This is a genomic window from Burkholderia sp. 9120 (genome assembly GCF_000745015.1).
Taxonomy (GTDB): domain Bacteria; phylum Pseudomonadota; class Gammaproteobacteria; order Burkholderiales; family Burkholderiaceae; genus Paraburkholderia.
Genome location: NZ_JQNA01000002.1, coordinates 5,916,565 through 5,973,130 on the forward strand (window position 1 = coordinate 5,916,565; position 56,566 = coordinate 5,973,130).

Below are 56,566 nucleotides of genomic sequence, written 5' to 3' on the forward strand. Positions count from 1 at the left end.
CTGGCGAGCGACGCGGACGGTTTGATTCCCGAGTTGTTGTCGCCGGCTCAATTGCGCGGCGCGTGCCTGTTGTACACGCAACCGAATTTTCAGAATCCGACGGGACGGCGGCTGCCGCTCGAACGGCGCCGGCAACTTGCACGCCTGTCGCTCGAAACGGGTTTGCTCGTGGTCGAAGATGATCCGTACGGCGAGCTGGTCTACGAAGGCGGTCCACTGCCGTCGATTCATTCAATGGCGCCCGACGCGGTCGTCTATCTCGGTTCGTTTTCAAAGATCCTGGCGCCGGGTTTGCGCGTAGGCTACCTGATCGCACCGGAAGAACTGATGGTCAAACTCGTGCAGGCGAAACAGGCAAGCGACCTGCACACCGCCGGGCTCACCCAACGGATCGCGCACCAGGTCTTCACCGAGGGCTTTCTCGAGCCGCATCTGCACGCATTGCAGGCCCGTTATCGCGAGCAATGCGCGGTGATGCTGGAGAGCCTCGGGATGCACATGCCGCCGGGCGTGACATGGAGCCGGCCCGAAGGCGGCATGTTCCTGTGGGTCACGCTACCGTCGCAGCTGAGCGCCTTCGACCTGTTCGAAGCGGCGATGCAGGCCGGCGTCGCGTTCGTGCCGGGCGCCGCGTTCTATGCGGCCGAGCCGCAGCACAATACGTTGCGGCTGTCGTTCACCACTGCGACGACGGCGCAGATTCGCTGCGGTGTCGAAACGTTGGGACGCATCGTGGCGGCGCGTCTGTCGTAACGCATGGCGGGTGGCTATTCACCGCCCGCCATTGCCTAGACGGTTGTGTCCGCGATCCACTCCTGGAACGTCACCTCCACGGTGATGAACGACAGATTCATGCCGCGCACCACGCGCCCGGCAAACACCTGGCTATCGGTGCCCGACAGGATGGCGGTGAGCTCCGTCGTACCCATGTCGTCTCGCCCCAGCGCGGCGCCCGCGACTTCGCCGAACAACCCGACGATCTCGACGCCCGGCCCCTTCACGATCTGCGTGGCCAGCGAAGCGCCCGTACCGCTGGCCAGATGCCCGTCGATCAAACTGCCGACCGCACTGCGCACCACCGCGCGGCCAATGCCGTATTGCGAACACAAGCGTTCGAGCGATTCGACGATGTCCTCGTTCGGCTTCAGGCGCGCAATCACGGTGCGTCCGTAACTGCCTGTTTCAAGCTTGACCTCGGATGAGTTGGATAGCGAAGTCATGCCGCATCCTCCGCCGTCGGGCCAAATAGTGTGTAGCGGGTTTCCTCGTCGATGTACTGCGTAAAACCGCCATGCGAAAACGCGCAGAGCCGGAGCACCAGCGGTTCTCTACCCACTTCGAGGCGATCGAGGATCACGTGGCCGCCGTGCAGGCGTTTGTCTCCGCCGACGAACGCGCCGTGACAATGCAGCGCGACGCAGCCCGCACGGTCCTTACCGATCGTTACCGCGCCGTGCAGCAACGCGACTTCGTCGTTCTCCATGGTAGGGCTGCCGTAGATGTAGGGCCGCTCGCCCTGCGCCGCCTTGATGACGACGTGGTACTGCAACGCGCGCGCCGTGCCGCTGCAGATGCGGCCAGTCGCGCCGCAGAAACCGTGGCGCATCATCAGGTCGCGCAGCACCGTGCCGGCGTTTCGTCCGCTGGGTATTTCAACGCGCAATTCGCGCGGCTCCCGCACTACCGTGGCCAACACCCGCGGGTAAGCGGCTGCGCCCGGATGGCGGAAAGCTTCTGTCATTGACGTCATAGGAAGTGTAGGTAATTACGACATCCCTATTTAGCAACTTCAATGCCATTGGCGCGCAATGCTTGAGACGCGAAGCACGGCAAGCCTCCGCGTGCATTACGCCGCGGTCGCATGCGAGACATCTGTCGCGTGCTATGCGACAGGTGTAGTGAGAAGTCACCTCTAACCGGCAGGCCTGGTACCGGCCAACCCCATTTGCGCGGCGATATCGACAAAGCGCGCAACACACGGATTCAAGGTATCGGGACTCCATACCAGCGCGACGTCAACATAAGGCGCGTGCAGCAGCGGCATGAACTTGACGTTATCCGCATGGGTGCTGCGCATCGAGCTATGCACGAGCGCCACGCCGAGCCGCTGCGCGACGAGATTGACAATGGTCTGCTGGAAATTGGTTTCGAGCCGGACACGTGGCGTAAACCCGGAACGCCGGCAGTGCTCGACAATCGTGTTGTAGATGAAGGGCGATGCCGCATGCGGCGAGATGATGAACCATTCGTCGCGCAACTCGGCGATCGAAATCGCCGCGCGCGTGGCGAGCCGGTGTCCTTCGGGCAGCACAGCGACCAGTTGCTCGCTGAAGATCGTGCGAGTCTCCAGCTCGACCGCCGAATCAGACGGATACATGATGCCAACGTCGGCCTTGCCGGCGCGAATTTCGGCCACCAGCAAAGTGGGGATGCTCTCGCTGAGTTTCAGTTCGACGCGCGGAAAGGCCGACGCATAAGCACGTGTCAGCACCGGCACGATGCTATACGCGGCGGCGAACATGAAACCCGCCATCAGCGTGCCCTCTTCGCCGAGGTCGGCGGCGCGTGCATGGCTGCGCGCCTGGTCGACGGTGGCCATCACCATCTTGGCATCACGATAGAAACGCAGTCCCGCTGCCGAGAGCCGCACGCTGCGGCGCGTGCGATCCAGCAGCACGACGCCGAGTTCCGCTTCGAGCAATGCAATCTGACGCGACAGCGGCGGCTGCGAAATATGAAGCAGCGCGGCAGCGCGTCTGAAGTGCAGGGTCTCCGCGAGCACAACGAAATAGCGTATTTGCCTCAGTTCCATGCCTGGCTGCCCCAAGTCTGCGAATAGGAATCCGACTGATACCTAACCGGTATCAGTCGTCGCATCATAATGTATTGGAGACTATTAATGAATCACACTATGCTTGGTTTCGGAGACAAACCGTTGGCAGCCTAGTGCGATTCGCCGGGTCACAAGCCGGGCCGACCCTGCCAACCAGATAGATAAAGAGAGATGCCATGACCGCCCACGACCCGTTGGACCGCGCCCGTGCAGACTCATCTCGCTCATCGGGGCTGCCTCTTGGCCGACTATGTGGCGATGATCCTACGATGCTGGCTACGCTATCGCGCGCCCGCCTGCTAATCGACCGACAACTTCCCATTCTGATTCTCGGAGAAACCGGCACCGGCAAGGAGTATCTCGCCCGTGCACTGCACAGCTACAGTAATCGCCGGCAGGCGGCGATGGTGTCGGTGAATTGCGGGTCGATTCCTGAAAACCTGATCGAGAGCGAACTGTTCGGCTATACCCGCGGCGCATTCTCCGGCGCGCTATCGACGGGAATGAAGGGCAAGGTTGCGCTCGCGCATCGCGGCACGCTGTTCCTCGACGAAATCGGCGATATGCCCGCCGCGCAGCAGACCCGCTTGCTACGCGTGCTATCGGAGCGCGAAGTGACGCCGATTGGCTCGGCCGAGCCTATCGCAGTCGATTTGCAATTGATCTGCGCAACGCATCAAAACATCGAGTCACATGTCGAAGCAGGAACGTTCCGCGAAGACCTCTACTACCGGATCGCCGTCGGGATCGTTCATCTGCCGCCGGTGCGCGAACGGCACGACCGCGCGTGGTTGCTGCAATCGATTTTGGAAGGCGAAGCGCCGGGCATGACACTCGAGGCCAACGTGGACCGTGAGGCGCGCGAGATTCTTTTGCATAGCCGCTGGCCTGGCAACCTGCGCCAGATGCGCACGGCAATCCAGTATGCATGCGCGGTAAAGAGCGGCGACCTGATACGCGCGGGCGATCTACCGGCGAACGTGCAGTCGGGTAAAGGCATAACGGTTCGCACCGGTCTGCGTTCGACGCTTCATGCAGCCTTGCATGCAGCACCTCACCCGTACGCTGCGTCGCATGATGCCAGGCCCGGCGCGTCCTACGCTGCAAGTCATGCCGAAGCGCAGCGCCTACCGGTCGCGCCGCCGAGCGAACGCGACAACATTCTGCGAGCACTGTCCGCGAGTCGCTGGAATATTTCGGCGGCTTCGCGCGAACTCGGTATTTGCCGCGCTTCGCTGTATCGCAAGCTCAGGCAGTTTCGCATTCCGCACGTACGCGACGTCGGCTGCGACATGCTCATGGCGGATCACGGTTAACATGATTCGGCATGGACTGCCCCGGTGAATAGCGCGAATGCGGCAAGGGGCATGGGGACGTCCGCGTATTGTCATGGCTTCGCAGACGCCCCTGTCTCATGCCCCCTCTCACAGCCCCCGCTTCAACTACCCCTCGGGCTCTTTCCGCCCGCTCAAACCGGCAGCGTCGCGCTGCGGCGCAGGCACGTACCGCACCGGCGCACGGATTCATCAGCGCGCAACGGTTACGGCCTCACGCTCGGCACAAGCAAGACGCCCGGCATAGTCTTGCGCGAATTGCGTCGCAATGCGGCCCGAGCGCGCACCGCGTGCCAGCGCCCATTGCAACGCCGCTTGCTGCGCGGCCTCGATTTGCCCAGCCGTGAACCCGAGCATGCCGAGCCTTTGCGCCACCACTTCCAGATACTGGTCCTGCGAAAACGCGTAAAACGTCACCCATATGCCGAAGCGCTCCGACAACGAAATCTTCTCTTCCACTGCGTCGCCCGGATGCAACTCGCCGTTCTCCGCGACCGAATAGCCTTCGTTGTCGCGCGCGTCTTCGGCGAGCAGATGGCGGCGGTTCGACGTCGCGTAGATCAGCACGTTGCTCGAATGCCCAGCTACCGAACCGTCAAGTACGGTCTTGAGTCCTTTGTAGCCGGTCTCGCCCGATTCGAACGACAGGTCGTCGCAGAAAATGACGAAACGCTCAGGCCGGCGCCGCACGCGGTCGAGAATCGCCGGCAGGTCGTTGAGCGACTCTTTGCCAACTTCGATCAGCCGCAGCCCTTCCGGTGCGAACGCATGCAAACAGGCTTTCACCAGCGACGACTTGCCGGTGCCGCGCGCACCGGTCAAGAGAACGTTGTTGGCCGGATAGCCCATCACGAACTGACGGGTGTTCTGCCGGATCACGTCAGCCTGGCGCTCGACGTTGCACAGTTCCTCGAACGGAATCAGCGCGGGGTCGGCGACCGCATGCAGTTGCGCGACGCCGAACGGGCCGGCGCCACGCTGCCAGCGAAACGCGATGACATGGCGCCAGTCGGGTTCGTCGTTTGAGGCAGTGCCGAGCGCCGCTTCGGCCAACGCGGCGAGCCGGTCGAGCCGTTTGAAGAGCCCGGCCACGTGCCGTTCGAGCGAATCTTCAGTATCGATATCCATGATGGTGGCTTATTCCTGCACTGCAGCGACTTCCGCCGCGGGCCGTCTGAACATTTGCGCGACGATCACGCCGACGAGCGCAGTGCCGCCGCCGAGCACGTGGTACATATGCAAGGTTTCGCCGAGCATCGCGATGGCGATCAGCGCGGTCGCGATCGGTAACACGTTCATGAACAGCGCGCAGCGATTCGGGCCGAGATGCTTGACGCCCTGCATCCACAGGTAGGGCAGCACCACCGAGGCCAGCACGCCGGCGTACAGGATCAGCGGCACGCTCGCACGCGTGGGCACCGCTTCTGCCGCGGGCAGGCGCAGCAGCATCGGCAGCATGAACAGCAGCGCGAACAGCGCCTGCAGGTAGGTGGATTGCCACGACGGCAGCCCGACATGCCAGCGCTTGAGCAGCACGCCATACAGGGCATACGCGAGCGCAGCGAAAATCATCAGCAGATCGCCGAGATGCGCACCGTTGTTGAGCAGCATGGCGGGATTGCCTTGCGTGATCAGATACACCACGCCGACCAGCGACAGGATGCCGCCGCCCACCATGCCGGTGGTCGGCGCCTCGCCGAGCAGCAGCGTGCTCGCCACCATCGTCATGAGCGGCACCAACGCGGTGATGATCGACATGTTGGTCGCCGTCGTGGTTTTGGCGGCCTCGTAGGAGAGACTCTGGAACAGCGCCATGGCGAGAAAACCGAGCACGGCGAGCTTGGGCAGTTGCGCTACGATCGCGGCGCGGTTGTGCCAGGCCGGCTTCAGCGTGAACAGACTCATCAGCGCGACGGCCAGCAATAGACGGTAGAAGGTGATCGCCGACGGGTCGATGGTATGGGCGGACAGCTTCGACACGATGACGTTGCCGGCCCACAGCAGGATTGCCACAAAAGGAAACAGGAAATACGATCTCTTCATATCGCGCTCTGGCTGACTATCAAAGGGATTCAAGGGGCTTCGAAGTGAACCGAAATCTTGCGCCCGCGCGTAAGGTCTGTCTAACGCCAAAAAGTCTTTACTTGTCGCGAAACGGTCAAATATCCGGTCAATGACAAAACCACGCATGAACGCATGCACTTCCATGCCGGCGGATAGCCGCACCGAAACGCCGACCGCACCCGGCGCGCATGTGCCGTTCGAGAGCACGCCCATGCCGGTATCGGCCATGGCTGCCTGGTATCCGCACGGCACCTTGATTGCGGCGCACCGTCATCGGCGCGCGCAATTGCTGTATGCGATCGAAGGCGTGATGCTGATCGAATCAGCGACCGGCTCGTGGGTCGTGCCGCCCACGCGCGGTGTGTGGCTCGAACCGGGGGTCGACCATTCGGTGCAGATGAGCGGCGACGTGAAGATGCGCACCGTGTTCGTCGAGCCCGGCGCGGCCACGCAGTTGCCGGCTCGCAGTTGCGTCGTCGAAGTTCACACGCTGCTGCGCGAGTTGATACTGGCGGCAATCGACGTGCCGCAGGATTACGCCACCGGTTCGCGCGACGATCATTTGATGCAGTTGTTGCTGGCGGAATTGAACGCTGTGCCGTTGCTACCGCTGTATCTGCCGTGGCCGACCGATCTGCGCTTGCGCAAGGTGTGCAACAGCGTGCTCGCCGCCCCCGACGACAATCGCACCATCGGCGCATGGGCAGGCACGCTGGATGTGTCGGAGAAAACATTTCACCGCTGGTTCCAGCGCGAAACCGGCATTACCTTCGGCCGCTGGCGTCAGAAGGCGCGTCTGCTGCTGGCACTAAAGCGGCTCGCGCATGGCGAGAAAATCATTGCCGTCGCGATGGACCATGGCTATACGAGCCAGAGTGCCTTCGCGGCCATGTTCAAGCGGCATTTCGGCGTGGTGCCGTCCGCGTTTTACGCGTAGTTCCACCTTGGTCTTCAACGCACGCGCGACGCGGGCGGCACGCGATCTCACGCCACCTGAAACCTCAACGGTCTACCATCCGCTCCATTGCGGCCGTATAGCGTGGCCCGACCGTTGCGCCGCGCGGCAGCGCTTCGTCGAGTTGCTTCAACAACGACGGGGCGACACTCAATGCTCCCGCTGCGAGGTTCTGCTCCAGATTCGCCACGCGTCGTGTGCCCGGAATCGGCACGATATCGCCGCCCTGCGCAAGCGACCACGCGAGCGCGAGCTGCGCGGGCGTGCAGCCCGCTTCCACGGCAAGCGCTTTCAGTACGCCGGCGAGCCGCATGTTCGCGTCGAAGTTCTCACCTTGCAAGCGCGGATCCGACGTGCGCCGCGTATCGCCTTCGGGAAACTCCTCCGCCCGCCGCGCGGAGCCGGTAAGAAAGCCACGACCAAGCGGCGCGAAAGGCACGAGCCCGATGCCCAGTTCCCGCAGAGCCGGCAGAATCTGCGCTTCGATATCGCGCTCCCATAGCGAATACTCGCTTTGCAACGCACTCACCGGATGCACCGCGTGCGCGCGGCGAATCGTCCGCGGACCCGCTTCCGACAAACCGAAGTACAGCACCTTACCTTCTTTCACGAGATCGCCGACAGTGCCCGCCACATCCTCGATCGGCACCTCCGGATCGACCCGATGTTGATACAGCAGATCGACGTAGTCGGTGCGCAAGCGGCTCAGGCTCGCGTCGACCACTGCGCGGATATGCTCGGGCCGGCTATCGGTCCCGGCGATCTTGCCGTTGTCGATGCGAAAGCCGAATTTGGTCGCGATCCGGATGCGTTCGCGCCGCCCTCCGAACGCGCGCGCCAGCAGCTTCTCGTTCTCGAATGGGCCGTAAACTTCGGCGGTATCGTAGAAATCGCAGCCGAGTTCGAACGCGCGATGCAGCGTGCGCAGCAATTCGGCGTCGTCCGTGGGACCGTACGCGAAGCTCATGCCCATGCATCCGAGCCCCAGCGCGGACACCTCCAGACCCTGCGATCCCAGCTTGCGGCGTGGCAACATATCGATTCCTCTTCAGTGGATGGGGTGTGTTTCGTCGGCGACCGTCTCTGGCGGCACGGCCAGCAAAACCTTGATGTCTTTCTTGACGATCTTGCCGTAAGCGGACTTGGGCAAGGCGTCCCAGAACACGCAACGTTTCGGCCACTTGTAGCGCGCGAGATGCGGCTCGAGATGCGCGAGCAACGCGTCTTCTTCGAGCCCCCAGCCTTGGCGCCGCACCACCACCGCAACGCCGACTTCTCCCCACTTCGGATCGGGCATGCCGACCACCGCGACTTCCTGCACCGCCCGGTGCGTGAGGATCGCCTCTTCGACTTCGCGCGGGTAGACGTTCGAGCCGCCGGAAATGTACATGTCCGACGAGCGTCCGGTGATATACAGGAAGCCCTGTTCGTCGAGATGCCCCAGATCGCCGGTATGGAACCAGCCGTGCCGGAAGGCTTTTTGGTTCGCTTCGGGGTTGTTGTCGTAGCCGACGAACACCGCCGGCCCGCGCACGCAAATCTCGCCGCTCGCGCCAGGCGCGAGCCGATGGCCTTCCTCGTCGAGAATTCCGATCTCCATGCCGGTGCGCGCATACCCGCAGGTGCCGACGCGACCGTCGGCGGCGTGGTCGTCGGCGCTGTGCAGCGACGGCGGCAGCACCGTGATGTTGCCGGTTACTTCGCCGAGCCCGTAGTACTGCACCAGCACCTTGCCGAGTTTGCGCAACGCGTGCTTCTGGTCCTCGCGATACATCGGCGCGCCCGCGTAGATCACATACTTCAGCGAACTATGATCGTAACGGTCCACCGACTCATGCTCGGTCAGCATCTTGACGATGGTCGGCACGGTAAACATATTGTCGATCCGATGTTCCTGCACGAGCGCCCATGCTTCTTCCGCGTCGAGTTTTTCCGACGCCGGCAGAACGCTGGCTGCCGCGCGCGCCACGTTGACCATCGCGTGAATACCCGCGCCGTGAGACAGCGGCGCCACCACGAGCGAGCGCGACCGATGGGTCAAACCGGGCATCAGATCGGCGATGTGGTTGGTCAGCACGAACGCCATCTGCCCATGCGTGAGCACACCGGCCTTGGGGCGGCCGGTGGTGCCGGACGTATAGAAGAACCACAGCGGATCGTCACGGTCCACGTCGACCGCGGCGAACGGCGGCGCGTCGATCTGGCGAGCGAGTGTCTCGTAGGCGAGTTCGCCCGCGCGCGGTGCGCCGATCGCGATGACATGCCGCAAAGCGGGTGAGGCCGCGCGCACCGCATCGACATGTGCGTCGAAGCCCGCCTCGTAAATCATCGCCTTCGCGCCACTCGATTCGCCGAGATAGGCCGCTTCCGCCGCGGTGACTCGGCAGTTGGTCGGCACCCACACGGCGCCGAGCTTGAACGCGACCCACGCGCTTTCGAACAGCGGCAGGTTGTTGCGCGAATGGACGAGAATCTTGTCGCCTTTGCCGATACCGAGACGGCTCAACCCGTGCGCGAGCGCATCGACGCGCGCGTTGAGTTCGTGCCAGCTCGTGTGGTGCCCGGCCTGGATGAAACCGGGTTGATTGGCGTGGCGTCGGGCTGCGTCGGTCAGCAGATTCCCGAGGTTCATGACGGTGGTGAGCATACGCAAGTGCTTTTGAAAAAGAGAAGTGAAGAGCCGCGCCTTAACGGCGTGATTCGAGAATACTCAAATAGTTGGTCACGGCCGCGCCGCCCATGTTGAAGACGCCGGCCGTGCGCGCATTCGGAATCTGCATTGCACCGGCCTGACCGCTCACCTGCATCGCCGCCATCACATGCATCGACACGCCGGTCGCGCCGACCGGATGCCCCTTGGCCTTCAGCCCACCCGACGCGTTGACCGGCAAACGGCCTTCCTTCGTCGTCACGCCGTCGAGAACCACCCGCGCGCCCTGGCCCGGCGCGGCGAGACCCATCACTTCGTATTCGATCAATTCGGCGATCGTGAAGCAGTCGTGCGTTTCGACCAGCGACAGATCGTCGAGCGTCATACCGGCCTGCGCAAGCCCTTGCTTCCACGCGAGCCGTGCGCCCTCGAACGCAATCGGATCGCGCCGCGACAGCGGCAGATAGTCGCTGACCTGGACCGTCGCACGAAACTCGACCGCATGACGGGTGCGCCGCGCAATGTCCGGCGACGCGATGATCAGCGCAGCCGCGCCGTCGGAAATCATCGAGCAGTCGGTACGCTTCAGCGGCCCGGCGACGAACGGATTTTTCTCCGACGGCGTGCGGCAAAAGTCGTAACCGAAATCGCGCCGCATATGCGCGTAAGGATTCGACACGCCGTTGCGATGGTTCTTCGCGGCAATCGCCGCGAGTGCGTCCGACTGGTCGCCGTAGCGATCGAAATACGTTTGCGCGAGCTTGCCGAAAATGCCCGCGAAGCCGCCCGGCACGTCCGCCTCTTCGCTCGCGTATGAGCACTTTTGCAGCACCTTGCCGACTTCGGCGGTCGGCAGACTCGTCATCTTTTCGTAGCCGATCACCAGCGCACAGGCAGAGCGCCCCGAGCGCAGCGCATCGAGCGCGGAATACACGGCGGCCGAGCCGGTCGAGCACGCGTTCTCACAGCGCACGGTCGACGTGAAACGCAATTCGGGAATCGCGTTGAAGACCAGCGCCGACGGAAAGTCCTGATAGACGAAACCGCCGTTGAAGGTACCCACGTGAATCGAATCGATCTGGCCGGCCTCGATACCGGCGTGATCGATCGCGTCGCGCGCGGTGTCCGCAATCATGCGTTCGATATCGAGCGCGTCGAGCTTGCCAAACGGGATATGGCTCCATCCGATGATGGTCGGTTGCATAACGAACAGCTCCTTGGCTAAGAGATGGCGGCTCCCTATGCAAGAGCCAAGCCAACCACTTCCGATCGCTGAGCGCGCCACGCGCCGCGGGGACAGCGGCCGCCTCGCAAAGGCTCGCCGGACAGGCAACGATGCGCGATTTCATGCATGCGCAAGCCCGCGAACCTGCCCATTCGAATCGCCGCGCGAGTGCGACACAAACCCTGCGACAGGTGTCGCATGCGCTCGACACTTGCACGCGCGTCGAGGCCTGGCAATAACCCGCACTTGCCGCGCCAACGCGACCACCCGCGCGGCTCGCGGCAAATGGCATTCAATTTGCTTTTAGCTGGACGCCCGCCTTCGATGCGGCAAACATAAAACTCAGGAGACAGACGATGAGCGTTACTTCCCGGCGCGACTTTCTCAAATGTGCCTCGCTTGCCGCCGCTGCGTCATTCGCCGGCCTGCACGGCCGCAACGCGCACGCTGCCGAATTCACTCTCAAATACGCGAACAACCTGCCGGCCACGCATCCGATGAATATCCGTGCGAAGGAAGCCTCTGCGCGCATCGCGTCGGAAAGCAAGGGACGGGTCGACTTTCAGGTGTACTCGAACAACCAGTTGGGCAGCGACACCGACATGCTGTCGCAGGTGCGCTCCGGCGCGATCGATTACTTCACGCTGTCGCCGCTGATTCTCGGCACGCTCGTGCCGGCCGCACAGATCACCGGCGTGGGCTTCGCATTCAAGGACTACGACCAGGTGTGGGGCGCGCTCGACGGCGCACTCGGGGCGCGCGTGCGCCAGGAGATCGCGAAGACGTCCGTGTTCGCCTTCGAGAAGATCTGGGACAACGGCTACCGCCAGACCACCACCAGCACCAAGGCGATCCACGTGCCGGCCGACCTGAAGGGCATCAAGCTGCGCGTGCCGATGAGCCCGATCTGGACCTCGATGTTCCAGTCGCTCGGCGCGTCGCCGGCCAGCATCAATTTCTCCGAGGTGTACTCGTCGCTGCAAACACGCGTGGTGGAAGGTCAGGAGAATCCGCTCGCCACCATCACGGCGGCGAAGCTCTACGAAGTGCAGAAGTACTGCTCGATGACCAATCACATGTGGGACGGTTTCTGGTTCCTCGCCAATAAGCAGTCTTTCGCGCGCTTGCCGAAGGATCTGCAGACCGTCGTGCAGAACGCCATCAACGACGCGGCCGTGCAGGAACGCGTGGACGTCGGGAAGTTGAACGCCTCGCTGATGCCGGAGCTGAAGTCGAAAGGCCTGCAATTCAACGACGTCGATATCAATGCGTTCCGCAACCAGCTAACCACGGCGGGCTTTTACGCCGACTGGCACAAGAAGTTCGGCGACGACGCGTGGACCGCCCTCGAAAAATACACCGGCAAACTGGCCTGACGCACCATGCACCTGACCTTGACGAAGAAACTGGAAAACGACGGCTGGCTCGCACGCGGCGTGACCACGGCCGTCGATTGGGTGATGCACGGGGTCGGCGCGGTCGCGGCCTGCCTCGTGGTCGCCGAGACGATGATTCTGTTGTGCGGCGTGATCTTTCGTTACGGCCTCAACCAGCCGCTGATCTGGTCCGACGAACTCGCGTCGATCCTGTTCAGCTGGTTGGCGATGCTGGGTGCGGTACTCGCCCTGCATCGCGGCGCGCATATGCGGCTCACCGCGATCGTCACGCGCTTGCCGGAGAAATGGCGTGGTTGGCTCGAAGCGGTCAGCGCGCTGACGGTCTGCGCCTTCGTCGCGCTGATCATCACGCCGGCCATCGACCACATGAATCTGCAGATGCCCGTCAGCACGCCCGCGTTGCAACTGCCGGACGGCTGGCGTTGTGCCGCGCTGCCGGTCGGTGCGGTCTTGATGCTGATGGCGGCGCTCGCGCGTATTGCGCGTGAGGTGAGCCCCGGACAATTCGTCGGCGCATTGCTCACGGCCGGCGCGATCGCCGCCGCGTTGTGGATCGCGCAACCTTATCTGCTCGCGCTCGGCAACCTGAATCTGATCGTGTTCTTCGTCGTACTGGTGGGCTTGTGCGTGGCAGGCGGCGTGCCGATCGCATTCAGCTTCGGCACCGCGACGCTCGCCTATCTGGTGCTGATGACGCATGCGCCACTCGGCATCGTCGTGAGCCGGATGGACGAGGGAATGGCGAATCTGGTGCTGCTGTCAGTGCCGCTGTTCGTGCTGCTCGGCGCGTTGCTTGAGTTGAGCGGGCTCGCCCGTTGCCTGATCGATTTCATGGCGGCGTTGCTCGGCCATGTGCGCGGCGGTCTGCAATACGTGCTGCTCGGCGCGATGTTTCTGGTGTCCGGCATCTCCGGCGCGAAAGCCGCCGACATGGCGGCGATTGCGCCCGCGCTGTTCCCCGAAATGCAGCGGCGCGGCGCGAAGCCCGAGGAACTGGTGGCGCTGCTTTCGTCGACCGGTGCGATGACCGAGACGATACCGCCGAGTCTCGTGCTGATCACGATCGGCGCCGTGTGTGGCGTGTCGATCACCGCGCTCTTCGTCGGCGGAATCATGCCGGCCGTGATCGCGACGATTGCGATCGGTTTCGTCTGCTGGCGACGCGCGCGGCACGAACCGCCCAGCAACACCACCCGCGCGCCGATGCGCACGATCCTGCGCACCTTTGTGATCGCATTGCCCGCCCTCGCCCTGCCGATGCTGATCCGCGTGGTGGTGATCGAAGGCGCGGCCACCGCCACCGAGGTATCGACCATCGGCATCGCTTACACGCTGATCGCCGGCGTGCTCCTGCACCTGTGCGGGCGCCGCATCGAATGGCGCCGTCTGTATTCGCTGCTGCTCGACACCGCGAGTCTGTCAGGCGCCATTCTGCTGATCATCGGCCTCGCCACCGCCATGGCATGGGCGCTCACGCAATCGGGATTTTCCGCGTCGCTGGTGGCGGCCATGGAGCAGATGCCGGGTGGACAGCGCGGGTTTCTGTGCGTGTCGATCGTGTTGTTCGTCGTGCTCGGCAGCGTGCTGGAAGGCATCCCCGCGATCGTGCTGTTCGGCCCGCTACTGTTTCCGGTGGCGCGGGCGCTCGGCATTCACGACGTTCATTACGCGATGGTCGTGATCCTGTCGATGGGACTCGGCCTGTTCGCCCCACCGATGGGCGTGGGTTTCTATGCCGCGTGTGCAATCGGCAAGGTGTCGCCGGACCGGGTCGTGAGCCGCGTATGGGGCTATCTCGGCGCGCTGTTCATTGCACTGCTGGTGGTCGCGTTCGTGCCGTGGCTGTCGATCGGATTTTTGAAGTGAGTACGTTTTAGCGCCTGTTTTCCGACCTGTTTCGTGCCTCTTTCTTTACGCTGTTCCCCATCATTCGAGAGTCCGCAGTGAATCTGACTACTGAAACGTTCCGCCCAGGCCATTCCTCCGCCGCCCATCCGCGCGTCGCGCTCGTGACTGGCGGTGGCGCCGGGATCGGCGCGGCCATCTCGCAGCAGCTCGCGGAAGCCGGGCATATCGTTTTCATCGGCGACATCAACATGCATGGCGCGAACGATCTCGCCGGCATGCTGTGCGCAGCCGGTCACGAGGCCTATGCGGTGCAGCTCGACGTGTCGGCGCCCGCGTCGATCGACGTGGCGTTCGACATCATCGAAAACCAGTTCGGCCGCTGCGATATCCTGGTGAACAATGCCGGCATCGCGAAGACGTTTCCGTTTCTCGACTATCCCGTTGAACACTGGCGCAAGGTCTTCGACGTCAACGTCACGGGGCCGATGCTGTGCGGTCAGCACGCGGCGCGGCTGATGCGCAGGAACGGCTGGGGGCGCATCGTCAATATCGCTTCCGTCAGTGGCTTGCGCGCGAGTTCGGGGCGCACCGCCTACGGCACGTCGAAGGCGGCGGTCGTCGGGCTCACCCGGCAGATGGCGATCGAGCTCGCCGAATACGGCATCACCACGAACGGCGTCGCACCGGGTCCGGTCGACACGCCAATGACGCTCGATCTGCATTCGCAAGTCGCGCGCGACAATTACACGCGTGCCGTGCCGGCGAAACGTTACGGCGTCCCCGAGGAAATCGCCGCAGTGGTGAGCTTTCTGTGCTCCGAGCAGGCGTCGTATGTGAACGGCCAGACGGTGCCCGTGGATGGCGGCTTTATGGCGGCCGGCGTGCTGGAGATCTAAGGACTTAACGCCCTCCGGCATCCAGCTGTCGTGTCTGTGGTGGCCGGCGTTACTTCGGCGGAATCAACCCGCCGAGCCAATGGACCTGTGAATTGCGCGACGCCGCCCTTGCTCGCGCTATCGGTGGAACGGTCCGTGGCGCGATCCTCGATGGCGGAGTCGAGGACGAACGCTCGAGGGCGCGAATCGCCGCGCCCTTGAGCGAACGTTACGTCAAAGTCTGGACGGCATGGCAGGAGGCAGCGCTGCCAACCTCAAATGCTCGACACCGTCCTCCAGCGACAACGTCGCTTGCTGCCCGTCGCGCTGACGGATGCTGATCGTCCGGTCACGCTCGTCGCGCGAACCGACTACCACCAGAAGCGGCACCTGCTTTTCGCGTGCATCGACGATCTTCTTCTCCAGCCGCTCGGGCCGGCTGTCGACCAGCGCCCGAATGCCCGCATCGTCGAGCGCTTGCAGAACCTCCTGCGCGTAGGGCGTATTCGCGTCGCTGATCGTGGCGACGACGACCTGCTCCGGCGCGAGCCACACAGGCAACCATCCCTCGTGATGTTCGAGCAGCATCGCGATGAATCGCTCCATGCTGCCCAGCACCGCGTGATGAATCATCACCGGCCGCTCGCGTTCATTGCGCTCGTTGACGAACTCCGCGTCGAGTCGCTCGGGCAACACGAAGTCGAGCTGGATCGTGCCGCATTGCCAGCTTCGCCCGCGGCTGTCCGTGAGATGAAACTCCAGTTTGGGCCCGTAAAAAGCGCCCTCGCCTTCGAGCAGATCGAACGCCAGGCCCGCCGCACGCGCGGCATTCGCCAACGCGCTTTCCGCGTGATCCCACGTCGCTTCACTGCCCGAGCGCGACGCCGGCCGCGTCGCAAGCGCAACCCTGAAATCGGGAAAACCGAGGTCCGCGTACATCGCGCGCAACAGCGAGCAGAAACGCCCCACTTCCGCCTCGATATGCGACTCCGCGCAGAACACATGCGCGTCGTCCTGCACGAACGCGCGCGTGCGCTTCAGGCCTTCGAGCGAGCCTGACGGTTCGTCGCGATGACACGCGCCAAACTCGCTATACCGAACCGGCAACTCGCGATAAGAACGCACGCGCTGATTGAACACCTGCACGTGGCACGGACAACTCATGGGTTTCAGACACAGCGCGCGCCCTTCTTCCGCGTCGGCCAGCGAATACATCGCCGCGCCGAACTTCTCCCAATGGCCGCTCTTTTCCCACAGCGAACGCGCCAGCAATTGCGGCGTACGAATCTCGCGAAATCTGGCGCGGCGCATGCGGGCGCGCACATACTCCTCAAGCACGCGATACAACTCCCAGCCACGCGGATGCCAGAAAACCATCCCGACGCCTTCTTCCTGCTGATGAAAAAGGTCGAGTTTATTGCCTAAAACACGATGATCGATGTCGTTCACAGTCACGCTCCGTTTAGTCGAAACCCGCTTATCGCGGTGAGGGTCGCCGTAAACGGAGGTCCAGAAATGCCAAAGGCCCCGTCCGTTTCCGGCGGGGCCTTGGGTGGTCTGCCACTGCTTCGTGCTGCTAGCGTGCGCAACCTCCCGACGACCCGCCTGTGAAGGTGGTCGTCGTGGTGGTGACGGCAGCGAAGGGAACCGAGTGGAAGTCCATGGCTCGACAGTAAACGATCGGGCGACGACGCGTCAATCGCAATCGCCGAGAATGCTGGTCAATTCACGCCGATCGACGCTACGATATCTGTCTGATCCGAAACCCGCGTGTCTTCGCGCGACGTCGGTCCACCTTCAACCGATCGAGCACCTGACCTTGACCATTCACATTCGCCGCGCACACGCCGCCGACGCCGCGCTGATTCTTCGCTTCATCACCGAACTCGCCGTGTACGAGAAGGCGGAGCATGAAGTCATCGCTTCCGTCGAAGACGTCGAAACGAGCCTGTTTTCCGCGACCGCCACCGCGAAAGCGTTGATCTGCGAAATGGACGGCGAGCCCATCGGCTTTTGCGTCTATTTCCACTCGTACTCCACGTGGCTCGGCAAACACGGGCTGTATCTGGAAGACCTGTATGTGTCGCCGGCCGCGCGCGGCAGCGGCGCGGGCAAACGAATGCTGCGCCACCTCGCGCAGATTGCCTGCGAAAGCGGCTGCGGGCGTTTCGAATGGAGTGTGCTCGACTGGAACGAGCCGGCAATCGGCTTTTATGAAGCGATCGGCGCGAGCGCGCAAAGCGAGTGGGTGCGTTACCGGCTGGCGGGCGACGCGCTCAAGGCGTTTGCCGAGGGTGTGGAGTAAGCACGAACTGCTTCGTTCGGCGCAAGCCGATTTAGAAACGAAAGCAGTACGCGCGAAGGTCAGCGAAGGCGGCGGCCGGTCAGCGCCGCCGCGCAACGCTGCGTATCAGTGAGGCGCTTTACCGTTGGGCACCGCGTCCAGCGGCTTGTGCTGTTCTTCGCCGAGTCCGGGGAAGAACGCGTTCCATGCGGCGCGCACCCCTTCGGCGGCGGTGGCTTCGGCGGCGATCGATTCGGTTTCGCCTTCACCGGCCTTCGATGGATCGGCGGAGAGCCCGCGCCAGTGCGTAAATACCAGCAACGGTTTTTCAGTCCAGATGCCTTCGCCGAATTTGGCGAAAGCCGTGTCCCCGCTCGTCAATTGCACCTCATACCAGCCTTCGCGTGCGGGTGTGTGGGCGGCCAGCTCAAACCACGGGGTCGGTTCGATTTCCTTCATGTCGTCTCCGGTCGGATAGATCGTCATAGATAACCACAACAAAGGCATTCTTCATGCCCGGGCTCGACAGCGGCCCGGCGGGCGCGCTCCGCCTGGTGCGCGATGTTGCAGTGCGGCGCGCTGGGCATGAGCTGCGGGGCGATCCGTCGACGTTGCGTCTGTCGATTTCGCCGCGCATAAGCGACACGATAGCGCGACATGGGCCGCGCGGACAAACGCAAAAACTTACACGTCAGACTGGGAGGCGATTGCTTTTTTTGCTTTGCTGGTTGGCTTGCTTGTTGGGCTGCTTGTTGGGCTGCTTGTTGGCCCACTTCTCGGCCTACTTGTTGCCCCGCTTGTTGGGTTACCCTCCAGCTCGCGCGCTAGCATGGCCAGCACATGGGCGGCGGCCGCCAGTTGCTCCGCCGGCGTACTGCCGTAGCCGATCACGAGCCCATTCGTCTGCCCATCCGGCTGCAGCGCGAACCCGGACAGCGCGCGCGGATTGAGCCCCCTGGCGACGGCCCGCGCGGCTAAGGCGCGGTCGTCGATGGTCGGCGGCAAGCGCAGCGTCAAATGCATGCCGCAGTTGCCGCCCAGAATCTGCGCCGGCGCGAAATGGACCGTGAGCGCGTCGCGCAACGCCTGCTGGCGCTCGCGGTACACCCGCCGCATCCGCCCCAGATGCCGCCCGAACTCGCCACTTTCGATGAAATGCGCCAGCGCCATCTGCTCCAGCCGATGCCCGCCGCGCAGCATCTCCTGCAACGCCACCGCCGATTCCTCGACGATCGCGCGCGGCAGCACCACGAAACCGATGCGCAGCGCCGGGAACATGGTCTTGCTGAATGAGCCGACGTACAGCACCGGTGCGTCGGCGACGAGCCCCTGCATGCTGGCAATCGGCTCGCCGGTGTGGCGAAACTCGCCGTCGTAGTCGTCCTCGATCAGCCACGCGCCGCAGCGGCGCGCCTGCGCGATCAACTCCAGACGGCGCGCCACCGACAACACCGCCCCGGTCGGATACTGATGCGCGGGCGACGTATAGATCAGCTTCGGTGGATGCGTGCGCCACGCGTCGGCGGGCACGGCGATGCCTTCGGCGTCGACCGGCATGGGCAACGTGGTCAGATCGCCGACGTTGAAGGCGGCCTTCGCGCCGCGATAACCGGGATCCTCGACCCACGCGACGTCGCCGGGATTGGTCAGCAGCCGCACGCACAGGTTCAGCGCCTCCTGCGCGCCCTCGGTGATGACCACCTGCGAACCATCGCAGCGCACACCGCGCGCAATCCTCAAATGGGCGGCGATCGCGTCGCGCAGCCCCGGTTCGCCGGCCGGCGTGCCGTAGCCGAGCGTGAAGGGCAACGCGCGCTCGATCGACCGTTCGAGCGCGCGCCGCCAGGCGCTCAGCGGAAAACGGTCCAGCGCGGGCGTGCCGGGCGTCATCGGAAAAGTGTTGTCGGCGTGCGTGCGGGTGGCCGCGAACTGGCCGACGCGCGCCGCGTAAGCCACCTCGGGCGCAGCGGACGGCGCCGCCGGCTCGCCGCGTGCGGCCGGGCTGGACAGCGGGCTTACGCGGGTGCCCTTCTTGTCGGCCACCACGTAACCGGTCGCGACCAGATGTTCATAGGCGATCACCACCGTGTTGCGCGACACGCCCATTTCCGCCGCCAGCAGACGCGACGAAGGCAGCAGCGAGCCCGCCGGCAGCCGTCCGGCGAGAATCGCCTGCTGCAAACGCTCGATCAGCTGTCTTTGCAGCGACGGGGGTTTGTCGGCGGCACTCGCGGCACGCGCCGCAGCCGGATTGGCGAGCGGACCAATGATTTCCATCATTGCGGCTGGACCTATGAAATGGGTTTCACGTGGATCTTTTGAACATACCACGTTTGCCGTATCGTTCCTGATGAACGGCAGCCGCCGACGATCATTGACGCCGCAACAACAGGAGAACAGCGATGGAACCCAGACACAACGAGTTCGAGCAGCCGATCGGCGTGCCCGTGCCGGACTGGAAAGGCGCCGAGGCGCCCGGCCGCGCGCCGCTGACGGGCCGCTATTGCCGGATCGAACCGGTTGATGTGGAACGTCACGCCGCGGACCTGTACGACGCGTACAGTTCGGCCGCCGATGCGCGCGACTGGACCTATCTGAACGTCGGTCCGTTCGAGAGTCTCGCCGCTTATCGCGAGCATTTGACGCGCATGGCCGCGTCGCCGGATCCGCTGCACCACACGGTGATCGATCTCGCGACCGGCAAGGCGGTCGGCACGCTGGCGCTCATGCGGATCGACCGGGTGAACGGCGTGATCGAAGTAGGCCATGTCACGTATTCGCCGCGCCTGAAGCAGACGCGCATTGCCACCGACGCCATGTTCCTGGTAATGACGCAGGTTTTCGACGGGCTGGGTTATCGCCGCTTCGAATGGAAGTGCGACTCGCTGAACGCGCCGTCGCGCGCCGCCGCGTTGCGTTACGGCTTCACGTTCGAAGGGATCTTCCGGCAGGCGATCGTGTATCACCAGCGCAATCGCGATACCGCGTGGTTTTCAGTGCTCGACGGTGAATGGCCCGCGCTGCGTGCGAGCTATGCACGCTGGCTCGACGCCGGCAATTTCGATGCACAGGGCAAGCAGATCGAACGGCTAGCGCATCTGATCGCGCAGCAGCGGACGGCTTAACCCGCCTTCGGTGCGCGGCGCAGGATGATGGTCGGACTGCCTTTGTAGGGCGTGCGCAACCGTTCGCGGTAGCCGCACTTACGCGCGACACTCAACGACGCCGTGTTTTCCGGCGAAATCAGGCACACGGTGTCCTTGTCCGGCCATTGCGCATCGGCCCAATCGAGCGCGGCGCGCACGGCTTCGGTCGCATAACCGCGGCCATGCAGCGCCGGGTTCAACGCCCAGCCAATTTCAGGCGTGCCCAGCAACGACGGCTCGATCTCACGGTGATAGTCGGCCAGCCCGACTTCGCCGACAAACCGGCCGCTCTGCTTTTCCCGCACCACCCAGTAGCCATAGCCCAGCATCGCCCAATGCCCGGCGTAACGCAGCAGACGCGCCCAGACTTCTTCGCGCGTGAACGGCTTGCCGCCGATGTAGCGGATCACCTCGGAATCGGACCACATCGCGTGGCTGTCGAGGAAGTCGTTGGTGGTGTGCGGGCTCAGGGTCAGGCGGTCGGTGGTGAGGGTGGGTTGGGTGGGCATGGGAATCGGCTTGATGAGTTCAGAAGTCGGACGTTCGATCTTCTCAGATTTGGCGCTCGATGGGTTAGCGGGGACTGCGGAAAACCGGAAAGCGGATAGTTTGCAAGCGCTCTTGCAAGCATCGAATATTTCTCTGCCCGTCCCGTTATTACGTTTACCTAAACGATGGTAAATTTGCGCGTCTGCCCTTGCCGTGCTTCATGCACGTCTTCCAGGGGCCGTCCAATCTAACCAGCCCGCAACGGCCGTCCATGCGAAACCGCTTCGTGGGGAAAGGCACGCCTGCGGCGACATGCTGAGAGGCCAGGCATCGCGATGATCGTCGAGAACCCCTTTATATCCATTCTGGATAATCATGGCGACATTGCGCCATTCGTTTCATCCGTTATCGAGGCAGCGGACAGCGATAAAAATGCCCTTGGATTTTTCCCCGCCCGTGTCTTTGCGGACTTTGCGCGAAAAGAGCAACTCCTGGTGGCGGTCGAGCGGCGTGCGGACGGCTTGTTTTATGCGGGTCACCTGCTATTTGAAGCGAGGCATCCAAAAGGGCGCGTGCTGCAAATGTTCGTCGTCCCTGCCTTCAGAAAACGTGGCGTTGCAGCTCGCCTGTTGAGTCACCTCAAGCAACACCTGACAGATCACGCTTTCATCTCCATGTACGCGCGAGTCGGACAGGATATGAGTGAGGCCAACCGCTTCTGGGAAAACCAGGGCTTCTACGTTCAGCGCGTCGTCAAAGGTGGCGAGACAAGAAATCGAACAATCCTCGTCCGCAGTCACGAACTGGACACGCCGCAATTGTTTGCCCCTAGTGGCGTCAGCGCTGCCGATCCGCTCGGGCTCAATTCGACCCAAATGGCGGAGATTCCGCTTTTCCTTCTGGACCTCAATGTGCTCTTCGACCTGGGGCCGCGCAGAAGCAGAAACGAGGAAATCCTGGATCTGTTCAGGCTTGAGCGCGCCGGCTCCTGTCAATTCGCACTCAGCACGGAGATCACCGCCGAGCTTACGCGCACGGCGAGCGTCGGCATCACGGATCCCATGCTGGCCTATGCCCGCATCTTCCCGTCATTCCCTACCCCGTTGGCACACGAGTGGGACGCGCTGGCGCCAGAGCTCGCCTCCATCGTCTTTCCGGAGCGGCATCGCGCCAACGCGCTCAGCAGGAACGATATCTCCGACCTACGGCATTTAGCCACGGCCATTCAGCACAGGCTCGCCGGACTGGTCACCAACGACGGATCCATCCTCAACGCCGCAGCAAGGCTCAATGAAAAATACGGTATTCACGTTATTTCGCCCGGTGCTTTCAAGGATCTGAACACGGGAACCGCCAGAGAGGAGAGATTCGAAACGGGGGCGAACGATTCCCTTTCGATCGCCCGCCTCGATCGGTCCGATGAAGCGGAAGTGCTTCAGCTTTTATCCCGACTCGGCGTGCGCAAATCGGCGGTGGTCACGGAGTGGGCCGCGGTCGATTCGAATGAGCGGATTTGCAATCGGTACGGCGTCTGGTCAAACGACCGTCTAGCGGGATACCTGACGTGGCCCAAGACCATGACACCCAACGATATCAGCGCGCACGTGGCCGTAGACGAAACGCAACCGGGAGCGTTGCACGCCGCCGGCATTCTCCTTAACCATCTGATCGAGCAAGCCACCGTGGCGAGTACGTCGCAAATCAGGCTTGCGTTTCCCCCGCAACAGGCGCAACTACGTGAAATTGCTTCGACGCTCGGCTTTGGCGGATTGGCGGGACAAACATCGCTGACCAAGCTTGCATTGGGAGGCATCGTTACGATGTCGAATTGGGCCGATCGCGCAGACGATATTTATCTGGCTAGCCGGGTGCGCCTGCCTGTTTTGCCACCGCCGCATTGGGAAATCGATCAACAGATTCGCCTTGGCAGACCTGACGGCAATGTCGGACATATCTCCTTGATGGCATTGGAAACCTTGCTTTCTCCCGCGCTCTTCTGTCTGCCCGGACGACCGGCGGTCATTACGCCGCTCCGGCGAGCGTTTGCCGATCATCTGTTAGCGCATTCTCCTCAGAAGAGTCTGCTCCCTCATGCTCGCGCCAAGCTCTACAAAGAGCGGCACTATTTCAGCGGCGTCGCCACGCTGAAGCAATTCAAGCGTGGTAACCTCATTCTCTTCTACGAGTCAGCGAAGAACCGGGGGCTTGGCGCCATTGTCGCGATCGCGCGCGTACAACATGCCTACCTGAAATCCCAGCAGGCGTTGGACAATGCGGACCTCGATCCGTCGGTGCTCGACTCCGCGGGGCTCGAAGCGATCGGTCGGTCCAAAACGAAAACGGTGACCGTGTTCGACAACATCATTCGCCTCGAACGTCCAGTACCACTTTCGACACTGCAGCGCCTCGGCTGCGGCAGTCCGACCAACCTGCTGACCACTCGCGCAATCAATAACACACAGCTTCAAGGAATCCTCGAGGAAGGGTTTGCCCATGGAACATCCCGAACACGTACTCATTTCGCTTGAAGAGCGGCACGCCGAAAACATATTTGCGGGCACCAAGCATGTCGAACTGCGGCGCCGCACGATGAACGTCAAGGCAGGCACCGTCGTCTGGATTTACGTCAAGCTGCCCGTTGGCCGCGTGATCGGTTGCGCAAGAGTGAGCGGTGCACATTCGCTTGCACCCGCTGCGTTATGGCGGCAGTTTGCCGATGTGTGCGGTATCACGCGTCGAGAATTCTTCGACTACTTCGACGGAATTGCCAAGGGCTTCGCCTTGGGATTGCATGATGCGCAGCGCCTTCCCGGCACCGTTTCGCTGACCGAGTTGAGAGAAGCGTCGGAGGGATTCCAGCCTCCGCAGTTCTTTATTCGTATTGCGCCCGACAGCCCGCTACTCAGAGCATTCGAAGGCAAACGTTCATAGGCGATCCGTCGGAAACAACCGCGCATCATGAACCCCCGCCTGCGCTACCTCAGCGCCCTCGTCATCAACGTCGCCTTACCTTGGCTCGCCTACCGGCTCGCGTTCCCGCACTGGGGCCAACTCGGCGCGCTGGCCGCGTCGGCGCTGCCGTTGATCGCGTGGATGAGTTGGGACCTGCTGCACCGTCGTCATTTCGACGCGCTCAGCGCGCTCGTGCTAGTGGGCATTGCACTGTCGAGTCTCGCTGCCGCTTTCGGCAGCAGCCCAAAAATACGCGCGCTCGAAGACCCCATGGTGCTAGCCATGATCGGCGCGCTGTTTCTCGTATCGCTCGCGCTGCGGCGGCCGCTGGTGTTCTATCTCGCCCGTTCGACGATGATGCGCGAAGGTCACCGCGACGCCGAGAACTTTGAAAAGCACTGGCGCGAGCGCCCCACGCTCGCCGCGTATATCCGCCTGATGACGCTCGTCTGGGGCCTCGGCATGATCGGCGAGAACATGGTGCGCACGCTGATCGTCTGGCAATGGCCGAACGACCCGCGCTCGGCGATGGCTTCGGAAGCCGTGCGCTACGGCGTCTATGCCGCGCTAACGGTGTGGACGTTCTGGTGCCGCCGGCGCATCAGGCAGGATGCGCTGCGCTACGCGGACAACGCCGTCACCCCAGCCACGCCGCCGCTCGCCAATTCATAAATCACGCGCTCACGCCAACTCGAGAAAACGCGCCAGACACGGATTGCGATTCGCCGGCGACCACGCCAGCACCTGCTCGATCAAAGGCGCGTCGACCAACGGCCGGAACACCACGCCCGCGAGTTGCGCCTTGCGCATCGAAGCCGGCACCAGGGCCACGCCCACGCCTTCATCGACGAGACTCAACACGGTCTGCTGCAACTGCACCTCAAAACGAATATCCGGTTCGAAACCGCCCGACCGGCAATGATCGAGAATCGCGGCACGCAAACCCGGCGCGACTTCCGACGAAGCGAGCACGAACGGTTCCCCCGCCAGTTGCGCAATCTTCAGCCGCCGGGCACGCGCCCGTGGATGCCCGCGCGACAGCGCAACGCACAACGGTTCGCTCAGGATCGTGCGCGTGGCCAACCCTTTGTCCGGCAGGTTCGGAAACATGATGGCCGCGTCGATCTGTCCCGCCAGCACCTGCGCGGCCAGATCGTTCGATACGACTTCACGCAGATTCAACGCCACGTCGGGAAACGCCGCGCCGAACACGCGTGCATAACCCGGCACAACGCTGTACGCCGCGCACATCGTGAAGCCGATCGCGAGCTTGCCGGCGTCGCCATGCGCCGCCGCTTGCGCGTTGTTCACCGCCTGATCGAGCGAGGCCAGAATCGCCTTCGCGTCGGCGTAAAACCGCTCACCCGCCGCAGTCAACGTCACGCTGCGCGGACTGCGCTCGATCAGCACAACGCCGAGGTTCGCCTCCAGCGCCGCCAGTTGCCGGCTCAATGGCGGCTGCGACAGATTCAGACGCGCCGCGGCGCGGCCAAAATGGCGCGTCTCGGCCAGCGTCACGAAGTAGCGTAGCGGCTTGAAATCAATCACGATGCATCTACCCAGAATGACGATGCTAAAAAGGTATCGTCGGACTTGAAAAACAGTATTGGATTGTATCAACGCAAGCCACTACGCTGGCGGATCGTCCTTTTTTCAAAGCCGTTCGCCCCGATGTTAGCCACCCTCGAAATTCTGCTTCCCGTTTTCGGTTTGATTTTCGCGGGCTTCGCATGTCGCCGGCGCGGCGTGCTCGGACCGAACTCCGCGTCGGAGCTGAATCGATTCGTGGTCTGGCTCGCGCTGCCGGCGCTGCTGTTCGATACGATGGCTCGCGCCACCTGGCAGCAGTTGTATCAGCCGGCCTTCGTCGCGACCTTCTCGATTGCGTGCGTCGCCGTGTTCCTGCTGATCCTCGCACTGCGTCTGATGAACGGCAGGCATCTCGCCGATGCCAGCGTCGACGCGATCGCGGCGTCGTATCCGAACACGGGCTATATCGGCTTTCCTCTGGCGCTGATCGCGTTTGGTCCCGCCAGCCTGACGCCGACCACGATCGCGACGATCCTCGTCGCCTGCGTGCTGTTCGCGTTCGCGATCGTGCTAATCGAAATTGGCCTGCAGACCGAGCGTGCGCCGCACAAGCTGGGTCTAAAAGTACTGCGCGCGCTGGCGCGCAATCCGCTGATCGTGTCGCCGATTGCGGGCATGCTGCTGGCGAGCTTTCACGTCGCCATGCCGGCCAGCGCGGAGACGTTTCTGAAGTTGCTGAGCGGCGCGGCGAGTCCGTGCGCGCTGGTGAGCCTCGGCTTGTTCCTCGCCGAAAAGCGGCCGTCGGAGACCGGCGCACGCGGCGTTGCGCTGCTGCTGACCGGCGTCAAGCTGGTGGCGCAACCGGCGCTGACCTGGTGGCTGGCGGCGCGGGTCTTCGGGCTGTCGCCCACGCTGGTCGAAATGGCCGTGGTGCTGGCCGCGCTGCCCACCGGCACCGGCCCGTTCATGCTCGCCGAGTTCTACGAGCGCGAGGCGCACATCACGTCGCGGACCATTTTGATGTCCACGGCCGGCTCCGTGATCACGCTGTCGGCGCTGCTGCTGTTGATGGGGCACCGCACCTGACGCAAGCCGCGCCGCGCGCTATGCTTCGGCCACGGACCGCCACGGTCCGCGATCCTCATTCGCGAAGCGCGACCCGAGCCGCCTGCCACCACCGTGCCCAAAGCCCGCCCTCCTGAACTCCGCGATGCCGCCGGCGCCGGCGCGCTCGCGCGCCACTATCCGCGCGGGCTGCGCATCGAGCCGCACTCGCACTCGTGGGCGCAAGTGCTGTATGCGATGTCGGGCGTGATGTGGGTCGAAGTCGGCCGGGAAGCGCTGGTCGTGCCGCCGCAACGCGCGGTCTGGCTGCCGGGCGGCACGCCGCATTCCATTCACATGATGAGCGACGTGGAGATGCGCAACCTCTACTTCCACGAGCGCAATGTCGGCCATTTGAGCCGCCGCAGCGACGTGTTCGAAGTGAACGGTCTGCTGCGCGAGCTGATCACGTCGATCGCGGAACACGAGCGCACGCAAACAGGCGATGAGGCCTATCTCGAAGCCGCCTATCGTCTCGCCGTGCTGGAGTTGGGACGCGCGCCGCGTTCGTCGCTGCGCATCGCGCTGCCCGACGCGTCGGACCGGCGTCTCGAAGCGCTCTGCCGCGCAGTGATCGGGAACCCGTCGATCTCGATCAGCTTCGAGCAGCATGCGGCGTCGGTCGGCGCGAGCGTGCGGACCCTGGCGCGGCTCTTCACGCGCGAACTGGGTGTGGGCTTCGCCGAATGGCGACGGCAGGTGCAACTGGCGGTCGCCGTTTCCGGGCTCGCCGAAGGACGCCCGGTGAGCAGCATCGCGCGTGAACTCGGTTTCCAGCCGAGCAGCTTCAGCGACATGTTCCGGCGCGAGTTGGGCGCGCCGCCTACCGGCTTCGATCCGGGCGGCACGCTGGGAGAAGCGACGGCGGCTTCGGTAGCGGCGGCGGAGCCCGAGCAGGTGAAATCCGAGCGGCGCTGAAAGCTAGCCCGCAATGCGTAGCGCAACGCGCGTATTGAAGACTCCGCGTGCGGCCTCTGATGCCGCATCCCTCGCTCCGCGTCTTGTCCGAAATTCGAAAGTGTTTGTCATGATGCCGCTCTTCCGGCCATCTACACTAGCCTCAATCCGCTGCTCATGCAGCCCGAGACCCAACAGGAGCGACACGCGATGAAAGCCATTCAATTCAAGTCCTTCGGCAACCCGGAAGTACTCGAACACACCGATCTGCCCGCCTTGCAAGCCGATGCGGACAACGTGGTCGTGCAGGTCAAGGCCGCCTCGGTGAACCCGAGCGACGTCAAGAACGTCTCCGGCCATTTCGAACACACGGTGTTGCCGCGCACGCCGGGGCGCGACTTCAGCGGCGTGGTGGTGGACGGCCCAGAGGCCTGGATCGGCGCCGAGGTCTGGGGCACCGGCGGCGATATCGGCTTCACCCGCGACGGCACGCATGCCGAGTTCATCAAGATTCCGCTCGCCGCGTTGTCGCGCAAACCCAAAACGCTGAGCCACGCAGAAGCCTCCGCGATCGGTGTGAACTTCGTCGTCGCGTGGCTGGGCACCGTCGAATATGCGCATCTGCAGGCGGGCGAAACCATAGCGGTGATCGGCGCGGGCGGAGGCGTAGGCGGTGCGGTGGTGCAGATCGCGAAGGCGCGCGGTGCGCGCGTCATTGGGGTGGATCGTCATCCGCTGGATCCGGAAACGCCCGCAGGCCGTTTGATCGATGACTACGTGCCGTTCGACGACCAGGCCGCCGAACGCGTGCGCGCATTGACCGGCGGCGCAGGCGCGGACGTGGTGTACGACACCGTGGGCGGCGTGGCATTCGAGACCGCGCTGAGCCTCGTCAAACGTCGCGGCCGGGTGCTTGAAATCAGCGGCACGGGCAAGCGCCGGGTCGAGTTCGATCTGATCGACTTCTATCACAACGAGACACAACTGCTCGGCGTGGATAGCGCCAAGCTCGGCGTCGCGGAATCGGCGCCGTTGATGACGGCCTTGGTCGAAGGCTTCGAAAGCGGCCAGTTGACCGGCCCGGCCATCGCGCAGACCTTCCCGCTCGCCCAGGCGCGCGAAGCCTATGCCGCCGTGGCCGGCGGCACACGCGGCCGGGTCGTCATCACGATGTAACGGCTGCCGCGAGCGCGGCGGCGTGACAGCCGCCCGGCTCGCGTCGCTCATAACAGGAACAACCAACATGAAAGCGTATCTGGTCTCGCTGGCCGCCGGTGTGGTGGTCGGATTGATCTACAGCGTGATGAACGTGAAGTCGCCGGCGCCGCCGACCATCGCACTGGTCGGACTGCTCGGCATGCTGGGCGGCGAACACGTGATTCCGCTCGTGCGCACCTGGCTGGCAGCAGGTCTGCATTGATCGCGCTGGGCACCTTTCCCATCCTCGGGCGTCACACGCTAAGATTGAGCCCGCCGGGCTCACGCGCCACTTTGCGGCGCGCGCTCAGCGCGCGCTACCATCCGGCGCGCCGCCCGAAGACGACAAGAAAGCATTGCCTCGGAGAATCAGATGTCTGAAGAGTTTGAAGTGCATGGTCCGCACGATCATGCAGTGGAACACGCCGGTCACCACGACGAAGACCCGTTCGCGAGTCGTATGGCCGTGATGACGGCGATCCTCGCGACGATCGGCGCGCTGTGCGCCTATCAAAGCGGCAACAGCGAAAATCTCGCGCTGTACTACAAGAACGAAGCCGCGATTAAAAAGACCGAAGCGTCGAACCAATGGAACTACTATCAGGCCAAGGGCGAGAAACAGAATCTCGCTGAACTCGGCGCGGCGTTGTCCACCGGCAATAGCGACGCTCACACGAAATTCCTCGCCGACGTCGACAAATACAAGTCGCAGAAAGAACCGATCCGCGCGAAGGCCGAAGCGATCGAAAAAGACGTCGTGGATAACGACGCTAAAAGCGAAGCGCTGTTGCACGGACATCATCGCTGGGCGCAAGCCACCACGCTGATTCAGGTGGCTATCGCGCTGTGCGCGATCACGTTGCTGACCCGCAAGAAATGGCTGCGCAATCTGTCGTTCGTGGTTGCGGCGGCGGGCGTGATCACCGGCGCCATGGCGCTTCTATCGGCCTGACGTGCGCAAATGTCGCGCGGCCGGTTTCAAGGCCGCGCGACGCGCATGACAGCGTGTCGCGTCGCACGTCCTTACTGCTCCAGAACCAGTTGGCCTTTAAAGAGATACCCGCTCACCCCACCTCATGACATAAATTAAGGATGCCGGATTAATTCACACACGAATGCGGAGGCGAATGTCCATGCAATCGTGAAGTCCGGCGCAATCCGTCATGGAGGAATCACCGTGAGCAAAACCACTGAGCTAACCGGCGCGGGCGTTGCCCATCTCGACGAAAGCATTCTGCTGCCGCAACTCGGCTGTCCGGCGGGCAGCATCGGCATCGCGGTCGGCGATATGCTGGAGCATTCGAATCGCGCCGTCATCGAAGCGTCGTTCGAACTGCTCGATCTGCACGCCAACGAACGCATTCTCGAAGTGGGTCTCGGCAACGGCGCACATGTTCCGTTCGTGCTGGACCAAGCCGCCGGGGTGCATTACACCGGCGTCGATATCTCACCCACCATGATCGCCGTGGCACGTTGCCGCAATGCGGCCTATGTCCGCGACGGTATCGTGACGCTCGAAACCGCCGACGTCATCGCCATGCCCTTTTCAACCGCATCGTTCGACAAGGCGATCACGATCAACAGCACGTATTTCTGGCCCAAGCTCACGGCCGGTCTGAAGAGCATGCGCCGCGCGCTGCGCGTGGACGGCACGCTGGTGATCGCGGCCATCACGCCGGAAGCCGCGGTTGAAATGCCATTCGCGGATTACGGCTTCGCCGTGCATGATGCGGCAACGTTAGAAGCAGCGTGCGTGGAAGCGGACTTCGACGATATCGGCATCACCCGTTATCTCGAACCGTTAGCCGATCCGCCGCAGGACACCGGGCAGCGTGAGTTCTATCTGCTGCGGGCCGTTGCTGTGTGAAATCGCGGCACGCAACGCACATGCTCGCGGCGCATCGCGCTCCACTCAAGACGCCATGCCACGAGCACGTTCGAGCAACAACTCCCGTTCGCGCGCGTTGCGCGTCATCGCCGCCGCGCGCTCGAATTCCGCGCGCGCCTCACTCACGCGGCCGAGTTTCGCCAGCAGATCGCCACGCACGCTCGGCAGCCACTGATAGTTCGCGAGCGAGGCATCGGCGGCGAGCGCGTCGACGATCTCCAGCCCCGCCGCCGGACCGAACGCCATGCCCACGGCCACCGCCCGATTCAACTCGACCACCGGCGAAGGCGCGACCTGCGCCAACGCGTCGTATAACGCGACGATCTGCGCCCAGTCCGTGTCTTCCGCGCGGCGGGCGCGAGCGTGACACGCCGCCAGCGCGGCCTGCAGCGCGTAGGTGCCGCTCGCGCCGCCCAGCGCGTGCGCGGCGTCGAGCGCGGCCAGCCCGCGCCGAATCAGCAGCGGGTCCCAGCGGCTACGGTCCTGATCGAGCAACAACACCGGGCGGCCCTGTGCGTCGGTACGCGCATGGGTACGCGACGCCTGAATCTCCATCAACGCGACCAGGCCATGCACTTCGCTTTCGTCCGGCACGAGGCCGCTGAGCACGCGGCCCAGTCGCAGCGCTTCCTCGCAGAGCGCCGGACGCATCCAGTCGTCGCCGGCCGTGGCCGAATAGCCTTCGTTGAAGATCAGATAGATCACCTGCAGCACCGACGCGAGCCGCGACGCGCGCGCGTCCGCTTGCGGCACTTCGAACGGCACCTTGGCCGCCGTCAGCGTGCGTTTGGCTCGCACAATGCGCTGCGCGACGGTCGGCTCGGGCACCAGGAACGCACGCGCGATTTCGTCCGTGGTGAGACCGCCGAGCAGGCGTAGCGTGAGCGCGACGCGGGCGTCGGTGGACAGCACCGGGTGACACGCGGTGAACACCAGCCGCAACAGATCGTCGCCGATATCGTCGGCACGGGCGGCATCGAGAGCATCGACGAAATCCGGCACGAGATGCGCCTCCAATGCGTCGAGGTCATGGCCCAGTTCTTCACGCTTGCGCGCATGCAGCGTTTCCTGCCGCAAGCGGTCGAGCGCACGGTTTTTCGCGGTCGCCATTAGCCACGCTCCCGGATTGTCGGGGACGCCCGCCTCGGGCCAATGCTCGAGCGCGGCCACCAGCGCGTCTTGCGCCAGCTCTTCGGCGAGCCCCACGTCACGCACGATCCGGGCGACGTGGGCGATGACCTTGGCGGATTCGATCCGCCAGACTGCCTCGATGGCACGATGGGTGGCCGGTATCGTCACAGCGTCAGCCCGCTGCCTTGCCGTTCGGATCCATGTAGATCAGCTCCCAGATATGTCCGTCGATATCTTCGAAACCGTGGCCGTACATGAAGCCATAGTCCTGCGGTGCGCGCGGCACGGCACCACCGGCGGCGCGTGCCTTCGCCACGAGGGCATCCACCTCGCCGCGGCTCTCGCACGACAACCCCACCAACGCCTCGGTGCTCTCCTTCGGATTGCACAGCGGCTTGCGCGTGAAGGACTTGAACAGCGCCTTGACCAGCAGCATCGCATAGAGGTTTTCGCCGAGGATCAGACAGGCGGCCTGCTCGTTGGTGAACTGCGGATCGAAGCTGAAACCGATGGTGCTGAAAAACGCTTTCGAGCGTTCAAGGTCGTCGACGGCGAGATTGACGTAAATCTGCTTATGCATGATGGCATCCATGAATCATGGTTATCGGACGGGAGGCAAACGCTCAGCGCCGGTTCGCTTCCAGATCGCGAAGCCGCGCCAGTTCCGCGTTGGGCTCGAAGTCGTCGAGTTCGAACAGTTGCCGCACTTCGATTTCACCGTCGGCATGTTCGCCGAACGGCGCCGGATAGCGCCGCGCCCACTCCATGGCTTCTTCGCGCGAGCGCACCTGAATCAGCGTATAGCCGGCAATCAGTTCTTTGGTTTCGGCGAATGGGCCGTCGACCACGGTCCGCTTGCCGCCGCTGTAGCGAACGCGCCAGCCCTTCGAACTCGCTTGCAGGCCGGTGGCGTCGAGCAGCACGCCGGCCTTGGCCAGCTCTTCGTGATAGGCGCCCATTGCCGCCATCAGGGACGCCTCCGGCATCACGCCGGCTTCGCTGGCAGCCGTTGCCTTAACCAGAATCATGAATCGCATGCCGTTCTCCTTGTGCGTGGTGAGAAACGGAGCCGCGCAAATGGGCGGCGGCTCCTTACTCACACGACGAGTAACCCGCCACCGGATCGACAGACGAACCGGCATGCCAGGGAAAACCCCAAACCAAAGAACGGCAGCGAGGCGAATCGCCTACATGAAGCACGGCCCGAGCTTGCGGACCTCAACCGTGCACCACGAGGCCGCCGGGCAGGCCTCGGCGATCGCCACGGCTTCTTCGCGGGTGTCGCAATTGAGCAGGAAGAAGCCGCCGATCATTTCCTTGGCTTCGGCGAATGGGCCGTCGAGCAGTTTCGGCTGGCCGTCGCGCACCTGGACGCGCACGGCGTCGTTCAACGACGTGAGCGATTCGACCGCCAGCAATTTGCCGCGCTCTTTCAGGTTCGTGGCGTAACGCACCATCTGATCGTAGACTTCGCGCCCAGCGGCTTCACCGCGTTCGACGCGCTGATTGGTGGGTTCGACGATGAGCAGCATGTAAGACATGGCGTCTCCGATTAATCGCCCCGCCGGCATGAACGCCCGGCAGACGGATGGCGGCAAAGGTCGCGCTTGCGGCGAGTGTGGGCAGCCAGTCTAACAAGCGTGAAAGACTCCGGCAAACCCCATCCGGCACGGGAACCGCAGCCGCTCGTGGCCTTTACGAGGACTCGTAATATCCGCGGCGCATAGGGATTTACTTTTGCCATGCGACACGGTAACGACGCTTTGAAGTATTCTCCGAACTCGTTAAAGTCGGCCGGCAAAAACAAACGACTCCAATAATCAGAGCATCGGGGAACCTCATGTATCGATCGTCAGTGCGCACCGCTCTCGCGGCCGCCGCAGCTTTGGCCCTTTTCCAGCTCAGCGGTTGCAGCGGCGGCGGCGGTTCCAGCACCGCCTCGTCGGGCACGCAGACTGTCACCGCCGGCTCGGTCAGCGGCACGGTCGCCTCCGGCAGTCCGCTCGTCGGGGCCAACGTCACGCTCATCGACGCGACCGGCACGAAGGTCAGCACGACCAGCGGCGCGCAGGGCGCGTACACGATCGCCGTGAAGGGCCTGACCGCGCCGTTCGTGATCGTCGCCACCGACGCCGCCGGGCTCTCCTCGCCGCTCGTCTCCGTGCTCGCCAGACTGCCCAACGGCACGGCGCCGGCGGTCGCCAACGTGACCACGCTGACCACCGCGATCGCCGCAATGCTGACCGCCTCGGGCAACCCGATCGACCTCACGGCGAGCACGGCGCTCGCCCAGGTGACGCTGCAGCAGGTGCAGATCGCCACTATCACGCTCGACACGATCCTGACGAACCTCCTCGCGCAGAACGGCATTCAGGCGGCGGGCTTCGATCCGATCGGCACCGCCTTCACGCCGAACCATACCGGCGCGGACGCGGTGATCGATTCGGTGTTAGTCGCGAGCGCGCCGAGTGGCGGCCTGTCGCTGGCTTCGAACGCGGCGCCGGGTACAACCTTGTTGCTGAACAAGCAGACCGGCCTGTCGACCATGCTTGCCGCGCCGCCTGCCGCGGCCAATTATCTGGAGCCGCTCGCCACGCTGCTCACGGCCTGCGCCGCGTCCGGCACACTCAACACGTCCTGTTCGCCGGCGATCGACGCCGCGTTCGTGGAGAACGGGTCAAACGACCTCGCCACCGGCCACAACCTGCCGGACGCGCTGTTCACCGGCGCGGTGTTCGGCTCGCCGAAGACGCTGGCGTTTCTCACGCGCAACGGCAAGCAGATGGCGTTCGTGCAGTTGCCGTTCACGCTCGCGAGCGGCAACATCGGCGGCGTGCTGTACACCTTCGTGCAACAGCTCGCGACGCCGGTCACGCTGGCCAACGGCACGCAACTCGGTTGGGATCTGATCGGCAATCAATCGCAATTCGCCGTGTCGATCAATTCGCAGATCGCGCGCCGCACCTTCCTCGATACGCGACTCGCCGACGTCAATCACTACGAGTCCGGTCTCACGATTTCAATTCCGGGCGCGTTGAATCCGACGGTGTATTCGGCGTCCGTCACCGGACCTGGGCTCGCCGCGCCGGTCTGGCTGATGCCGCGCAACGCGGTGGGCAACAGCTTGCTGGGGATCTCGGATACGCCGCTCAACGCCGCGCCGGTCTCGCCTGCCGTGACCAACAGCAACACGTCGTTGTACCGTTGGTCATGGCAATCGCTGTCGTCGACGGCGAGCTTCGCGCCGCCTGCGTCGACCGGCTATTACGCGTCCCAATCGATCGATGCGAGCACGGTGCCGCCCTTTGCCACTTACACGGTCACGTTCTACGACAAGAACGGCGCGCTGCTCGGCCAGTCGTCGGTGGTCAACCCGGGCAGTCCGCTGAACGCGACGGCGGGCGGCACGGTCGCATGGCCCTCGCTGCTGCCGGACTTCGCGACGCAATTCCTGACGCCGGGCGGCTCGCTGGCCGCGTCGCAGTACGCGATGAGCGTGACGTGGTCGAGCCTCGTGAACGGTCAGAATCTCGCGTATCCGGTGACGTCGGTGCAGATTCAGACGACCGGCATGGCCGCCGCCGGACCGTTCGACGTCGACGGCTTCTCCGTCGGCGCGCCGAACAACACCACGTTCGGCCAGTATCAGACCACCGTCAGCGCCGGGATCAATTCGCTCGGCGTGCAGACTTGCGTGAACTGCCAGTTCACGCCGCTGCAGACCGGCAATTCACGGCTCGTGCAGTTGAGCGGTGCGCAGAGTGGGATTAGCTATTACGACATCACGCGGTATAACGACTAGCGTGTGATGTGATCGCCAGCTTGAATGGGCGATTGATTGCCGAACGTTAAAACGCCCCGCGAGGGGCGTTCTCGTTTGTCGGTGTCAGCGCATTGCGCGCTTCACCGGTTCGCGCGTCACGACCCGCGACGCCCGTCGTTGAACTCCACCGATCGTTTCTGCCGCTCATCGACGCTGAGCGCGAACACATCCGGCCGCGAGTAATGCCCCACGACGTCGAAGTCGTAACGCGCGCGAATCAGTTCGTCCGTGTCGATTTCCGCGACGACCAGACCCGTCTCGCCGAGCAACGGTCCGGCAAGAATATCCCCGAGCGGCCCGACGATCACGCTGCCGCCATTGATCAAACGACGGTTGTCATCCCAGTCGGGCACGCTGATACCCAACGCCTTGGGCGACGGCTGCACCTGGCATGCGCTGATCACGAAACAGCGTCCCTCATGGGCGATGTGGCGCATGGAGCATTGCCAGATCTCGCGTTCGTCGACCGTCGGCGCGCACCAGATCTGCACGCCCTTGGCGTACATCGCGGTGCGCAGCAGCGGCATGTGGTTTTCCCAGCAGATCGCGGTACCGAGACGCCCCACGCGCGAGTCGACGACGGGCAGCGTCGAGCCATCGCCTTGCCCCCAGATCAGGCGCTCGGTGCCGGTCGGCATCAGCTTGCGGTGTTTCGCGACCAGTCCGGCGCCCGGCTCGAAGAACAGCGCGGTGCAGTACAGCGTGTTACCGGACCGCTCGATCACGCCGATCACAATGGACGCGTCACATCGCGTGGAGAAGGCGGCGAGTTCGTCGGTCTCGGGGCCCGGCACATCGATCGCGTTGCGGAAGTAATCGGCGAACGCCTCGCGTCCTTCGGGCAAGCGATAGCCGAGACGCGTGCCGAAAATCTCGCCTTTCGGGTAGCCGCCCAGCAACGCTTCGGGCAACACGACCACGGACGCGCCCGTCGCCCGAATCTCAGCCTCATAGGCAAGGATGTTCTCGAGGGTGTCCTGCTTACGCTTGGGCGACGACCCGATTTGCAGCGCGGCGACTTTCGACCTGGACATGATTGATTGAACCGGTAATGGGATGTCCCAGATCTTGCGACCGTCATAGAATGAATGGAACGCCATTTCGAACTTTCTGATATGAACCGGAGTGATATCTCGGGCGTCGACCTGAACCTGCTGAAAATCTTCGAGGCGCTCTACGAGGAGGGCGGCGCGAGCCGGGCGGCCATTCGGTTGGATATGACGCAGTCGGCCGTCAGCGCGGCGCTCAGACGGCTTCGCAACCTCTATTCCGACCAGATGTTCGTACGCACCGGCCGCGGGCTGACACCGACCTCCCGGGCCAGCGAGCTGAAACCGCTGGTGAGCGAGGCGCTCGATAAATTCCGGCAGAGTCTCGCGATCGCCTCGCCGAACCCCACGGATTTTTCCGGTCGAGCGGTGGCAATCGGCATGTCCGACGATTTCGAACTGGCTATCGGCCGCAAACTCATGGCGCTCATGGCGAAGCGCGCGCCGGGTCTGCGCGTGATATTTCGCCAGACCTACAGCCAGATCGTCACGGACGCGCTGGCCAATCAGGAGATGGACCTCGCGATCACGTCGGGAGGCTTCTCGTTACGCGGCCTCAGCCGGCAGGTTCTGGGGAAAGGCCGCTACGCTTGCCTCGTCGACCCAGGCAGCCTGCGGGGCGGCCCCGCCACGATTTCGCTCGATGACTTCGCGAACCGCGATCACATTCTGGTTTCGGCCGGCGGCGTGGTCGGGATCGTCGACGAGATGCTGGCGAGCGTCGGACGCAAACGCCGGGTGGCGGCATCGACCACGCATTTCGCGGGGCTTCCGTATCTGCTGAAGGGTAGCGAGGCGATTGCCACGATCCCGACGCACGCCGCACACGCTATCGCAGGTATGACGGGGCTTCTGTTGTTGCCCTGCCCGCTGGCGCTACCGGAATATCCGATCGAGGTGGGTTGGCGAATCAATGCGCTGCGCGACACGGCGGTCGCCAAAGTTCAAGCCGCGCTAGCGGAATGCTTCGACCCGGCGCACGTCAAACTGGCGTGAGGCGAACACGCTGGCATTGATGAAGGAGACGAAAACCATGGACCACGCTGCTTTTCTCGTTGCCATCCGGCAACTGTGCGCTGCGGCCGACATCGCCGCTAAAGCGGGACCGCAGGACCTCAGGTTCGACGCGTTCCAATCGCTCGCGTTGTTTCGTCGATACGACGATGCCGGACTCAGCCGAGCGTCGTCATCGGCATCGACATCCAATGACGAGTTGTTCCTGCGCACCGCCGAAGCAGCGCTGACGATGGCGGGACGCAACGAGTTTCCCGCGTCGCTCGCGCTGCTTGAGCAGGCTAAGTCGCTGCTACATGCAACATAGAAGCCACGGCGACGAGCGTGAGTCGAAGCCGCGGCGCTCCGCTCACAGCGCTTCGTGGCAAAGCGCCATCATCCGTTGGACCATCGTGCTCGATTCGTTGAGTTCCATCTCGCTGGTGAACAGCGCGTTCACGCTGGACAGCCGAACGGCGACCCCGGCCTCAAGCAGGTCCTGCCGGGCAATCTTCAACGCGAGCTGGCCGATCCGCACCCGGTCCAGCCAGTCCATCTTCAAGCTGTTTTTATGCAGCCACTGACGGCAGATCCGCACGACATGGTCCACCCGCCATTCGTTGGTCAGCGCGTAGGACGCCGCCGCAATCGCGACGAGAAGACACAGCAAGTCGGGGCGCGCACTGTCGCGCTCGTTGAATTCAGGTTTGATCATGTCTATCGGTGTGTCGATTGCGTTTAAGCAAACCCGCACATGCGGGCAAACACAGGCAAATCAATCGCGCATGATTTACCCCCTTTTTCCGGGGCCCGACAGAGCAAGGGCCACCGAGCCGTGCAACAAAATCATACCAACCCCGCGCTTCACCATCCGGTTGACGTGTCTATACCGCCCGGGAGGCAACCCGACTCGACAGGCTGATTTCCTCAAGCATGAAGGCGGTATAAATGATAGAAGCAGGTGAAAGAAGCGGGGGGTGGTATTGCAGGTTGCGGGAAGCGGCGCATGAGTTGTTATGATGGCTGGCTTCGTGGGATTGTCCCATCGATAAACGCATGACGCCCCGCGAGGGGCGTTTTTATTGATCAGTTAATGTTGCGTTCAAGCTCCGGCCGGCCGCTCCAGCCCACCGGCCGAACGTATCGCCCCTGTCGTGGTCTCACCGGGTTACGGTGAAATCGTTCCACCGTCCACCCTCCCACTCGAATCCCGATGCGCGCAACTTTCACTAAATGGCTGTTCATTGTCTACCTGCTCGGTAGCGGGACGCTGTATTCAATGATCATCCTGCTGTTGTTTCCGTTCGTCGGACGGGCCGGGCGATACTGGCTCGCCAAACAATGGTGCCGTGCGCTGGTGTTCGTGATGCGTTGGCTGCCCGGCGTGTCATGTTCGATCGAAGGGCTTGAGCATCTTCCCGCCGGCCCCGCGATCATCTTGTGCCGTCATGAATCGACGTGGGAAACGCTCACGTTCATGGCGCTCTTTCCGCGCCGCGTCAGCTTCGTTTTCAAAGAAGACCTGCTGCGCATTCCGTTTTTCGGCTGGGTGCTGCGTGGCCTCGATATGGTCAGCCTGAACCGTGGCTCCGCACGCCAGGCGCATCAGGCGGTGACGCAGGAAAGCGCCGAGAAGCTGGCGAAGGGCGACGTCATCGTGATCTTTCCGGAAGGCACACGTGTGGCGCATGACGCGCCATTGCGCTTGACCTCGGGCGGCGTTCGCCTCGCGTGCGCGACCGGTGTGCCGGCAGTTCCCGTGGTGCTGAATGCGGGCAAAGTGTGGCCGGCGAAAGGCTGGCCTACCGGGCGCGGACATATCCGCGTGGTGGTCGGACCCGCGTTCTCATCGCAAGAAATGTCGCAACAGGATTTGAGTCGCGCCGTTCACGAGTGGATGAAAAACGAATTGCAACAGCTGTGATGATTTTTTTGAGTCTGGATCAACCGCGCGCCGACAGTCGCGACGCCGGTCGCAATTAATCTGCGGCGCCCGGCGTTCGCGTTCTGTTCGACACTCATTGCGCAGCTTTGGCGGTCTTCGTAGTGTCGTTAGCCGGCATGCCAGACATGCCGGTATCCGTCATGCCCATCTCGCTTTTCATGCCGCCGCCCGGCACGGTGCTCCACGGGCTGTTCACCGGCTCGCCGTGATACGTCATACCGGCGGTCGCCGCGCCATGCGCGCCGCCGCTGCCATTGCCGCCATTTCCATTGCCGCCGGCTTGCGCGAATGTCGCGGCGCACGCACAGACTGAAACGACAGCGACGCGGGCCAACAGGACTTTCAAGGTGTTCTTTTCCATGATGATTCTCCGGCGATTTCGACGCGTGCAGGTGTACGCGTCGAGTTTTCATAGACCGCTAAAGGCTGACTGATTGCACAGCGGCTAAGCGCAAGCAGTTGCTCGAAGCTGGACAGGACAGACGTTGCGACTTCCAGATTCGGGACATACGGTTGAGTCGTGGCGCGGCACCGAAAATGACACTCGTGGCATCCGGCTTTTTCGCGCTCGACGCCTGTCTCGTCACTTCGGCATCAACACCTTGTCGACCACCATGATCACGCCGTTGCTCTGGGTCACGTCGTAGGTCGAAATGTCCGCTGTGTGGCCGCCGGCATCCATCACGACGATGTTGTGCGGGCCGTTCTCGGTGAATGTCAGCGCTTCGCCGTTGACTGTTTTCAACTCGGCCTTGCCGCCGCCGGCTTTGATCGCCGCGTCGAGTTTGCGGAAGTCATAGCGGCCCGGAATCACGTGGTACGTGAGGATGCTGGTGAGCATCGCCTTGTTTTCCGGCTTGACGAGCGTATCGACCGTCCCGGCCGGCAACGCCGCGAAGGCCTCATTCGTCGGTGCGAACACGGTGAACGGGCCCGGGCTCTTCAATGTGTCGACCAGCCCCGCGGCTTTGACCGCGGCAACCAGCGTGGTGTGATCCGCCGAGTTGACCGCGTTGTCTACGATGTCCTTGCCCGGATACATCGCCTGACCGCCCACCATGACCGTATCGCTAGCGGCGAAGGCGCCCGATACGGCAGTCGACAGTGCAACGGCGGCAAACATAGTCTTGTAGTTCATTGCCTACTCCCCCTGAGTCGCCATGCTTGATTGCCTGGCACGAACTCATATACGGGGATCTGCCGCGATTGGATTCGACTCGCCGCATGTCATGCTTTGTCACAATCGCTTGCTATACAGGTGAGGCAATCTGCGTAGGAGATCGATTTGCCCATGCGAAAGTCAGCCTTGCACGTCGAAAGTCCGGCGAAACATCCGTTTGAGAGCTGTTTCGTCGACCTTGGCGGCCACTCGGCGGAACGGGCGCTGTCGGCGCTCACCGCGGCGGTCCATGCGGCCCAGCGAGAGATGAACGCGTTCGTCTGGCTGGAAGAAGCGTTGCCCGGTGCAACCCTGAAGCCCGCGCTGGCGTTCGGGACAGTCGGCGAGCTCTACCGGTCGTACACGCGACCAGCCGAATTCGGGCGACTGAAACAGGTCTGGCGAGCCTGATCCGGGGCTCGACCCGCGCTGACGGTTCCGCGCGGTGCAAAGATGACGTCCGTCTTCGCGACGGCGCGCGTTAACGTTTGCGCGCTCATCCTGGCGCGGTTTGCGTGCGCTCACCTCGGCGCGGGCGACGCTTCGTATTTCTTCGTAATCTTCGTAATACTCAAGAACTTCGCTCCGCAGGCCGTTATCCCGTCGATAGACGGACTCGAGGCCATCCATGGTAAAGCCGCATCCCAACCGCACGCATAGCGGACCGTCGAGACGACGCGACACCACCAGCTTTGCCGGGCTGGCATTGCATCGCGATCTCATCGGCAAGGCTTTTACGGCCATTGTCGTCGCGTTCATTCTCTCCGCGATCGGCCTGAATACCTTTCTGGCGCGCCGGCAGACGCACGAGCAGGAGAATTCCGTCGGCACGCTGCATGAGTGGGGTCGCCTGAAGCGCGACCTCGATCAGGTTCAGCAGACCATGCTGGACGATCACGGCGAACTGAACACGTTGATCGGCACCCGCGCGTTTTATAAGCGCGCGCCGTACTTCTTTCCCATGGCGACGTTGCTCGATCTGACCAACGACGCCCGTTCAGGCTGCCATAGTAGTCAGGACTGCCTGTCACGGCTGGACGAGCTCGACGATCTGATGCGCAAGCTCGGCGAGCACAGCCAGGCGTTGGCGATACGCGTCAACGCACGGCCGGGCAGCGTCAGCCTCGGCGATCCGGAACTCAGCGAAATCGACGCGTATTTCTACAGCGTGCTCGAACATGTGGTCGATGTGCGGATGGAAGCGGACGCTACGCTCGATTCCGTCGTCAGCAAATCGTCGTCGGACTCGAAGTGGGTGTCCAACGCGCTGCTGGTCAGCGGCTTCACGGCCGCGGCGTTGTTGCTGGTGCTGCTGCGCTGGAATGCCCGCATCGCGCGACGGTTGCGTGCTGCGTTGCGCCTGGCTGATTCCGCGCGCGCCCGCTATCAGCGCTTCTTCGACGAACATCCGTTGCCGATCTGGATCTACGACAACGAGTCGCTCAGGCTCGTCGCGGCCAATGGCGCCGCACAGCGCAGCTTCGGCTATCAGGAAGAGGAACTGCTCGACATGTCGCTCGAAGACGTCCATTCGGCGGATGAGTTCGGCCGTCTCAAGACGTTCTTCGAATCGAATTCCGGTGCGACCTTCGGTGAAACTCGCGCAGCCGGTGTATGGCACTACCAGACCCGCGCCGGCGAGCAAAAGTCGATGGCGGTTCATCACCTGAACGTCGCGTTCGAAGGCCGCGCGTCCACGATGGCCGTCATGGTGGACGTCACGCTCGAACTGGTGGCGCGCGCCGAACTGTTCGAATCGAAGCAGACGCTCGAGTACGTACTCGACCATATTCCGCAAGGCATCGCGTGGAAGAACGCGAAACATCGCTATGTCGGCGGCAACGAGATTTACGCGCGCGACGCAGGGTTGTCGTCGCGAGAAGCGCTGATCGGACTCAGCGATCACGATCTGCTGTGGGGCACCGACGCCAATGTCGCTCAGGACGAAGACGTCCGCGTCATGTCCGGCCAGTTGACCCGCCGCCATTTCGAACGCAGCGCCATTGCAGTGAACGGCTCCGAAGTGTGGATTTCGGAAACCAAGCTGCCGCTCAAAGACCAGAACGGCAACATCGTCGGCGTGCTGATCGCCTATGACAACATCACCGCGCGGCGCAATGCGGAACTCGTGCTGCGCCTGCAGGGCCGCGCCATCGACGCCAGCATCAACGGCATCGTGATCGCGGAAGTCCGCCCCGAGCGCAATGTCGTGATGTTCGCCAATGCGGCGTTCGAGCGCATTACCGGTTACTCGTCCGCCGATGTGACCGGCTCGGATTGCGATTCGTTGTTCCAGCTAACCGGCGATCCGCAGAAATGGGCCGAGGTGCGCGCCGCGCTGGATCATCACACTGAGGCCAACGTCACGCTGGCCTGTTTCCGCAAGAACGGCGAGCGGTTCTGGAACAACGTGCTGGTGGCGCCGGTGCGCGACGAGCAGGGGCAGGTCACGCATCACGTGGGCGTTATGAGCGACGTCACCGCGCTCGTCGAATATCAGGCTCGTCTCGAACACCAGGCGAAATACGATGTATTGACCGAACTGCCCAATCGCACGCTACTCGACGAGCGTCTGTGTGAAGCGATCAAACGCGCGTCGGACGCGGGCAGTCAGGTCTCGGTCATGTTCCTCGATCTCGATCGCTTCAAGGAGGTCAACGATTCGCTCGGTCACCGGGTGGGCGACACCTTGCTCGCCAGCGTGGCGAGGCGGCTGCAACGGCTGGTGCGCTCCACCGACCTGGTGGCACGCTACGGCGGCGACGAGTTCATCATCGTCGCCGCGCGCGCGAGCAGCGAGCAACTGGTGCCCATGCTCGAACGCCTGATCGCCGCGATGACGGAACCGTTCTACGTCGGCGAACGGGAGCTGTACGTGGAAGCCAGCGTCGGCGTCAGCACCTTCCCGCAAGACGGCGCGGACGCCGACACCTTGATCCGCAATGCCGACGCGGCGATGTACCTCGCGAAGTCGCGCGGCCGCAACGGCTACCAGTTTTACCGGCCCGAACTGAATCGGGCAGCCGCAGAACGCCTGCAACTGTCCACCCGGCTGCGTCGTGCCGCGAAAACGAAGTCATTGCAGGTCGCCTACCAGCCGCAAATCGACATGGTGACGGGACGCATCTTCGGCGCCGAAGCGCTGCTGCGCTGGCACGATGCGGAACTGGGCGTGGTCTCGCCCGCAGTGTTCATTCCGATCGCCGAGGAAACCGGCCTGATTCAAGGGATCGGCGAGTGGGTGTTGCGGACCGCCTGCGAGCAGACGAGCCAATGGCGGGCGCAGGGGCTGCCGCCGATCCGCGTGTCGGTGAATGTCTCGCCGGTTCAGCTGGAACGCTCCGATCTGGTCGGCGTGGTGCGCGCCGCGTTGCACGACAGCGGCTGCGACGCGGACATGCTCGAACTCGAAGTGACGGAAGGCGCGCTGATGCGCAACGCCGACGACGCCGCGCGCGTGCTACACGATCTGCGCGAGCTCGGCGTGAAGATCGCGATCGACGACTTCGGCACCGGCTATTCCAGCTTGAGCTATCTGCAACGCTTCAGCGTGGACCGGATCAAGATCGACAAGGTGTTCGTCCAGGAGATCGGCAGAGGGACGGAATATGAAGCGCTGACGCTCGCGGTGATCGCGATTGCCGAAGCGCTGAAGTTCGATGTGATTGCCGAAGGCGTCGAGACCGATGTGCAGCGCGGCTTTCTGGTCGAGCACGGTTGCAGCGAAGGACAGGGCTTTCTGTACAGCGCCGCGGTTTCGGGCGACGCTATCGCGGGCATGCTGCGCTCCGCGGCGGCCCAGGCCGATCTCAGTCAGCAAGGGGAGTATGCGGACTGACTGGTAACGCTTTGCCTTGGGGACACACCAGATAACCGTATATACTGTTTATACCATTATTACCGTGGAGTGCCCTATGAACGCACCGATCACCGCGAAGCCGACCAGAAAAGCTTTTCATTTCCCGAAGAATCCGGACACGCAAGACGCGGTTAGCGCCGAGCCGGAAGAGGCTTCGGTTGCGGCAAAACCCGCAGCAACCAAACCGTTTGCAGCGCGAAAGGCCGCGAAGACCAAACGTGCTTCGGCGAGCGCTGCGCCGGTAGCGGCCGCTGAAAAACCGGCGAGCACCAAGTCGGCCAAGCCGGCTTCGGCAAAGAAGGCGCCCAAAGCAAAACGTGCGACGGCTACGGCCAGCGCCTCACCGGTAACGGCGGCTGAAAAACCGGCCGACACCAAACCGGCCGCGACGAAGAAAGCCGCCAAAGCCAAGCGCGCCGTTGAGCCGAAGGTGGAAAAAATCGCCGCGCCGGTCGAAGCCAAGCCGAAGCGTGCGAAGAAGGACAAGGTCGTGCGCGACAGCTTCACGATGCCCAAATCGGACTATGAAAAAATCGCTTCGCTGAAGCAGAAATGCCTCGACGCCGGCGTCTCCGTCAAGAAGAGCGAGTTGCTGCGTGCCGGACTGTTGATGCTCGAAGCCGCCGCACCCAAGCGTTTGCTGGCCGCCGTGGCGGCAGTCGAAGCGGTGAAGACCGGTCGGCCCGTCAACGAATAAGCGCCCGCGACTCACGCGAAACACGTAGGGCTTTCGGACACCGCGACCATTCACTCAGTCCGCTGTTTCGTCAGCCCTACGAGATGCAATCGCACAACGCTGCAACAGCAACACGGCATCGTTTCAGAGCGTGGCTTCCGCGATAGCCTGGACCTGCGCGGAGCGCATCAGGCCTTCGATCATCCGCGCTTCCGCGCTCGCGATCTCGCTCAACGACGCCACGGTCAGTTGCCCGTCCAGGATCGCCAGCGCCGTGCAGAGACGCGCGTAGTCGCTGTCTTCGAGCGCCCAGCTACCCGTCTCGTGTTCGCGGGCGTCGAGCCGCACCATCGCCGCATGGGCGCTTTCAATTTCGGCGATAAGGTCTTCGCCGAGGCCGAGCCGCGCCAACTCTTGCGACACCAGCAAATGCCGGCTCAAAGTGAGATGCAAATCCCGCGAACCCTGACCGCGCCGGAACGCGTCGAGGGCGGTATAGCACTGCATCAGCATCGCCGCCGTCACCGGCTCGTGGGCCGTGCGGCTGAAGGTCAATGCACGCAGCAGCGGCGACATGGCCGATTGGTGGTGCTTGCGGACTCGCGACTTATTGGACATAACGGTTCAACCTCCATCACTAACTCTCGGCTTCGCCACCGAATGATCGTGCTCTCCGGTGGCAAACGCCGCCGATTTTTCCGGCGGCCTGACAGGCCCTTAATGCGAGTCTGTGAAGCCATCATGGCAAGCGACTATTAAGACAGACTTAAACACCCGAACGGCGGGTTGAGCTGCGGCATCCTGCCGCCCTACCTGCTCGCTGCCGGCAACCGGGCGCGGCATTAATTCAACGCTCGCATATCGGTTCGAACTCGCGGAATACAAGTCACGCCGCGTGCCGTCGACGAAAAAAAACCCTGTTCCCGCAAAGGAACAGGGCCGGACAGGATGGAACAGTCGCACATGCGCGTGGATGCTTGCGGACCTCTAACCATCAAAGCTAAAACGCTGTTGCTACTTCAACTGCTACTGCAGAAGCGGTTGCTGCATCACATCAACATTTACTGCTGGAACTGCCACTACGTGAACATCTGCTGCAAAAACCGTCGCTACTGACCTACCACTCAATCGCCGCCGGGTCCCTCGCCTTCAACACCACCTGGCCGCAACCCCCTGCTACTTCGCGCGCTTATCGCACTGCTGCGCGCCGTTTTCCATTGCTTCGACTTCCTGCTGCGTTACTGCCCTGCCGCGTTCGACAACCGCGGCACACTGCCATCAACGGTACGGTTCAAAACAACGCGGGGGGAGACCGCGTCGATGGGCTCGGTGATTTGTCGCGCCATGGAAAACAGTTTATGTGAGCCGTTGCGAATGCAATTGGGCGAAGCGAGGGGAATTGGCGGCCTAATTTGGCGAATCGGCGTAACACAGATTCAAACACCGATTCGAGCGCAAATTCGTCAGACGGAACCGCGATAGCCGTCAGCCGCGCGCGACGAAATCGCCGATGGTCAGCAGGACTTTTTCGCCCGGCCGCGCGAGCATCTTTCTTTCCGCGACCGCGGTAATGCGTTGACGGCCGTCCGCGAACGTCTTCAGAATGCGCGCCTCACCCGCGCCGCGTTGCAGCCAGAAATGCTGCTCCAACGCTTCACGTGTGACGGCGCATTCGAGGTCCCGGCCTCGCGTCGAAAGCTGGAAAATCACCGCGCGTCCATCTGCCGAGACACTGGGTTCAAACTCGATAATCTCCATAGCCCACCTCGCAATGTTCGTTAAGCCGTTCGCCGTCTTGAACGAATGACAGCGCATAAAACTGAATGGAAACGCAGGCCCGGCGTTCCGTTATGTCGACTCATCCCATCCGCGCGGTTCTGTCGCCACGATCGCCGCACGCGCCGGCACCCACGCGCAATGCCGTGGTCAATGAATCCGTGTCGGGTGAAGACGTGCGTCGGTGGTTCGACGTTTGGCGCGCGCGGTGTCGAACCCGCGTACACCAATCCGCGGCTTAGGCAAAAGCAAAGCCCATGCCAATAAACACCAAAGCGTCTGTGCTGAACCCGGCGAGCGCGACTCACACGGGCCCGGCCGAGCGTGCGACCCGCCTCGCGAGCCGCAAATGCCGACCGCGCCTGATGCCGCGCGCCGTACATCGCGCCGATGGATGTCGGCGCCGACCATACGCTTATCGCGCCGACAACGTCGCTGAAGCAGAAAGTTGAAAAGCCGAAACGTCGCAGCATGGTAAAAAAGCGCAGCACACGCGACAATTCACAGCCATTCTTACCTGCGGCGTGTGCGCCGCCAACGCTCTCCACATGTCTGTTCAAGAACCCGTCCTCACCTTGCGTCCCGCGACACACGCCGACGAAGCCTTTCTATTCGAACTGCGCAAAGCCACGATGACGGAGCATCTGATCCGCGCCGGCGAACCCACGGACGACGCCGCCCATCGCGCGCGCCTGCTGCATCGCTACGACGCGGCGCAGGTGATTTGCATCGACGGCGCGCCGGCCGGCTTGCTGAAAGCGTATCGCACCGACACCGAGTGGGTCGTCGTGCAAGTTCAAATCGCGCCGGCGCAGCAAGGGCGTGGCATCGGCGAACGCGCGCTGCAATCGGTTTTGCGGATCGCGCAGACCGATGCGCTGCCCGTCACGCTCAAGGTGCTCAAAGGCAATCCGGCGAAGCGCCTGTATGATCGTCTCGGCTTCGAGATCGACGGCGAAGATGAGATGCAGTTTTACATGCGATACGCGCCACGCGCGTCGGCGGAAACTGAAGCAGAATAAATGTCGGATAAAGACTGAACCTCACCACGGACCCTGTCATGAACCTTCGCGACACCTCAGCCATAGAGAGCTGGCACGCCCACATCTATTTCGACGCGAGCAGCCGCGACGCCGCGTGGGCCTTTCGCGAGATCGTGGAAGCGCACTGGAACGGCAAGCTGGAATTGGGCCGCTTTCACGAGCGCCCGGTTGGGCCGCACCCTATGTGGTCGTACCAACTCGCGTTCGCGCCCGAGCATTTCGCGGAACTGGTCGGCTGGCTCACGCTGAATCACGGCGCGCTCGACGTGTTCCTGCACCCGAATACGGGTGATTCGTTAAGCGATCATCGCGACGCGGCGGTATGGATCGGCCGTTCGCATGAGCTGGTATTGAGCGCGTTGGGGTAACGGCTAAACCGCGGCTCAAAACCGCGGCCCCAAAGCCCGTCACATATTCGAATACGAATCGCACCAGCCGCGTGCGGCGACCTGCTTGTCGCCGAACAGCGTGCAGCCGCCGTAGGTATCGGTGGCTTTGCCCTGAAACAGCGAACAGTTGCCGCAATTTTGTCCCGCCGCGTAGCCGGGATATTTCGCCTTGTCGACCTTCGAGGCGTCTGCTTTATAGCCGACGGCTTGCGCCTTCGGGTCGGTTTCGCTGAGCGTGTTCGCGGGGTCGGCCAACGCGACGCCGGACAGAACGAGCGATGAGCCGACGCCCACGCTGAGCCTCAACAGAAATTGGCGGCGCGATGTTTTCATGATGATCCGATAGGAAGTGGGGGACTCACTTCAAGCGCGACGATTCTAGCGCGAGCCGCCGCTTTTCCGCTGGCAGGCCGGCATGTCGGCACGTCGGCACGCCCTTCTGGCAAGCCCCCAGCGTGACCCGCCTAGCTCAGCGGCGTTTTCAGCGCATCGATCAGATCCAGCATTTCGTAGGGCTTGCGCAGCAGCATTGCGTGCGGCAACACCTTGCGCTGTTCCGGCGTCAGCACGAGGTCGTAACCGGTCAGAAAGATCACCCGCAGATCGGGCCGTTCGCGACACACGTCCAGCGCCAGCTCCACGCCCGATTTGCCCACCAGCCCCACATCGGTCAGCATCACGTCGATTGCGTGGTCGCGCAGCAGTTGCTTCGCTTCACGCTCGCCTTCGGCCTCCAGAATGTCGAAATCAAACGTGCGCAGCAATTCGGCCGTACTCACGCGGATCAGCTCGTCGTCTTCCACCAGCAAAATCCGCGGCCGCGCGCTCGCGGCAAAACTGTCGGCGCTATCCGCCGCGAGCGGCGGGTCGACCTCCAGAAGATGCCGCTCCGCTTCCGCAATCTCGGCCGCTTGCGGATTCTGCGTCTGCAGTACATAGCGGACTTTGCGCGCCAACGCCTCGTGCGTGTACGGCTTGCTGAGCAATTCAATGCCTTCGTCGAGCCGCCCGGAATGCACGATCGCGTTATCCGTATAGCCCGACGTGAACAGCACCGCGATCGCCGGCAGCCGCTCGCGCGCCTTGCGCGCAAGTTCGGTGCTGCGCAGCGCGCCGGGCATCACCACGTCGGTGAACAACATGTCGATCGGCACGCCGCTTTCGACGATCGCCAGCGCGCTCTGCGCGTCTTTCGCCTTCAGCACGCGATAGCCGAGATCGGACAGCATTTCAACCACGGTGGTACGCACTTCCTCGTCGTCCTCGACCGCCAGGATCGTTTCCGTGCCGCCCTTTGCCGGGCCGGCGTCGATATTGGTTTCGAGATCCTCTTCCTGGCGCACACGCGGCAGATAAACGCGAATGGTCGTGCCGTGCCCTTCTTCGCTATAGATCTTCACGTGGCCGCCGGACTGCTTGACGAAGCCGTACACCATGCTCAGGCCCAGACCGGTGCCCTGACCTTCGGGCTTGGTCGTGAAGAACGGCTCGAAGACGCGCTCGCGGATTTCCGCCGACATCCCCGCGCCGGTATCCGTGACCGCGAGCATCACGTACTGGCCTGGCGTGACCTCGGCGTTACGCTTGGCGTACGCGTCGTCGAGCGCGGCGTTGCCGGCCTCGATCGTCAGCTTGCCGTGGCCGCTCATCGCGTCGCGTGCATTGATCGCGAGATTGAGCAGCGCGTTTTCGACCTGGAATGGATCGACCAGCGTGTTCCACAAGCCACCCGACACGATGGTCTCGATCTCGACGCCGTCGCCCAGCGCGCGCCGCAGCATATCGTCGAGTCCACGCACGAAACGGCCGAGATTAACGACCTTCGGCGCGAGCGGCTGACGCCGTCCGAACGCGAGCAATTGCGACGAGAGATTAGCGCCGCGCGCCACGCCCGCCAGTGCATTGCGCACGCGTTGCTCGGCTTTCTCCGCGCCCGCGACGTCTTTCGCGAGCAGTTGCAGATTGCCGCCGATCACCTGCAGCAGATTGTTGAAGTCATGCGCGACGCCGCCCGTGAGCTTGCCGATCGCCTCCATCTTCTGCGCCATGCGCAACGCTTCTTCGGCGTGACGCAGCGCCTCGGTGGTTTCCTTGTCGGCGGTGACGTCGCGGCCCACGCCGTGAATTCGTGCGGTGTCGGGATCGAGCGCGAGTGTCCACGCGACCCAGCGCCAGGAGCCGTCGATCCGCTTGAAGCGGTTCTCGTAGCGCACCGGCACGCCGGTGCGGCGCAGTTCGGCCAGATGCGCGGCGACGACCTCGACGTCGTCCGGATGCACCAGATCGACGTACGAGCGCGACAGCAGCCAGTGCCTGTTGTGACCGAGCGCCGTACTCCACGACGGACTCACGCGCTGCAAGCGGCCTTCTATATCGGCCACCACCAGCAGATCCTCGCTCAACTCCCACAGACGATCACGGTCCGCCACCGTTTCGATCACGCGACGTTCCAGCGTCTCGTTCAGATCGCTTAGCGCGTCCTGCGCCTTGGTGCGCTCGGCGATCTCGGTTTGCGCGGCCTGATAGAGACGCGCGTTGTCGATTGCAATCGCCGCCTGCGCGGCGATACCGGTGACGATCCGCTCGGCGCGTTCGGTGAACACGCCGGGTTCTGGATGGCCGAAGAACAACCCGCCCACCACTTCGCCGCTACGCGACTGCACCGGTGCGGCCAGATAGCTGCGCACCTTCAGATGGCCTTCCGGCGTGCCGCTATGCGGCGCGTTGTGGCCGTAGCGCGGGTCCTGCGTGATGTCGTCGACGCGCACGATCCCCGCGCCGCTGAACGTGGGCGCGAACACCGCCGTGTTGCGCGGCATCGGAAAGCGGTCGAAGGTTTCTTTCGGCACGCCGGACAGCGTGTCAAGCGTGTAGCTGCCGCCGTGGTCGTCGAGCACGTTGTAGAAAAACGAGCCGAACGCGGCGCCGGTGAGTTCGGTGGCCGCGTCGGTCACGATCTGCACCGCGCGGCTCAGATCGAGTTCAGCCGCGACTGTCGAGCCCACGCGATTGAGAATTTCCAGCGTGCGCGATTCCTCGCGCAGCTTCATCTCGGTCTCGCGACGCAAGCGGGCCAGTTGCAAATTGCCGGCTACGCGAGCCAGCAATTCACGGGCGGAAAACGGCTTGGTCAGATAGTCGTCGGCGCCGTGCTCGATACCGTCGACGCGCGATTCTTCCCCCGCGCGGGCGGACAGCATCAGCACCGGCGTATCGCGCAACACGGGATCGGCACGCAATTCACGCAGCAGACCGAAACCGTCGAGGCGCGGCATCATCACGTCGGACAGCACCAGATCCGGCGGCGCCGCGCGCGCGGCGTCGAGCGCGGCCTGGCCGTCGGCGGCGAGCTGCACGTCGTGGCCTGCCGCGCGCAGAATCCGGCTCATGTACTCGCGCAAATCCGCGTTGTCGTCGACCACCAGCAGACGCGCGGCAGTCGCCGGCGCCGCGCCGGAACCTGTCGTGTCACCAAACTGGGTGGCGGCAACCGGCGCGTCCGCGAGAATTTCGTTCTCCGGACTCCAGCGCAAAGCCGCGTCGACATACGTGCGCGCGTGCTGGCTCATCGCGGCATGCACGGCTTCGTCTTCGGCCTGAGCCGGCACGGCGCCGCGCGGCAGCGTGACCGTGAAGCACGCGCCTTCGCCGAGCACGCTGTCCACTTGCACCGTGCCGCCATGCAGCTTGACCAGCTCCTGCACCATCGCGAGCCCAATGCCGCTGCCTTCGACCGAACGGCCCGGCGCGCCCGCCACGCGGTGAAAGCGCTCGAACAGGCGCGGCACTTCTTCTGCCGCAATGCCGATGCCGGTATCCGTCACGCTGATCGCGACACCTTCGCCTTCAATCGCGCGCACCGTCACCCGGATCGTGCCGAAGAACGTGAACTTGTACGCGTTCGACAGCAGGTTCATCACGACCTTTTCCCACATCTCGCGGTCGAGTTGCACGACCACGGGCGCGGCAGGAATCTCCATCTCGAGCCGCAGGCCAGCCGCCTCGATCGCGGACTGGAACAGCGACGCGAGTTCAGCCGTGAAGGCGGCGACATCGGTAGGCAGCGGGCGACTCTGAATGCGCCCCGCCTCGATCCGCGAAAAATCCAGCAGCGCGTTAACCAGCTTCAGCAGACGCAAGCCGTTGCGATGCGTGATCTCGATCAGCGCGCGGTCGTCGATCTCGTTGCTGCCGCCGGGCGCTGCGTTTGCCGCGCTTGCCTCCCGTTGCGGTTTGGCGAGCAATTCTTCGAGCGGACCGAGCATCAGCGTCAACGGCGTACGGAATTCGTGACTGATGTTGGAGAAGAACGTGGTCTTCGCGCGGTCGATTTCGGCCAGCGCCTCCGCGCGCCGCCGCTCTTCTGCATAGGCCTGCGCGTAGCCGATCGCCGCGCCGATCTGGCCGGCGGTCAGGTTCAGAAAGCTGCGGTAAGCGTCGTCGAACAGGCGGCAAGGGTTCAGACCGGCGATCAGCACCACGGCTTGTGTCGTTTCGCTGCCCGGCGAGACCGGCAAAATCACGGCCTGCTCGGGCGCGATATGCCATGGACCGCGCGGCGCCTCGGTGCCGAAGTGCTGCGTCAAGCCCCGCACCATTTGCGGAACCTGGATCTTCAATACGTCGGCGACGGGCCACGCCGATTGATTCGCGAGACTGAGCGATGCAGGCGCCACCGGATGACCCGGCTCGACACCGCTCGACGCGACGAGCGTGGCCGTCTCGCTGCCGGGTTCGGCGGCGTACAGCAACGCGAAAGGAATGTCCTGCTGATTCGACTTCAACGCACGCGCGCTCAATTCGCACGCCTCGCGCCAGTCGCGGCCGTCGGGGCTGACCGCCGCCAGTTCCTTCAATAGCGCCAGTTGGCGTTCGCCGACCACGCGCAGCGTGTCGTCGCTATTGGCGCAGAGAATGCCGCCGGGCTCGCCGTCGTCGCCGGGAATCGGGCTGTAGGAGAACGTGTAATAGGTTTCCTCGGGGAAGCCGTTGCGCTCCATGATGAGGAACTGCTGTTCGACGAAAATGCCTTCGGTGCCGGTCATCGCGGTGTTCAGCAACGGCTCGATCTCGGTCCAGATTTCGCGCCACACCACGCGCGCGGGCTGACCGAGCGCCACCGGATGCTTGCCGCCAATGATCGACTTGTACGGGTCGTTGTAAAACTTGATGAGCTCGTCGCCCCAGCCGATCCAGATGGGTTGCCGCGAAGTCAGCATGATGCGGATCGCGAGCTTGAGCCCTTGCGGCCAGTTCTCCGGCGCGCCCAGCGCCGTCTGCGTCCAGTCGTAAGCGCGAATGAGCGCGCCGAGTTCGCCGCCGCCGGACAAAAACGGCGGTACGGCCTGGGAAGTCGACGGCATATCCGACGTGAAACTGTCCGGCTCTTTCAACGTGATCTCCTCGACACTGCGGTGTCACGATCGTGCGGCGCCCCGTTGCGGAGCGGGTGCCCGAGACGATGGACGGCGGGTGCAAAACGGCGCAATTATGCTAGCGCGATTCTCGCACGTCGCGAGCCGTCGGAGGAAGTCGAGAGGCGCCTTAACGCCTGAAGCAGCGGGGTTTTTGCGTCCCGGCGCGGGCCGCCGGACGGCACACTTCGCAAGGATGAAAGAGAGGGAGGGTTGGCGGCAAATTGCCGGTAAAACGTACTTCAACAACACGCACGGGCAAGGCGATCTTCCCGACCGAATCCTTGCCCACCGCGTCGTGAAATCAGGCCTACAGCAGCCCCACACAAACCGCCGCGACGATCGATCCGAGCACCAGCACAGCGCCCACCGTCTTGCGTTTGTTCAGCTCGGTCCAGAGCAGCACGCCGGTCAGCGACAGCAGAATGATGCTGCCCGCCAGCGTATCGATCAGCAGTACCCAGCCGACGCTCAAGCCGACGCCCTTGTGCAGATTCGTCAGCATCGCGAGAAACGTGTTGTCGCTGCGCTTGACCGTTACGTAGCCGTTGCCGACCCAGTACTCGGCCGACGTATTTTCATGCGGCGACGCGAAATTGAGTTGCCAATGCTCCGGCTGCACGACGCTGCGATCGCCCCACGCGACCGGATGCGACGGCTCTTTCTGCACGCGTCCCGGCGTGCCGGTCAGCTTCAATTCGTGCTTCAGCCATTTGCCCAACTCGCGCGGCGTTTCCGGCACAGGTTGCGGCAACGGCACTTGCATCGTCGACACTTGCGGCTCGCCGGTCGAGACCTTCAACGGCCCGCCGCGATGATTCAGCAAAAAGCCCGTGGTGCCGAACAGCAGCCCCAGCGCCGCGCCCCACAAACCGATCCAGCCGTGCACCTTGCGCAGCCATTTGACGAAGGTGGCGCGGCGCGAGCGCTGCTGCCGCGCCTTCAGTTCGCTGTCGCCGAGCCGCTGCGGCTCGCGCGCGGCGGGGTCGAGGCCCGTGGCCGGTTGAAGGTCGATTGCCTCGGGTACGCTCACGTTTCGCTCCAGGTACGCAACAGGTTGTGATAACAGCCGACGAGGCTGCGGCGCGCGGCATCGTCGGCATGGGTGGCATTGAGACGTTGAATCGCGGTGTCCATGTCGAACAGCAGCGCGCGCTGCGTGTCGCTGCGCACGAGGCTTTGCACCCAGAAGAAACTGGCGAGCCGCGCGCCACGCGTGACCGGCGTCACCTGATGCAGACTCGTGGCCGGATAAACGATCATGTCGCCGGCCGGCAGCTTCACCTGCTGCACGCCGTAGGTGTCTTCGATCACCAGTTCGCCGCCGTCGTATTCATCGGGCTCGGAAATGAACAGCGTCACCGAGACGTCGGTGCGCAGCTTCACGCCGTTGGGCAACACGCGCACCGCGCCGTCGACGTGACTGCCGAACGTCATGCCGCTCTCGTAACGATTGAAGAGCGGCGGGTACGCCTGGTTCGGCAGCACCGCGCTGATAAACAGCGGGTGCCGTTCGACCGCCGCGAGAATCACGTCGCCGAGTTCGCGCGCCAGCGGCGTGTGCTCCGCGATCTGCTGGTTGCGCTTGACCGGCGCGCCCTGATAGCCGGCGGTCGCGCGACCGTCGACCCAGGCGTCGCCAGCCTGATCGAGCCGCTCGCGCACGAAGCGCAATTGCTCGGCGTTCAGTACATTCGGAATCTGCAGCAACATAAGTGTTTCCTTGGCGTGGGCTTGCCGTTTTCGACCGAAAACGGCAAGCCTAACGCAACCGTTCGGCTTACATCAGAAGCGGTAGTCGAACGTGGCCAGCAGCGTGCGTCCAATACCCGGCACGGAGCGGCCGCCGTCCGATTGAATCAGACCGTCGTAGTACTGCTTGTTGGTCAGGTTCAGCAGGTTCAGGCGCACGTCGTATTTCTTCGCATGGTAAGCGGCGGTTGCATCCCAGCGCGTGTAGCCCGGCACCTGAACATAGTTCGTGTTCGACGCATAGCGCGGCGACATATACGTCGGGCCACCGCCAATTTCCCAATGCGGCGTGATCGCGTAGGTGGTCCAGAGCGTCAGCGTGTTGCGCGGCGTATTGGCCGGCGTGTGCCCTTGCGTCCCGTCGAGCGCCTTCAGGACCACGGCGTCCATGTACGTATAGCCGCCGAAGATCTGCCACTTGTCGGTGATGTGACCGGTGACGCCGGCCTGGAAACCGTCTACGCGAATATCGCCGTCGAGTTCGTATTCGGTCGGCGAAACCTGGGTGCGGGCGTTGGTCATTTCCTCGCGGAAGAACGCCGAATTCACCGACAGATTGCCGCCGAGCAGATCCCACTTGCCGCCCACTTCATACGACTTGGTCGACTCCGGCGCCAGATTCTGCGTGAGGTTGGTGACAGTCAACGCTTCGAGCGACGGGTCGAACGACGTGCCGTACGACACGTAGTACGACTGCCAGTCGGTCGGCTGATAAATCACGCCGGCGCGAACGCTGGTGAAGAAGTTGGTTTGACTCGCGTAAGCCGGCAGACTGATCGAGTTGTGGATCTGCGCCTGGAAGCGATCCCAACGCAAACCGCCAATCACCTTCCAGTGCTGACCGAGCGAAATGGTGTCGTTCACATAGCCGGCAATTTCATTCGAGCCG

Annotated in this window: 54 protein-coding genes (2 of these 54 running past the window's edge); 26 read left to right on the forward strand and 28 right to left on the reverse strand. The window is 63.3% G+C overall.

Going from position 1 to position 56,566, the window contains the following annotated elements:
- Window positions 1-753, forward strand: the 3' portion of a protein-coding gene (locus FA94_RS34300) for an aminotransferase-like domain-containing protein (RefSeq protein ID WP_035560220.1). The gene continues 447 nt to the left of window position 1, outside the view; only the last 753 of its 1,200 coding nucleotides appear in the window; the start codon falls outside the window, past its left edge; its stop codon occupies window positions 751-753.
- A 35-nt stretch (window positions 754-788) separates the two neighbouring features.
- On the opposite strand, the gene FA94_RS34305 is transcribed toward FA94_RS34300, so the two are convergent.
- From FA94_RS34305 to FA94_RS34315, 3 genes are all read right to left on the reverse strand, one after another.
- The gene (locus tag FA94_RS34305) at window positions 789-1,220 is read right to left on the reverse strand and encodes a PPC domain-containing DNA-binding protein (protein WP_035560223.1); all 432 of its coding nucleotides are present in this window, start codon (window positions 1,218-1,220) and stop codon (window positions 789-791) included.
- Window positions 1,217-1,741 carry a hypothetical protein gene (locus tag FA94_RS34310; RefSeq protein WP_051981075.1) on the reverse strand — a complete coding sequence of 175 codons (525 nt, stop codon included), beginning with the start codon at window positions 1,739-1,741 and terminating at the stop codon, window positions 1,217-1,219. Before FA94_RS34310 ends, FA94_RS34305 begins: the two co-directional genes overlap by 4 nt.
- Before the next feature lie 171 nt (window positions 1,742-1,912).
- Window positions 1,913-2,812, reverse strand: a complete 900-nt coding sequence (locus FA94_RS34315; protein WP_035560226.1) for a LysR family transcriptional regulator — start codon at window positions 2,810-2,812, stop codon at window positions 1,913-1,915.
- Between the two features lie 197 nt (window positions 2,813-3,009).
- Between FA94_RS34315 and FA94_RS34320 the strand changes: the two genes are divergently transcribed.
- Entirely contained in the window at window positions 3,010-4,149 is a 1,140-nt protein-coding gene (locus tag FA94_RS34320) for a sigma-54-dependent Fis family transcriptional regulator (RefSeq protein WP_035560229.1), read from the forward strand.
- 210 nt (window positions 4,150-4,359) lie between these two features.
- Here FA94_RS34320 and FA94_RS34325 read toward each other — a convergent pair whose 3' ends face one another.
- Together FA94_RS34325 and FA94_RS34330 are read right to left on the reverse strand one after the other, a co-directional pair.
- Window positions 4,360-5,295, reverse strand: a complete 936-nt coding sequence (locus FA94_RS34325; protein WP_051981077.1) for an ATP-binding protein — start codon at window positions 5,293-5,295, stop codon at window positions 4,360-4,362.
- 9 nt (window positions 5,296-5,304) lie between these two features.
- The gene (locus FA94_RS34330) at window positions 5,305-6,210 is read right to left on the reverse strand and encodes a DMT family transporter (protein WP_035560231.1); all 906 of its coding nucleotides are present in this window, start codon (window positions 6,208-6,210) and stop codon (window positions 5,305-5,307) included.
- Between the two features lie 145 nt (window positions 6,211-6,355).
- Between FA94_RS34330 and FA94_RS34335 the strand changes: the two genes are divergently transcribed.
- Entirely contained in the window at window positions 6,356-7,168 is an 813-nt protein-coding gene (locus tag FA94_RS34335) for an AraC family transcriptional regulator (protein ID WP_176060507.1), read from the forward strand.
- A gap of 64 nt (window positions 7,169-7,232) precedes the next feature.
- On the opposite strand, the gene FA94_RS34340 is transcribed toward FA94_RS34335, so the two are convergent.
- The 3 genes from FA94_RS34340 to FA94_RS34350 are packed head-to-tail and all read right to left on the reverse strand — an operon-like array spanning window position 7,233 to window position 11,040.
- Window positions 7,233-8,222, reverse strand: a complete 990-nt coding sequence (locus FA94_RS34340) for an aldo/keto reductase (protein ID WP_035560234.1) — start codon at window positions 8,220-8,222, stop codon at window positions 7,233-7,235.
- 12 nt (window positions 8,223-8,234) lie between these two features.
- Complete coding sequence (locus FA94_RS34345) at window positions 8,235-9,833, reverse strand: acyl-CoA synthetase (RefSeq protein ID WP_035560237.1); 1,599 nt, start codon at window positions 9,831-9,833, stop codon at window positions 8,235-8,237.
- Between the two features lie 40 nt (window positions 9,834-9,873).
- Window positions 9,874-11,040: an acetyl-CoA acetyltransferase gene (locus FA94_RS34350; protein WP_035560240.1), complete on the reverse strand. Its 1,167-nt coding sequence runs from the start codon at window positions 11,038-11,040 to the stop codon at window positions 9,874-9,876.
- A 377-nt stretch (window positions 11,041-11,417) separates the two neighbouring features.
- Here FA94_RS34350 and FA94_RS34355 point away from each other — a divergent pair, with 377 nt between their 5' ends.
- The 3 genes from FA94_RS34355 to FA94_RS34365 all read left to right on the forward strand — a co-directional run bounded on the left by FA94_RS34355 (window position 11,418) and on the right by FA94_RS34365 (window position 15,202).
- Complete coding sequence (locus FA94_RS34355; protein ID WP_035560242.1) at window positions 11,418-12,437, forward strand: TRAP transporter substrate-binding protein; 1,020 nt, start codon at window positions 11,418-11,420, stop codon at window positions 12,435-12,437.
- A 6-nt stretch (window positions 12,438-12,443) separates the two neighbouring features.
- The gene (locus tag FA94_RS34360) at window positions 12,444-14,324 is read left to right on the forward strand and encodes a TRAP transporter large permease (protein ID WP_035560244.1); all 1,881 of its coding nucleotides are present in this window, start codon (window positions 12,444-12,446) and stop codon (window positions 14,322-14,324) included.
- Window positions 14,325-14,401: 77 nt separating this feature from the next.
- Window positions 14,402-15,202, forward strand: coding sequence for an SDR family NAD(P)-dependent oxidoreductase (locus tag FA94_RS34365; protein WP_035560245.1), 801 nt, complete (start codon window positions 14,402-14,404; stop codon window positions 15,200-15,202).
- A 213-nt stretch (window positions 15,203-15,415) separates the two neighbouring features.
- On the opposite strand, the gene thrS is transcribed toward FA94_RS34365, so the two are convergent.
- Window positions 15,416-16,630, reverse strand: a complete 1,215-nt coding sequence (gene thrS, locus FA94_RS34370; protein ID WP_051981080.1) for a threonine--tRNA ligase — start codon at window positions 16,628-16,630, stop codon at window positions 15,416-15,418.
- Between the two features lie 370 nt (window positions 16,631-17,000).
- Between thrS and FA94_RS34375 the strand changes: the two genes are divergently transcribed.
- Window positions 17,001-17,486 carry a GNAT family N-acetyltransferase gene (locus FA94_RS34375; protein WP_035560247.1) on the forward strand — a complete coding sequence of 162 codons (486 nt, stop codon included), beginning with the start codon at window positions 17,001-17,003 and terminating at the stop codon, window positions 17,484-17,486.
- Between the two features lie 105 nt (window positions 17,487-17,591).
- On the opposite strand, the gene FA94_RS34380 is transcribed toward FA94_RS34375, so the two are convergent.
- Together FA94_RS34380 and pdxR are read right to left on the reverse strand one after the other, a co-directional pair.
- Entirely contained in the window at window positions 17,592-17,924 is a 333-nt protein-coding gene (locus tag FA94_RS34380) for a hypothetical protein (RefSeq protein ID WP_035563965.1), read from the reverse strand.
- A gap of 225 nt (window positions 17,925-18,149) precedes the next feature.
- Complete coding sequence (gene pdxR, locus FA94_RS34385) at window positions 18,150-19,745, reverse strand: MocR-like pyridoxine biosynthesis transcription factor PdxR (protein WP_081936297.1); 1,596 nt, start codon at window positions 19,743-19,745, stop codon at window positions 18,150-18,152.
- Window positions 19,746-19,867: 122 nt separating this feature from the next.
- On the opposite strand from pdxR, the gene FA94_RS34390 reads away from it, so the two are divergent.
- Window positions 19,868-20,590, forward strand: a complete 723-nt coding sequence (locus tag FA94_RS34390; protein WP_035560250.1) for a GNAT family N-acetyltransferase — start codon at window positions 19,868-19,870, stop codon at window positions 20,588-20,590.
- Here the strand turns inward: FA94_RS34390 and FA94_RS34395 are convergent.
- A complete protein-coding gene (locus tag FA94_RS34395) occupies window positions 20,587-21,120 on the reverse strand; it encodes a GNAT family N-acetyltransferase (protein ID WP_035560253.1) in 534 nt (177 codons plus the stop codon). The two genes, FA94_RS34390 and FA94_RS34395, sit on opposite strands and share 4 nt — an antisense overlap.
- Window positions 21,121-21,435: 315 nt before the next feature.
- Here FA94_RS34395 and FA94_RS34400 point away from each other — a divergent pair, with 315 nt between their 5' ends.
- From FA94_RS34400 to FA94_RS34410, 3 genes are read left to right on the forward strand one after another with little or no spacing between them, the layout of a single operon-like run.
- A complete protein-coding gene (locus FA94_RS34400; RefSeq protein ID WP_035560255.1) occupies window positions 21,436-23,628 on the forward strand; it encodes a GNAT family N-acetyltransferase in 2,193 nt (730 codons plus the stop codon).
- Window positions 23,594-24,031, forward strand: coding sequence for an ASCH domain-containing protein (locus FA94_RS34405; RefSeq protein WP_035560258.1), 438 nt, complete (start codon window positions 23,594-23,596; stop codon window positions 24,029-24,031). Before FA94_RS34400 ends, FA94_RS34405 begins: the two co-directional genes overlap by 35 nt.
- Before the next feature lie 27 nt (window positions 24,032-24,058).
- Entirely contained in the window at window positions 24,059-24,724 is a 666-nt protein-coding gene (locus tag FA94_RS34410) for a VC0807 family protein (RefSeq protein WP_035560261.1), read from the forward strand.
- A gap of 9 nt (window positions 24,725-24,733) precedes the next feature.
- Here FA94_RS34410 and FA94_RS34415 read toward each other — a convergent pair whose 3' ends face one another.
- Entirely contained in the window at window positions 24,734-25,600 is an 867-nt protein-coding gene (locus tag FA94_RS34415) for a LysR family transcriptional regulator (RefSeq protein ID WP_035560264.1), read from the reverse strand.
- A gap of 123 nt (window positions 25,601-25,723) precedes the next feature.
- Between FA94_RS34415 and FA94_RS34420 the strand changes: the two genes are divergently transcribed.
- The 6 genes from FA94_RS34420 (at window position 25,724) to FA94_RS34445 (ending at window position 30,647) form a co-directional block, all read left to right on the forward strand.
- Window positions 25,724-26,668 carry an AEC family transporter gene (locus tag FA94_RS34420; protein WP_035560267.1) on the forward strand — a complete coding sequence of 315 codons (945 nt, stop codon included), beginning with the start codon at window positions 25,724-25,726 and terminating at the stop codon, window positions 26,666-26,668.
- A 93-nt stretch (window positions 26,669-26,761) separates the two neighbouring features.
- Complete coding sequence (locus FA94_RS34425; protein ID WP_051981082.1) at window positions 26,762-27,604, forward strand: AraC family transcriptional regulator; 843 nt, start codon at window positions 26,762-26,764, stop codon at window positions 27,602-27,604.
- Window positions 27,605-27,793: 189 nt separating this feature from the next.
- Window positions 27,794-28,759, forward strand: coding sequence for a quinone oxidoreductase family protein (locus FA94_RS34430; RefSeq protein WP_035560270.1), 966 nt, complete (start codon window positions 27,794-27,796; stop codon window positions 28,757-28,759).
- A 67-nt stretch (window positions 28,760-28,826) separates the two neighbouring features.
- Window positions 28,827-29,003: a DUF1427 family protein gene (locus FA94_RS34435; protein ID WP_035560274.1), complete on the forward strand. Its 177-nt coding sequence runs from the start codon at window positions 28,827-28,829 to the stop codon at window positions 29,001-29,003.
- Window positions 29,004-29,153: 150 nt separating this feature from the next.
- A complete protein-coding gene (locus tag FA94_RS34440) occupies window positions 29,154-29,732 on the forward strand; it encodes a DUF4337 domain-containing protein (protein WP_035560277.1) in 579 nt (192 codons plus the stop codon).
- Window positions 29,733-29,957: 225 nt separating this feature from the next.
- A complete protein-coding gene (locus FA94_RS34445; protein WP_035560280.1) occupies window positions 29,958-30,647 on the forward strand; it encodes a class I SAM-dependent methyltransferase in 690 nt (229 codons plus the stop codon).
- Window positions 30,648-30,692: 45 nt separating this feature from the next.
- Here the strand turns inward: FA94_RS34445 and FA94_RS34450 are convergent, their stop codons facing one another.
- The 4 genes from FA94_RS34450 to FA94_RS34465 form a co-directional block, all read right to left on the reverse strand.
- A complete protein-coding gene (locus FA94_RS34450; RefSeq protein WP_035560283.1) occupies window positions 30,693-31,967 on the reverse strand; it encodes an RNA polymerase sigma factor in 1,275 nt (424 codons plus the stop codon).
- A 4-nt stretch (window positions 31,968-31,971) separates the two neighbouring features.
- Window positions 31,972-32,379 (reverse strand): VOC family protein, encoded by a 408-nt coding sequence (locus FA94_RS34455; protein WP_035560286.1) that lies wholly within the window; start codon window positions 32,377-32,379, stop codon window positions 31,972-31,974.
- A 43-nt stretch (window positions 32,380-32,422) separates the two neighbouring features.
- A complete protein-coding gene (locus FA94_RS34460; protein ID WP_035560289.1) occupies window positions 32,423-32,836 on the reverse strand; it encodes a YciI family protein in 414 nt (137 codons plus the stop codon).
- Window positions 32,837-32,986: 150 nt separating this feature from the next.
- Window positions 32,987-33,340: a YciI family protein gene (locus FA94_RS34465; protein WP_035560292.1), complete on the reverse strand. Its 354-nt coding sequence runs from the start codon at window positions 33,338-33,340 to the stop codon at window positions 32,987-32,989.
- 299 nt (window positions 33,341-33,639) lie between these two features.
- Here FA94_RS34465 and FA94_RS34470 point away from each other — a divergent pair, with 299 nt between their 5' ends.
- Entirely contained in the window at window positions 33,640-35,601 is a 1,962-nt protein-coding gene (locus tag FA94_RS34470) for a carboxypeptidase-like regulatory domain-containing protein (protein WP_035560294.1), read from the forward strand.
- A gap of 116 nt (window positions 35,602-35,717) precedes the next feature.
- On the opposite strand, the gene FA94_RS34475 is transcribed toward FA94_RS34470, so the two are convergent.
- Window positions 35,718-36,656, reverse strand: a complete 939-nt coding sequence (locus FA94_RS34475; RefSeq protein WP_035563974.1) for a carbon-nitrogen hydrolase family protein — start codon at window positions 36,654-36,656, stop codon at window positions 35,718-35,720.
- Between the two features lie 81 nt (window positions 36,657-36,737).
- Between FA94_RS34475 and FA94_RS34480 the strand changes: the two genes are divergently transcribed.
- Together FA94_RS34480 and FA94_RS34485 are read left to right on the forward strand one after the other, a co-directional pair.
- Entirely contained in the window at window positions 36,738-37,667 is a 930-nt protein-coding gene (locus FA94_RS34480) for a LysR substrate-binding domain-containing protein (RefSeq protein ID WP_035560297.1), read from the forward strand.
- Between the two features lie 37 nt (window positions 37,668-37,704).
- Complete coding sequence (locus tag FA94_RS34485; protein WP_035560301.1) at window positions 37,705-37,992, forward strand: hypothetical protein; 288 nt, start codon at window positions 37,705-37,707, stop codon at window positions 37,990-37,992.
- Window positions 37,993-38,034: 42 nt separating this feature from the next.
- Here the strand turns inward: FA94_RS34485 and FA94_RS34490 are convergent, their stop codons facing one another.
- Window positions 38,035-38,379, reverse strand: a complete 345-nt coding sequence (locus FA94_RS34490) for a hypothetical protein (protein WP_035560304.1) — start codon at window positions 38,377-38,379, stop codon at window positions 38,035-38,037.
- Window positions 38,380-38,877: 498 nt separating this feature from the next.
- Between FA94_RS34490 and FA94_RS34495 the strand changes: the two genes are divergently transcribed.
- Window positions 38,878-39,588 (forward strand): lysophospholipid acyltransferase family protein, encoded by a 711-nt coding sequence (locus FA94_RS34495; RefSeq protein ID WP_035560307.1) that lies wholly within the window; start codon window positions 38,878-38,880, stop codon window positions 39,586-39,588.
- Between the two features lie 94 nt (window positions 39,589-39,682).
- On the opposite strand, the gene FA94_RS34500 is transcribed toward FA94_RS34495, so the two are convergent.
- Both FA94_RS34500 and FA94_RS34505 read right to left on the reverse strand, forming a co-directional pair.
- Window positions 39,683-39,970, reverse strand: a complete 288-nt coding sequence (locus FA94_RS34500; RefSeq protein ID WP_035560309.1) for a hypothetical protein — start codon at window positions 39,968-39,970, stop codon at window positions 39,683-39,685.
- A 222-nt stretch (window positions 39,971-40,192) separates the two neighbouring features.
- The gene (locus FA94_RS34505) at window positions 40,193-40,747 is read right to left on the reverse strand and encodes a fasciclin domain-containing protein (RefSeq protein ID WP_035560312.1); all 555 of its coding nucleotides are present in this window, start codon (window positions 40,745-40,747) and stop codon (window positions 40,193-40,195) included.
- A gap of 153 nt (window positions 40,748-40,900) precedes the next feature.
- On the opposite strand from FA94_RS34505, the gene FA94_RS34510 reads away from it, so the two are divergent.
- The 3 genes from FA94_RS34510 (at window position 40,901) to FA94_RS40040 (ending at window position 45,324) form a co-directional block, all read left to right on the forward strand.
- Entirely contained in the window at window positions 40,901-41,179 is a 279-nt protein-coding gene (locus tag FA94_RS34510) for a hypothetical protein (protein WP_051981084.1), read from the forward strand.
- Between the two features lie 217 nt (window positions 41,180-41,396).
- Window positions 41,397-44,606, forward strand: coding sequence for a sensor domain-containing protein (locus tag FA94_RS34515; RefSeq protein WP_051981086.1), 3,210 nt, complete (start codon window positions 41,397-41,399; stop codon window positions 44,604-44,606).
- Window positions 44,607-44,682: 76 nt separating this feature from the next.
- Window positions 44,683-45,324 (forward strand): hypothetical protein, encoded by a 642-nt coding sequence (locus FA94_RS40040; protein ID WP_035560315.1) that lies wholly within the window; start codon window positions 44,683-44,685, stop codon window positions 45,322-45,324.
- 123 nt (window positions 45,325-45,447) lie between these two features.
- On the opposite strand, the gene FA94_RS34525 is transcribed toward FA94_RS40040, so the two are convergent.
- Window positions 45,448-45,921 carry a hypothetical protein gene (locus FA94_RS34525; RefSeq protein ID WP_035560317.1) on the reverse strand — a complete coding sequence of 158 codons (474 nt, stop codon included), beginning with the start codon at window positions 45,919-45,921 and terminating at the stop codon, window positions 45,448-45,450.
- An 867-nt stretch (window positions 45,922-46,788) separates the two neighbouring features.
- Window positions 46,789-47,061: a DUF1488 family protein gene (locus FA94_RS34530; RefSeq protein ID WP_035560322.1), complete on the reverse strand. Its 273-nt coding sequence runs from the start codon at window positions 47,059-47,061 to the stop codon at window positions 46,789-46,791.
- A 566-nt stretch (window positions 47,062-47,627) separates the two neighbouring features.
- On the opposite strand from FA94_RS34530, the gene FA94_RS34535 reads away from it, so the two are divergent.
- Together FA94_RS34535 and FA94_RS34540 are read left to right on the forward strand one after the other, a co-directional pair.
- A complete protein-coding gene (locus FA94_RS34535; protein WP_035560325.1) occupies window positions 47,628-48,101 on the forward strand; it encodes a GNAT family N-acetyltransferase in 474 nt (157 codons plus the stop codon).
- 38 nt (window positions 48,102-48,139) lie between these two features.
- Window positions 48,140-48,490: a DOPA 4,5-dioxygenase family protein gene (locus FA94_RS34540; protein ID WP_035560328.1), complete on the forward strand. Its 351-nt coding sequence runs from the start codon at window positions 48,140-48,142 to the stop codon at window positions 48,488-48,490.
- Between the two features lie 39 nt (window positions 48,491-48,529).
- Here the strand turns inward: FA94_RS34540 and FA94_RS34545 are convergent, their stop codons facing one another.
- The 5 genes from FA94_RS34545 to FA94_RS34565 all read right to left on the reverse strand — a co-directional run.
- Window positions 48,530-48,844, reverse strand: coding sequence for a high-potential iron-sulfur protein (locus FA94_RS34545; protein WP_035560331.1), 315 nt, complete (start codon window positions 48,842-48,844; stop codon window positions 48,530-48,532).
- Between the two features lie 131 nt (window positions 48,845-48,975).
- A complete protein-coding gene (locus tag FA94_RS34550; RefSeq protein WP_035563983.1) occupies window positions 48,976-53,874 on the reverse strand; it encodes a response regulator in 4,899 nt (1,632 codons plus the stop codon).
- A 361-nt stretch (window positions 53,875-54,235) separates the two neighbouring features.
- Complete coding sequence (locus FA94_RS34555; protein ID WP_035560334.1) at window positions 54,236-54,958, reverse strand: PepSY-associated TM helix domain-containing protein; 723 nt, start codon at window positions 54,956-54,958, stop codon at window positions 54,236-54,238.
- Complete coding sequence (locus FA94_RS34560; protein ID WP_035560337.1) at window positions 54,955-55,638, reverse strand: Fe2+-dependent dioxygenase; 684 nt, start codon at window positions 55,636-55,638, stop codon at window positions 54,955-54,957. The genes FA94_RS34555 and FA94_RS34560 overlap by 4 nt, the downstream gene beginning before the upstream one ends.
- A gap of 72 nt (window positions 55,639-55,710) precedes the next feature.
- Window positions 55,711-56,566, reverse strand: partial view of a TonB-dependent receptor gene (locus FA94_RS34565; RefSeq protein WP_035560340.1) — the final stretch only. It continues 1,349 nt past the right edge of the window; only the last 856 of its 2,205 coding nucleotides appear in the window; its start codon lies beyond the right edge, outside the window — the gene reads right to left on this strand; its stop codon occupies window positions 55,711-55,713.

Bases quoted from the DNA above. Each gene is read 5' to 3' on its own strand.
- FA94_RS34475 (WP_035563974.1), bottom strand. From the start codon at position 36,656: ATGTCCAGGTCGAAAGTCGCCGCGCTGCAAATCGGGTCGTCGCCCAAG.
- FA94_RS40040 (WP_035560315.1), top strand. From the start codon at position 44,683: ATGAACGCACCGATCACCGCGAAGCCGACCAGAAAAGCTTTTCATTTC.
- FA94_RS34420 (WP_035560267.1), top strand. From the start codon at position 25,724: ATGTTAGCCACCCTCGAAATTCTGCTTCCCGTTTTCGGTTTGATTTTC.
- pdxR (WP_081936297.1), bottom strand. From the start codon at position 19,745: ATGATGGAAATCATTGGTCCGCTCGCCAATCCGGCTGCGGCGCGTGCC.
- FA94_RS34470 (WP_035560294.1), top strand. From the start codon at position 33,640: ATGTATCGATCGTCAGTGCGCACCGCTCTCGCGGCCGCCGCAGCTTTG.
- FA94_RS34525 (WP_035560317.1), bottom strand. From the start codon at position 45,921: ATGTCCAATAAGTCGCGAGTCCGCAAGCACCACCAATCGGCCATGTCG.
- FA94_RS34550 (WP_035563983.1), bottom strand. From the start codon at position 53,874: ATGCCGTCGACTTCCCAGGCCGTACCGCCGTTTTTGTCCGGCGGCGGC.
- FA94_RS34325 (WP_051981077.1), bottom strand. From the start codon at position 5,295: ATGGATATCGATACTGAAGATTCGCTCGAACGGCACGTGGCCGGGCTC.
- FA94_RS34390 (WP_035560250.1), top strand. From the start codon at position 19,868: ATGGAACCCAGACACAACGAGTTCGAGCAGCCGATCGGCGTGCCCGTG.
- FA94_RS34510 (WP_051981084.1), top strand. From the start codon at position 40,901: ATGCGAAAGTCAGCCTTGCACGTCGAAAGTCCGGCGAAACATCCGTTT.
- FA94_RS34435 (WP_035560274.1), top strand. From the start codon at position 28,827: ATGAAAGCGTATCTGGTCTCGCTGGCCGCCGGTGTGGTGGTCGGATTG.
- FA94_RS34455 (WP_035560286.1), bottom strand. From the start codon at position 32,379: ATGCATAAGCAGATTTACGTCAATCTCGCCGTCGACGACCTTGAACGC.
- FA94_RS34410 (WP_035560261.1), top strand. From the start codon at position 24,059: ATGAACCCCCGCCTGCGCTACCTCAGCGCCCTCGTCATCAACGTCGCC.
- FA94_RS34335 (WP_176060507.1), top strand. From the start codon at position 6,356: ATGAACGCATGCACTTCCATGCCGGCGGATAGCCGCACCGAAACGCCG.
- FA94_RS34330 (WP_035560231.1), bottom strand. From the start codon at position 6,210: ATGAAGAGATCGTATTTCCTGTTTCCTTTTGTGGCAATCCTGCTGTGG.
- FA94_RS34350 (WP_035560240.1), bottom strand. From the start codon at position 11,040: ATGCAACCGACCATCATCGGATGGAGCCATATCCCGTTTGGCAAGCTC.
- FA94_RS34530 (WP_035560322.1), bottom strand. From the start codon at position 47,061: ATGGAGATTATCGAGTTTGAACCCAGTGTCTCGGCAGATGGACGCGCG.
- FA94_RS34500 (WP_035560309.1), bottom strand. From the start codon at position 39,970: ATGGAAAAGAACACCTTGAAAGTCCTGTTGGCCCGCGTCGCTGTCGTT.
- FA94_RS34430 (WP_035560270.1), top strand. From the start codon at position 27,794: ATGAAAGCCATTCAATTCAAGTCCTTCGGCAACCCGGAAGTACTCGAA.
- FA94_RS34355 (WP_035560242.1), top strand. From the start codon at position 11,418: ATGAGCGTTACTTCCCGGCGCGACTTTCTCAAATGTGCCTCGCTTGCC.
- FA94_RS34485 (WP_035560301.1), top strand. From the start codon at position 37,705: ATGGACCACGCTGCTTTTCTCGTTGCCATCCGGCAACTGTGCGCTGCG.
- FA94_RS34440 (WP_035560277.1), top strand. From the start codon at position 29,154: ATGTCTGAAGAGTTTGAAGTGCATGGTCCGCACGATCATGCAGTGGAA.
- FA94_RS34495 (WP_035560307.1), top strand. From the start codon at position 38,878: ATGCGCGCAACTTTCACTAAATGGCTGTTCATTGTCTACCTGCTCGGT.
- FA94_RS34515 (WP_051981086.1), top strand. From the start codon at position 41,397: ATGGTAAAGCCGCATCCCAACCGCACGCATAGCGGACCGTCGAGACGA.
- FA94_RS34505 (WP_035560312.1), bottom strand. From the start codon at position 40,747: ATGAACTACAAGACTATGTTTGCCGCCGTTGCACTGTCGACTGCCGTA.
- FA94_RS34310 (WP_051981075.1), bottom strand. From the start codon at position 1,741: ATGACAGAAGCTTTCCGCCATCCGGGCGCAGCCGCTTACCCGCGGGTG.
- FA94_RS34540 (WP_035560328.1), top strand. From the start codon at position 48,140: ATGAACCTTCGCGACACCTCAGCCATAGAGAGCTGGCACGCCCACATC.
- FA94_RS34490 (WP_035560304.1), bottom strand. From the start codon at position 38,379: ATGATCAAACCTGAATTCAACGAGCGCGACAGTGCGCGCCCCGACTTG.
- FA94_RS34305 (WP_035560223.1), bottom strand. From the start codon at position 1,220: ATGACTTCGCTATCCAACTCATCCGAGGTCAAGCTTGAAACAGGCAGT.
- FA94_RS34380 (WP_035563965.1), bottom strand. From the start codon at position 17,924: ATGAAGGAAATCGAACCGACCCCGTGGTTTGAGCTGGCCGCCCACACA.
- FA94_RS34465 (WP_035560292.1), bottom strand. From the start codon at position 33,340: ATGTCTTACATGCTGCTCATCGTCGAACCCACCAATCAGCGCGTCGAA.
- FA94_RS34400 (WP_035560255.1), top strand. From the start codon at position 21,436: ATGATCGTCGAGAACCCCTTTATATCCATTCTGGATAATCATGGCGAC.
- FA94_RS34360 (WP_035560244.1), top strand. From the start codon at position 12,444: ATGCACCTGACCTTGACGAAGAAACTGGAAAACGACGGCTGGCTCGCA.
- FA94_RS34545 (WP_035560331.1), bottom strand. From the start codon at position 48,844: ATGAAAACATCGCGCCGCCAATTTCTGTTGAGGCTCAGCGTGGGCGTC.
- FA94_RS34535 (WP_035560325.1), top strand. From the start codon at position 47,628: ATGTCTGTTCAAGAACCCGTCCTCACCTTGCGTCCCGCGACACACGCC.
- FA94_RS34340 (WP_035560234.1), bottom strand. From the start codon at position 8,222: ATGTTGCCACGCCGCAAGCTGGGATCGCAGGGTCTGGAGGTGTCCGCG.
- FA94_RS34560 (WP_035560337.1), bottom strand. From the start codon at position 55,638: ATGTTGCTGCAGATTCCGAATGTACTGAACGCCGAGCAATTGCGCTTC.
- FA94_RS34405 (WP_035560258.1), top strand. From the start codon at position 23,594: ATGGAACATCCCGAACACGTACTCATTTCGCTTGAAGAGCGGCACGCC.
- FA94_RS34320 (WP_035560229.1), top strand. From the start codon at position 3,010: ATGACCGCCCACGACCCGTTGGACCGCGCCCGTGCAGACTCATCTCGC.
- FA94_RS34345 (WP_035560237.1), bottom strand. From the start codon at position 9,833: ATGCTCACCACCGTCATGAACCTCGGGAATCTGCTGACCGACGCAGCC.
- FA94_RS34480 (WP_035560297.1), top strand. From the start codon at position 36,738: ATGAACCGGAGTGATATCTCGGGCGTCGACCTGAACCTGCTGAAAATC.
- FA94_RS34315 (WP_035560226.1), bottom strand. From the start codon at position 2,812: ATGGAACTGAGGCAAATACGCTATTTCGTTGTGCTCGCGGAGACCCTG.
- FA94_RS34460 (WP_035560289.1), bottom strand. From the start codon at position 32,836: ATGCGATTCATGATTCTGGTTAAGGCAACGGCTGCCAGCGAAGCCGGC.
- FA94_RS34395 (WP_035560253.1), bottom strand. From the start codon at position 21,120: ATGCCCACCCAACCCACCCTCACCACCGACCGCCTGACCCTGAGCCCG.